This window comes from Actinoplanes oryzae, assembly GCF_030757795.1.
In the GTDB taxonomy this organism is placed as follows: Bacteria; Actinomycetota; Actinomycetes; order Mycobacteriales; family Micromonosporaceae; genus Actinoplanes.
In genome coordinates, this window is sequence record NZ_JAUQWH010000061.1 from 1 (window position 1) to 45,643 (window position 45,643).

Annotated in this window: 38 protein-coding genes; 10 read left to right on the plus strand and 28 right to left on the minus strand. The window is 71.7% G+C overall.

Translation table 11 applies throughout. From position 1 onward, the window contains the following. The 3 genes from RBH18_RS20625 to RBH18_RS20635 form a co-directional block, all read right to left on the minus strand. Window positions 1-1,039: RICIN domain-containing protein (locus RBH18_RS20625; protein ID WP_306210196.1), on the minus strand; the 1,039-nt coding region annotated here is incomplete at its 3' end. Window positions 1,040-1,140: 101 nt separating this feature from the next. Then, the gene (locus RBH18_RS20630) at window positions 1,141-1,620 is read right to left on the minus strand and encodes an SUKH-3 domain-containing protein (protein ID WP_306210265.1); all 480 of its coding nucleotides are present in this window, start codon (window positions 1,618-1,620) and stop codon (window positions 1,141-1,143) included. Then, complete coding sequence (locus RBH18_RS20635) at window positions 1,617-11,441, minus strand: polymorphic toxin-type HINT domain-containing protein (RefSeq protein WP_306210198.1); 9,825 nt, start codon at window positions 11,439-11,441, stop codon at window positions 1,617-1,619. Before RBH18_RS20635 ends, RBH18_RS20630 begins: the two co-directional genes overlap by 4 nt. A 342-nt stretch (window positions 11,442-11,783) precedes the next feature. On the opposite strand from RBH18_RS20635, the gene RBH18_RS20640 reads away from it, so the two are divergent. Further along, window positions 11,784-11,930 carry a hypothetical protein gene (locus RBH18_RS20640; RefSeq protein WP_306210200.1) on the plus strand — a complete coding sequence of 49 codons (147 nt, stop codon included), beginning with the start codon at window positions 11,784-11,786 and terminating at the stop codon, window positions 11,928-11,930. A gap of 3 nt (window positions 11,931-11,933) precedes the next feature. On the opposite strand, the gene RBH18_RS20645 is transcribed toward RBH18_RS20640, so the two are convergent. The 7 genes from RBH18_RS20645 to RBH18_RS20675 form a co-directional block, all read right to left on the minus strand. After that, on the minus strand, window positions 11,934-12,404 hold the full coding sequence (locus RBH18_RS20645) for a YfbM family protein (RefSeq protein ID WP_306210202.1): 471 nt from the start codon (window positions 12,402-12,404) through the stop codon (window positions 11,934-11,936). Between the two features lie 65 nt (window positions 12,405-12,469). Then, window positions 12,470-12,907, minus strand: a complete 438-nt coding sequence (locus RBH18_RS20650; protein ID WP_306210204.1) for a DUF6346 domain-containing protein — start codon at window positions 12,905-12,907, stop codon at window positions 12,470-12,472. After that, window positions 12,904-13,419 carry a hypothetical protein gene (locus RBH18_RS20655; RefSeq protein ID WP_306210206.1) on the minus strand — a complete coding sequence of 172 codons (516 nt, stop codon included), beginning with the start codon at window positions 13,417-13,419 and terminating at the stop codon, window positions 12,904-12,906. Before RBH18_RS20655 ends, RBH18_RS20650 begins: the two co-directional genes overlap by 4 nt. Window position 13,420: 1 nt before the next feature. Continuing rightward, window positions 13,421-14,398 carry a hypothetical protein gene (locus RBH18_RS20660; protein WP_306210208.1) on the minus strand — a complete coding sequence of 326 codons (978 nt, stop codon included), beginning with the start codon at window positions 14,396-14,398 and terminating at the stop codon, window positions 13,421-13,423. Continuing rightward, entirely contained in the window at window positions 14,376-14,738 is a 363-nt protein-coding gene (locus tag RBH18_RS20665; RefSeq protein WP_306210209.1) for a WXG100 family type VII secretion target, read from the minus strand. The genes RBH18_RS20660 and RBH18_RS20665 overlap by 23 nt, the downstream gene beginning before the upstream one ends. 116 nt (window positions 14,739-14,854) lie before the next feature. Then, window positions 14,855-16,474 carry an L-glutamate gamma-semialdehyde dehydrogenase gene (gene pruA, locus RBH18_RS20670; RefSeq protein ID WP_306210210.1) on the minus strand — a complete coding sequence of 540 codons (1,620 nt, stop codon included), beginning with the start codon at window positions 16,472-16,474 and terminating at the stop codon, window positions 14,855-14,857. 10 nt (window positions 16,475-16,484) lie between these two features. Then, window positions 16,485-17,405 (minus strand): proline dehydrogenase family protein, encoded by a 921-nt coding sequence (locus tag RBH18_RS20675; RefSeq protein WP_306210212.1) that lies wholly within the window; start codon window positions 17,403-17,405, stop codon window positions 16,485-16,487. A gap of 99 nt (window positions 17,406-17,504) precedes the next feature. On the opposite strand from RBH18_RS20675, the gene RBH18_RS20680 reads away from it, so the two are divergent. Further along, the gene (locus RBH18_RS20680; protein ID WP_306210214.1) at window positions 17,505-18,644 is read left to right on the plus strand and encodes a PucR family transcriptional regulator; all 1,140 of its coding nucleotides are present in this window, start codon (window positions 17,505-17,507) and stop codon (window positions 18,642-18,644) included. Here RBH18_RS20680 and RBH18_RS20685 read toward each other — a convergent pair. Beyond that, window positions 18,618-19,238 carry a hypothetical protein gene (locus RBH18_RS20685; protein WP_306210216.1) on the minus strand — a complete coding sequence of 207 codons (621 nt, stop codon included), beginning with the start codon at window positions 19,236-19,238 and terminating at the stop codon, window positions 18,618-18,620. The genes RBH18_RS20680 and RBH18_RS20685 overlap by 27 nt on opposite strands. Window positions 19,239-19,242: 4 nt before the next feature. Beyond that, the gene (locus RBH18_RS20690; protein ID WP_372338953.1) at window positions 19,243-19,596 is read right to left on the minus strand and encodes an STAS domain-containing protein; all 354 of its coding nucleotides are present in this window, start codon (window positions 19,594-19,596) and stop codon (window positions 19,243-19,245) included. Window positions 19,597-19,694: 98 nt separating this feature from the next. Here RBH18_RS20690 and RBH18_RS20695 point away from each other — a divergent pair, with 98 nt between their 5' ends. After that, window positions 19,695-20,234 (plus strand): hypothetical protein, encoded by a 540-nt coding sequence (locus RBH18_RS20695; protein WP_306210218.1) that lies wholly within the window; start codon window positions 19,695-19,697, stop codon window positions 20,232-20,234. Here RBH18_RS20695 and RBH18_RS20700 read toward each other — a convergent pair. The 8 genes from RBH18_RS20700 to RBH18_RS20735 are packed head-to-tail and all read right to left on the minus strand — an operon-like array spanning window position 20,205 to window position 28,054. Then, window positions 20,205-21,545, minus strand: coding sequence for a DUF4832 domain-containing protein (locus tag RBH18_RS20700; RefSeq protein ID WP_306210219.1), 1,341 nt, complete (start codon window positions 21,543-21,545; stop codon window positions 20,205-20,207). The genes RBH18_RS20695 and RBH18_RS20700 overlap by 30 nt on opposite strands. A 52-nt stretch (window positions 21,546-21,597) precedes the next feature. Continuing rightward, window positions 21,598-22,611 carry a 1-aminocyclopropane-1-carboxylate deaminase gene (locus RBH18_RS20705; RefSeq protein ID WP_306210221.1) on the minus strand — a complete coding sequence of 338 codons (1,014 nt, stop codon included), beginning with the start codon at window positions 22,609-22,611 and terminating at the stop codon, window positions 21,598-21,600. Further along, a complete protein-coding gene (locus tag RBH18_RS20710) occupies window positions 22,598-23,236 on the minus strand; it encodes a GntR family transcriptional regulator (RefSeq protein WP_306210223.1) in 639 nt (212 codons plus the stop codon). Before RBH18_RS20710 ends, RBH18_RS20705 begins: the two co-directional genes overlap by 14 nt. 34 nt (window positions 23,237-23,270) lie before the next feature. Then, window positions 23,271-23,957, minus strand: a complete 687-nt coding sequence (locus tag RBH18_RS20715; RefSeq protein ID WP_306210225.1) for a hypothetical protein — start codon at window positions 23,955-23,957, stop codon at window positions 23,271-23,273. 6 nt (window positions 23,958-23,963) lie between these two features. Beyond that, window positions 23,964-24,794, minus strand: a complete 831-nt coding sequence (locus RBH18_RS20720; protein ID WP_306210226.1) for a carbohydrate ABC transporter permease — start codon at window positions 24,792-24,794, stop codon at window positions 23,964-23,966. After that, a complete protein-coding gene (locus tag RBH18_RS20725; protein WP_306210228.1) occupies window positions 24,794-25,747 on the minus strand; it encodes a carbohydrate ABC transporter permease in 954 nt (317 codons plus the stop codon). Before RBH18_RS20725 ends, RBH18_RS20720 begins: the two co-directional genes overlap by 1 nt. Before the next feature lie 14 nt (window positions 25,748-25,761). Then, entirely contained in the window at window positions 25,762-27,051 is a 1,290-nt protein-coding gene (locus RBH18_RS20730; protein ID WP_306210229.1) for an ABC transporter substrate-binding protein, read from the minus strand. 13 nt (window positions 27,052-27,064) lie between these two features. After that, window positions 27,065-28,054, minus strand: coding sequence for a LacI family DNA-binding transcriptional regulator (locus RBH18_RS20735; RefSeq protein ID WP_306210232.1), 990 nt, complete (start codon window positions 28,052-28,054; stop codon window positions 27,065-27,067). Between the two features lie 266 nt (window positions 28,055-28,320). Between RBH18_RS20735 and RBH18_RS20740 the strand changes: the two genes are divergently transcribed. The 6 genes from RBH18_RS20740 to RBH18_RS20765 all read left to right on the plus strand — a co-directional run bounded on the left by RBH18_RS20740 (window position 28,321) and on the right by RBH18_RS20765 (window position 35,420). After that, entirely contained in the window at window positions 28,321-29,619 is a 1,299-nt protein-coding gene (locus tag RBH18_RS20740) for a Gfo/Idh/MocA family protein (RefSeq protein WP_306210234.1), read from the plus strand. Window positions 29,620-29,663: 44 nt separating this feature from the next. After that, entirely contained in the window at window positions 29,664-31,124 is a 1,461-nt protein-coding gene (gene uxaC / locus RBH18_RS20745; RefSeq protein ID WP_306210236.1) for a glucuronate isomerase, read from the plus strand. Continuing rightward, window positions 31,121-31,348 carry a hypothetical protein gene (locus RBH18_RS20750; RefSeq protein ID WP_306210238.1) on the plus strand — a complete coding sequence of 76 codons (228 nt, stop codon included), beginning with the start codon at window positions 31,121-31,123 and terminating at the stop codon, window positions 31,346-31,348. Before uxaC ends, RBH18_RS20750 begins: the two co-directional genes overlap by 4 nt. Next, window positions 31,345-32,631 (plus strand): enolase C-terminal domain-like protein, encoded by a 1,287-nt coding sequence (locus RBH18_RS20755; protein WP_306210240.1) that lies wholly within the window; start codon window positions 31,345-31,347, stop codon window positions 32,629-32,631. Before RBH18_RS20750 ends, RBH18_RS20755 begins: the two co-directional genes overlap by 4 nt. After that, complete coding sequence (locus RBH18_RS20760; protein ID WP_306210242.1) at window positions 32,628-34,085, plus strand: mannitol dehydrogenase family protein; 1,458 nt, start codon at window positions 32,628-32,630, stop codon at window positions 34,083-34,085. Before RBH18_RS20755 ends, RBH18_RS20760 begins: the two co-directional genes overlap by 4 nt. 231 nt (window positions 34,086-34,316) lie before the next feature. Continuing rightward, window positions 34,317-35,420: a Gfo/Idh/MocA family protein gene (locus RBH18_RS20765; protein ID WP_306210244.1), complete on the plus strand. Its 1,104-nt coding sequence runs from the start codon at window positions 34,317-34,319 to the stop codon at window positions 35,418-35,420. Window positions 35,421-35,876: 456 nt separating this feature from the next. Here RBH18_RS20765 and RBH18_RS20770 read toward each other — a convergent pair whose 3' ends face one another. The 4 genes from RBH18_RS20770 to RBH18_RS20785 all read right to left on the minus strand — a co-directional run bounded on the left by RBH18_RS20770 (window position 35,877) and on the right by RBH18_RS20785 (window position 39,979). Beyond that, entirely contained in the window at window positions 35,877-36,767 is an 891-nt protein-coding gene (locus tag RBH18_RS20770; protein ID WP_306210246.1) for a DUF6807 domain-containing protein, read from the minus strand. Next, a complete protein-coding gene (locus tag RBH18_RS20775; RefSeq protein ID WP_306210249.1) occupies window positions 36,757-37,713 on the minus strand; it encodes an arabinan endo-1,5-alpha-L-arabinosidase in 957 nt (318 codons plus the stop codon). The genes RBH18_RS20770 and RBH18_RS20775 overlap by 11 nt, the downstream gene beginning before the upstream one ends. A 53-nt stretch (window positions 37,714-37,766) precedes the next feature. Beyond that, window positions 37,767-38,756, minus strand: coding sequence for a pectate lyase family protein (locus tag RBH18_RS20780; RefSeq protein ID WP_306210251.1), 990 nt, complete (start codon window positions 38,754-38,756; stop codon window positions 37,767-37,769). Between the two features lie 662 nt (window positions 38,757-39,418). Beyond that, entirely contained in the window at window positions 39,419-39,979 is a 561-nt protein-coding gene (locus RBH18_RS20785; RefSeq protein ID WP_306210253.1) for a GNAT family N-acetyltransferase, read from the minus strand. A 117-nt stretch (window positions 39,980-40,096) separates the two neighbouring features. Here RBH18_RS20785 and RBH18_RS20790 point away from each other — a divergent pair, with 117 nt between their 5' ends. Further along, window positions 40,097-41,356 carry an amidase family protein gene (locus RBH18_RS20790; RefSeq protein ID WP_306210255.1) on the plus strand — a complete coding sequence of 420 codons (1,260 nt, stop codon included), beginning with the start codon at window positions 40,097-40,099 and terminating at the stop codon, window positions 41,354-41,356. A 99-nt stretch (window positions 41,357-41,455) separates the two neighbouring features. Here RBH18_RS20790 and RBH18_RS20795 read toward each other — a convergent pair whose 3' ends face one another. The 4 genes from RBH18_RS20795 to RBH18_RS20810 form a co-directional block, all read right to left on the minus strand. Then, the gene (locus RBH18_RS20795) at window positions 41,456-43,711 is read right to left on the minus strand and encodes a catalase (RefSeq protein WP_306210257.1); all 2,256 of its coding nucleotides are present in this window, start codon (window positions 43,709-43,711) and stop codon (window positions 41,456-41,458) included. A 172-nt stretch (window positions 43,712-43,883) separates the two neighbouring features. Beyond that, window positions 43,884-44,414 carry an RNA ligase 1 family protein gene (locus RBH18_RS20800; RefSeq protein WP_306210259.1) on the minus strand — a complete coding sequence of 177 codons (531 nt, stop codon included), beginning with the start codon at window positions 44,412-44,414 and terminating at the stop codon, window positions 43,884-43,886. Continuing rightward, a complete protein-coding gene (locus RBH18_RS20805) occupies window positions 44,411-44,992 on the minus strand; it encodes a cysteine hydrolase family protein (protein WP_306210261.1) in 582 nt (193 codons plus the stop codon). The genes RBH18_RS20800 and RBH18_RS20805 overlap by 4 nt, the downstream gene beginning before the upstream one ends. A gap of 8 nt (window positions 44,993-45,000) precedes the next feature. Next, a partial coding sequence (locus RBH18_RS20810; protein WP_306210263.1) for a cysteine hydrolase family protein occupies window positions 45,001-45,643 on the minus strand: 643 nt, incomplete at its 5' end.

Genomic DNA, 45,643 nt, shown 5'->3' on the forward strand with positions numbered 1-45,643 from the left:
ACTTCGTGTCCCGCACGGTCACCAGCGCCGGCTCACCGACCAGCCCGGAGCCGCCGATCTGCCGCCACGCGCCGTACGGCAGGTAGGTCCCGTCCTGCGGCAGGTGCCACAGGCTGCCACCGACCAGCGCGAACGTGACCAGCTTGCCGTCGGGCAGCTTCCCGGTGACCGGCTGCGACGCACTCGACCCGCCGACGTCGGCCAGCGCCCCGAACATGTTCTGCCCCTTGGTCGCCTGCGTCGACAGGCTCAGGTCACCGTCGACCGCCCCGCGCACGCCGACCTGCACCCGCCCGTCGGCCTGCACCGCCACGGTGGGGTGCCCGGCGTACTGGTCCAGCGCCGGCAGCGCCTCCCACGTGATGCCCGAGGTGATGTCGGGGTTCTCCTGGTACGCGCGGTACACATGCCCGGCGTCGTTGGTGTACGCGTACACGATCGGCCCGATCGCCGCCCCGGCGGCCGCACCGCCCTGCACGCCCACGATCGGCCCCTTCACCTGCGGCTCCAGCGCCGTGAAGGTCGCCGCCGCCGGCGGGAAGTAGAACTGGTGGTTCAGCCCGGTGTCCGCCGTGGAGCAGGTGTACTGCACGATGGAGGTCTGATCCGCCGACCCGTTCCCCTTCACGCTCAGACACTTGCTGGTGCCCACGCTGCGGACGCGAAGAGTCGTCTTGCCCGCGACGGGCTCGATCTTCCACAGATTGTTCGTGGCCGTGTCATTGCACGTGTACTGAACGATCTGCACGTCGTTGGCGGTCTGGCTGTTCGGCACGTTCAAGCACTTGCCGGACAGGTTGTTGACGATCTGGTAGCCGCCGGCCTTGGGCACGACCCGCCACTTCTCGCTCGTAAAACTGTCGTTGCACGCCTGCTGAATAATCGCCGCACTGTCCAGCAGACTGCCACCCTTGACATTCACACACTTATCGGCGTTGGCAATCTTGATCAGTATTCCGGCAGCCGGCGTGATCGCCGCCTCCGCCGCGGTAGCCCCGACGCCCACCCCGGCAACCGCCACCACCAGGGCAGCGACCACCCGGCCGATTATCATTCTCTTCACCATTTCCCCGTTCTTTGAAAACGATGCACATCATTGGGAGCTCGATCACTCCACCAGCACCTTCGGTGGCGGAGCGCTCAAGGAGACTTCGTCGGGTCGGGGAACGGCGCCGCACCGGGATGGGTGACCCGGATGCACTTGATGTCGCGCAAGCCCATGGCCACCAGGTCCAACATGTCGTCGAGGGTCCGCCCGAGTTCCCAGTCCCACCCCGGCCCGATCGCCATGACCCATCCGCTTGCCGCCATGTAGCTGGGGTATTGGACGGACCACATGCCGAGCGGTGAGAGATTTTCCCCGTAGTCGTCCGAGAGCCGCTTCGCCCGGCCCACCAGTCCGTCCGAAGCATCGATCGGGTCGAAGAGAAATGAGGACGGGCGGTCGACGGAGTTTCGCCGTACCCGCAGGTTTCCGAATTCACGCCAAGCGGCCAGCGTCGGCTCGTTGATGGTGAAACCCTGACTTTCGAAGCGTCGCACCCAATCGGCAACATCGATCTGCCGATCGGCGGTCCACCCCGCCGCGATCAAGGCCTGCCGGACTTCTTCTCGCATCATGACCACGCCCCAGCGATTCTCCGGATCATCGGCTGGCAGTAATCCTCACACGGGTGTGCCCAGGTGTTGCTCGGCTCGGGCGAGTTCAGGGAACGCACGCGCAGCGTCTTGAAGGTGCCGCCCCACAGCGCGCCGGGCCCTTCCGCCTTGAAGGCTTCGTTGAGCGCGCAGACCTCCGCACATCCGGTGTGCCGGCCCCGCAGCACATCATCCAGCTCAGAGCCGGGGGCGATGTCGACTCCGCCGTCCGTGGTCCGGCCGAAGTACCGAGTGCCTGACGGCGAGGTGTACTCGGAGACGAACATCGGCGTCTCGTCCTCGTTGCGCCCCCGGTTGGCGGTCGCGTAATCGTCGAGCGAGTCGCCGTCACCGGCCTTGCCCGGTTCCGGCGAGCAGGCGTTGTGGACGAGCAGTGAGGTGCCGGCGGCCGAGACGTAGTACGTGTGGAGGCCGTCGACCGTGAGGTTGTGGACGGTGGCCTGGGCAGTGCGTTTGGCGGCCTGGGTGACCTTGACGTAGGTGCCCGCGCCGGTCTGGAGCATCGAGCCGGCCTGCAGCTCGCCCGCCTTGACCCACTTACCCAGGTCGGGCGCCCAGAAGGGGTGGCCCGACGTGGCGGTGATCGTGCCCTGGTCGCCGTCGGCCGCGATGGTCAGGTCGACCAGCTGCTTGGTGCCGCTGCCGATGATGAGCGCGGTGACGACGCGGGCTTCCGTGCGACCGGTGGTCGGGTCGGTGGCCAGGACCTTGTCGCCCAGTTTGACCTGTTCGATGGGCTTGGTGGTGCCGTCGGCCATGAGGACCGCCGTGCCCGGGGCGAAGCTGTTCGGCCACGGGCAGCTGGTCGGTTCCGGGGCCGCGTCGTCGATGGTCTGGCGTGCGCTCGCGCCCGCCGATTCCACGGCTTCGCGGCCGGCCGAGCCGGCCGAGCGGTTGGCGAGGGCCTTGCCGACCACGCCGCCGACCTGGCGGGAGCCGAAGGACTTCAGCGCGCTGGTCGCCGCCGAGCCGCTCACCGACAGGGCCTCGCGGACGCCGCCGCTGAGCAGGCCCCGGGCCGCGCCGGAGATGGCCGAGCCGCCGACCGAGGACAGCGGGCCCAGGACGGCGCCGATGGTGCCGCCGAGGAGGGCGTCGGCGGCCATCTCCTTCCAGCCCTTGCCGCCCTCGACGAGGTCGGTGACCAGGGAGCCGACCGCGCCGCCGGCCGCGGCGCAGGCGACCGCGCCGACGCCGGTGACGCCGATGAGGGCGCCGCAGCCGATGCCGACGACCGCGCCGGCGATGCCGCCGATGATCTCGGCCTTGTGGTCGACGACCCAGTCGCCGGCCTTCTGGACGCCGGAGACGACCGCGTTCCCCGCTTTGACCGCGCCGGCGTAGAGGTCGGCGGCGGCGGAGCTGAAGTCCTGGACCACGTTGCTGAAGCTCTGCGTCACCGCGGGCAGGGCCGCGGCCACGCTGATGGTGATGGCCTTCAGGCCGGCCTTGAGCTGGCTCTTGACCGCGTTGCCCAGGCTCTTGAGCGAGACGTGCTGGACGGCCGAGCTGATCGCCGCCTTCGCCTTGTCCTTGACGCGGACCGCGGCCTGATGGATGGCCGCCGCCTTCTGCGCCGCCCAGTTCTGGGCCCGGGCGAGGGTCGGCTTGACGTATCTGTCGTAGCTGGCCCGCAATGCCGTGCCGGCCCGCTGGATGGCGTGGTAGGTGCTCTTGGCGACGTTGACGACCGTGCGGACCACGAAGGACGCCGCCGCACGCGCCTGGTTGACGAGCCAGCTCCCCGCGGAGACAGCCGCGTGGTAGACCGTCGTGGCCGCGTGGACGATCGGGGTGACGACCGCGCTGACGGCCCGCTTGCACCAGCCGCAGGAGGGCCAGTTGCCGGTCGGGTCGTTGTTGGACAGCGGGTCGCCCGCGCCGTAGGTGTACTTGTTCGCCAGGATCGAGTCACCCGAGGTGTAGGTGACCGTGTCGCGGCTGGTGAACGTGCCGGTGCCGGGGTCGTAGAAGCGGGCGCCCATGTCGACCTGGCCGGTGTCCGGGTCGGTCCAGTCCCCCTGGAAGCCGGCCGCCGACTGGGTGCCGGCGGAGGCGACGCGATTGCCGTACGGGTCGTAGGCCGTCGACGAGTCGAGCGACGTCAGCGCCGAGGAGGCCCCGAAGCCGGCGACCACGTCGTCGTGCTGGTCGGAGACGACCATCTTGGCGCCGTCGGTCTGCGTGGAGACGGCGAGCAGCGAGCCGTCCGGGCCACGGGCGAACTTCTCCTTGCCGTCCGACACGGTGTCCTGCTCGACCCCGGCATAGGCGAGGACTTGGCCGTTGCGGTTGAGCACCCGGTCGAGGCCGTCGTAGACGTACGTCGCCCCCTCCGCGCCGACCATCCGGTCGAACGCGTCGAACGAGTACGCGTCGGTCAGCCCCGAGCTCGTCCGGCCGGCCAGGGTGCCGCGCGCCGTGTACGAGTACGTGTAGTCCCCGTCACCGAGCAGCCGGTTCCGCTCGTCGTACGTCGCCGTCTTCGCCCCGGCCCTGATCCGGTTGCCCGAGTCGTCCCAGGCGTACTCGACCTTGCCCGAGCCCGACGTCCAGGAGGTCAGCCGCCCGGCGTCGTCGTACGTGTAGCTGTTGGTCCCCGCCCCCGCCGTGCCGGTGGTGTTCTTGCCGGTCAGGTGGTCGTCGAGGTCGTAGGTGTAGCCGATGGACGACACCGTGGCGCCCGACGTGTTCTTGAGCGTGTCGGTGCCGAGCCGGCCGAGGTCGTCGTAGCCGTAGCTGCGGACCCGGCCGGCGCCGTAGTCCACCCGGGCGATCATGCCGCCGGCGTCGTACCGCAGGGTCTGGGTGACCGCGGACGCGCCGTCCTTCATGGTGTCGACCCGGCCGTCCTTGTAGCCGAAGGTCGCGGTGCCCGCGGCGTCGGTGCGGGTGAGCAGGTTGCCGTCGTCGTTGTAGGTGAACGAGGACGTCCCGGACACGCCCGAGGCGCCGAGCAGGTTGCCCCGGTCGTCGTAGCTGAAGGTGTTCGCGTTGGACCCGTCGGAGGTGACGACGGTGGTGCGGCCCTCGTTGTCGTACGTGAGGCCGCGGCGGGCCGCCTTGACGCCCGTGCCGGTGCCGCTCTCCGTGGTCAGCCGCCCGGCCGCGTCGTACGTCCGGCTGCGCACCACCCCGCCCGGCGCGGTCAGCTGCGTGGCCTGGCCCGCGAGGTCGTACGCCACCGTCCACGTGCGGTCCGCCGCGGCCGGATGCGCCTTGGTGGACGGCTCGATCACCGACTCGGGCAGGCCCAGCGCGTTCATCGTGTAGTACGTCGAGTAGCCGCGCCCGTCGGTGTACCGCGTCCGGTTGCCCGCGGCGTCGTAGCCGAACGTGGTGGTGATCGAGGTGCTCGCGCCGGTGGGCTCGACCTGCTTCACGAGCTGGTCGAGCGCGTTGTACTCGAAGGTGACCTTCTTCTTCAGCGCGCTCGTCCGGCTGGTGACGTTGCCGTTGAGGTCGTACTCGTAGGTCTCGCGGCGCAGCTCCGCGCCGGCCGGGCTGAGGTCCAGCTCCGCGCTGACCTGCCCGAAGGCGTCGTAGATGCGGCGCGTCGTGCGCCCGGCGCCGTCGGTCTGGCGCACGTTGTTGCCGAAGCCGTCGTAGCCCAGCCTGGTGGTCGTCCTGGCGGGGTCGGTGGTGGAGAGCAGGTCGCCGACCTTGTCGTACGTCATGGTGGTGGTCAGGCCCGACGGCGAGGTCACCGCGACGACGTTGCTCGCGTCGTCGTACGTCATGGTGCGGGTGAAGGTGTCCGCGACCGGCTTGCGCTCGAACTGCGTGCTCGTGACCTGCCGGTCGAGGTCGTCGTAGGTGGCCTCGGTGCGGATCCCGGTGGGGCTCGTGCTGGAGAGCACCTTGCCGGTCCGGGTGTAGGTGTAGTGCCACACGAGCCGCTCGTCGTCCGAGGAGCCCGGCAGATCCTTGGTCACCAGGCGGTTGAGCCGGTCGAAGGTGAAGTGCGTGACGTGCCCGAGCGTGTCGGTGCTCGCCACGACGTTGTTCAGCGCGTCGTACGTGACCTTGGTGGTCGGCGCTCCCGTGGTGTTCGCGCCCCCGGCCGGCGTGTAGAGCGGGCCGGTCGACTCGACCACGCGGCCCATCCGGTCGAACGTGGTGCGCGAGACGTTGCCGAGCGCGTCCTTGCTCGCGACGACCTCGCCGAAGGCGTTGTACCCGGTGAGCACGACGGGGCTGGCCGTCTGGGCCGGGTTGCCCCCGGTCTCCACGGCGACGGCGGGCGCGGTCGTCGAGGTCCGGTCGCCGTTCTCGTCGTACTTGTAGGTGACGACGTTGCCGTTGGGGTCCTTGCTGGTGAGGGCGAGACCCCTGCGGTCGTACGTGTACGAGGTGACCTGCGTCCTCGTCCCGTCGGTGACCTTCTCCTGCTCGAGCTGCCCCTTGGCGTTGTAGACGTTGGTCAGCACGTTGCTGACCGTGCTCTCCGACCAGTCCAGGTTGACCGGGTTGCCCGTCGTGGTGGTCGTGGTGACGTTGCCGAGCGCGTTGTAGGCGTACGTCGTCTTACGGGCGACGCCGTTCGGGTCCTGCGTGGTGACCGTGGGGCGGCCCGCGCTGTCGAACTCGTTGGTGGTGACCTCGACGCCGTTCGACAGCGCCTGGCGGGTCAGGTTGCCCGCGGCGTCGTACTGGTTGTCCTCCAGGACCAGGTCGCGGGTCTTGCCGTCCGGGTCGTGGAAGTTCTTGAGGACCTTCTTCTGCAGCAGGTCGTCGCCGTAGTACGTGTACTCGACGCGGCGGCCCATCGCGTCCAGCTGCACGGCCATGCGGCCCGCGAAGTCGTACGCGTAGGAGTTGAGCACCACGTAGTCGTCGCCGGAGTCCGCGCCGCCGTCACGCCAGTCGTAGAGCCGCACCTCGGCGAGGGCGTTGCGCGCCGTGTAGGCGTACTCGTAGTGGTTGCCGTTGCCGTCGACCACGGAGGTGCGGTTGCCGAACTTGTCCCAGCCCTCGGTCTGCTCGTCGCCCTCGGGGCTCACGGTGCGCGTCGGGTGGTTGAAGTCGTCGTACTCGATCGTGGTGACGCGTTCCGGCTCGCCGGCGTCCAGCGCGTCGCGGACCACGGTCTTGACGACGTTGCCGTCCAGGTCATAGGTCTTGCTGGTCACGGCCTGGTGCTTGGTGCCGTCGACCGCGTTGGTCGTGACCGGGCCGGTCGTGGTGAGCAGCTGTCCCAGGTCGTCGTAGGCGTAGGTGGTGACGACGCCGTCCGGGAAGGTGTCCGAGATCTCCTTGTCCTGGACCTTGCGGCCGAGCGCGTCGAAGGTGCTCTGGGTGATCAGCCCGGTCGGCGTGGTGACCTGCGCGAGGTCGCCGTCCGCGGTGTAGCTGAACGCGGTGGCCTTGGTCGCGGCGTCGGTGCTCGTCTTGACCAGGCCCGGCGGCTGGCTCAGCGCGGAGTTGCCGAACGCGGCCTCGTTGCCCGAGGTGTAGGTGGTGGTGATCTTGCCGGTCGCATCGGTCTCGCTCGCGACGTCGCCGAGGCTGGTGTACTCGGTCGTGGCGGCGTACTTGCCGTCGGTCGCACCGGTCGAGCGGGGGTCGCGGACGGTGACCGGCAGGTCGTTCTTCGGGTCGAAGGGGTTGCTCGAGTTCGGCGCGGTGTAATCGGTGTACGTCGTCTGGCAGCTGCCCGCCGCCCGGCACGACGTCCGCGAGGTGACGTTGCCGCGGTCGTCGAAGGTCATCGTGACGACGTCGCCGGTCTCGCTGACGATCTTGTTCTGCCGGCCCTTGTCGTCGTAGCCGAAGGAGCGCAGCACCGAGCCCGTGAGCTCGTTCTCGTCGAAGATCGGGCCGCCCGCGTCGCCCGGGATGGTGGTGCAGAACTGCGGGTCGCCGGGGTCCGGTGAGCTGCAGATCTCGGTGGGTGACGGCGACGGGGCCGCGCTGGGCAGCGGCTGGTCCTCCGGGCGGGTCGCGATGCCCAGCGGCGAGGCCGAGCGCAGCAGCCGACCGGCGAGCGCGTCGTACTCGTACAGGTAGCGCCGGTCGGCGGGGTCGAGCACCTCGACCGAGCGGCGCAGGTCGGTGTCGCCGCCGTAGACCGTCGGGATGCCGATCTTCCACGTGCCGCCGTTGCCGTCGGTGTACTCCTTGATCCGATCGGTGTCGGTGTCGTACACGGCCTCCGCGGCGGTCTTGCCGCTGGGCATGGTGACGCTCGCCAGCTGGTCGGCGGCCGTCTTGCCGAGGCCGTAGTGCGCGGCGACGGTCTGGTCGCTGAGCGCGTGGCCGTAGACGGCGACCTCGTCGATGCCCCCGTTGAAGTAGCGCTTGCCGGAGCTGCCGTAGCTGGTCCAGGTCCCGGTGCCCGTGGTGGCCTGGGCGCCGCCGACCTGGTTGTAGGTGAGCAGGCTGTGGTCCAGGGCACCGAGCGTCGTGCTGGAGACCTTGACCTTGTCCACGTACAGCGTCTGGACGTCGCCGGAGACGGAGAGAGCGGCATGGTGCCAGGCCCCGTCGCGGATGTCCGGGCCGGTCGTCAGGGGCGCGGCGGTGGTGCTGGTGGTCTTGAACCGGCCGTAGACCTTGCCGTCGGTGCCGACGTAGAGCAGCGGGACGCCGGAGGTCGCGGTGGCGTCCATCGCGGTGTCCTGGTAGCCGATCAGCGGGCCGCCGGTCTCGGTCCGGCCGACCTTGAACCACAGCTCGACCGCGATGTCCCGGCTGCGCTTGACCACGCCCCGGGGCAGCTCGATCACCGAGGTGCTGCCGTTGAACTGCGCGCCGGTGTTCTCCGTGCCCGCGAGCGCGCCGGCGGCGCCGAGGGTCGCGTTCTTGACGGTGGCGGCGTCCTTGCCCAGGTTGGTGACGATCTCGCTGCCGGCCGACGCGCTGCCGGCCTTCTCCCCCAGGCGCCAGTACGAGTCGGGGTCGCTGTCCAGCACGCTGCTGCGGTAGTGCGAGCCCGCGCTGTACGCGTAGCGGGTGCAGACCTGTGCCCCCGGTGCGCACACCTTGGTCAGGGTGTCGCCGGTGTACTCGTACGTCCAGGTGAGCGTGCGCCCGTCCACCTTGTCGGTGCTGACGCTGGTGACGTGGGTGTTGGTGCTGTTCCAGCCGAAGGTCAGCGCACGGCCGGTGGTGGCGTTCGGGCCGTTCTTCGCCTGCATCTTCGCCAGCTGCCCGGCGGTGGTGTAGGTGAACTGCAGCAGCCGGCCGTGCTTGTCGGCGATCGAGGCGATCTTGCCGTCGCCGCCCGAGCGGAACGAGTAGGTGGTGCCCTTGACGTCCTTGAGCACGTACAGGTTCGTGGTGGTGTTGAGGGAGAGCTGCGCGGTGCGGCCGAGCGGTGCGGCGAACGTACCGTCGGCGTTCTTGCCGAAGCGCACCTGCTGGCCGTCCGGATAGGTGATCAGCACGTTGCCCGAGCCGTCGGCGTCCGCGGCCATGCGCATGTCGCCCTGGGTCATCCAGCCCTCGCCGAAGAGCAGGTCGCGGCGCGGGTCGAGGCTGTTGTAGGTGCGCGCGACGCTCAGCGCCGGGCCCGCGGTGGCGACGGTCGCGTCGACGGCGGCGGTGCTGTAGTTGCCGATGTCCGGGTCGAACTCGCGGTCCGAGGTGCCGTAGGGGGCGTTGGCGACCCGCGAGGTGATCTCGGGCTGCGGGATCGTGGTGATCAGCGTCGAGCGGTCGGTCGCGACCTCGCTGGCGTTGTCCTTGACGAAAGCCCGCCAGACGTACGGCTTGCTCCAGCTGAGCTTGCCGGCCGGGATCGTGTACGACTGCTTCGCCTGGTACGCGGTCGTGGTGCAGCCCGTCGGGTCGCCGGCCGCCGTCGTGGCGCAGTACTCGAACTTGTACTGCAGGGTCTGCTTCGGCGGGGCGTCCAGGTCGATCGCCTGCGCCCACAGCTGCGGGGTGAGCGTCGGCGACTGGTAGCCGTTCGGCGGGTAGACGTCCTGGACCGTCGGGTCGATGTTGCGCACGGCCAGCCCGATGCGGGCCGGCGGCACGTTCTCGTCCGTGAAGACCTTGCCGCCGCTGGTCGCCATGCTGAAGTCGATCAGGTAGTCGCCGATCGGCAGCGCCTTGATCGTGGCCTCGATCGACGTGGTCGCGCCGCGGGCGAGCGTGCTGGTGAGCGAGCCGGCGACGTACTGGCCGATCCGCGCGTTGGTCTTCGCGTTGTAGAGCCGGTAGACCAGCCGGTAGCCGCTCGTGGACCAGTCCATCGCGCTCTTGTTGGTGACCGTCACCTTGACCTTGCCGGCCTGGTTCTGCAGCACGGCGGGCTTCGGCGTGGGGTCCGGGATCGAGTACTTCGCGTTGTACGGGGTGTGGGTCACGTACAGGGTCGGCGGGTTGGCCGAGGCCGGGCCGGCGATGGTCTTCCACGCGCCGGTGTCGGAGACCGGCGCCCGCAGCGAGAGTCCGTTGTCCGCCTTGCCGTCGACCCAGCCCTGCACCAGATCGCGGCCCTTGGTGCCGAGGTCGAAGACGGTGCCGGTGACCGGGCACGACGACGCCGACTGCCCGACCGCGACGTAGCCCTGCGCGAACGACTTCGAGGCGATCGCGGCGCCCACCGCGGGACCGGGGTACGTCGTGCTGGTGCTGGAGGACCAGGAGCCGGTCACCGGGTGGACGGTCACCGGGCGCGGCTTGCAGGAGGGCGCGTCGTAGCCGACGAGGCTGAGCTGCGCGTTGAAGATCGTCTCGTGCGCCAGGCTGGACACCAGGCCCGGGAACCGGACGTACGAGGCCGAGCTCACGCTGCCCTTCTTGCCGACCTCGAGCGTGTCACCGCCGCCGCGCGAGCCGGTGCTCGACACGACCAGGCTCTCGGTGGCCGCGCCGTTGGCCAGCACCGGCGGGTCCACGCGGACCGGGAAGGCGCGCTCCGGGGCGGTGAGCCAGCCCCGATCGACGGTCACCCGCAGCGTGTCGTCCTTGCCCAGGGTGTACGACACCGCGTGCGAGATCCGCGACTTGGCGTCCACCATGTACCCGGCGGGGATCGTGCCGACCGTGGCGCCCTCGCCGTTGCGCAACAGCACGGTGCCCTTGTCGAGCGTGGCCGTCAGCCCGGTCAGGCGCAGCGGGAAGACGTACGTGTCCGGGGCGCGTGCCGAGCCTAGGACCAGCGTCTCCTTGACCCCGCCGGCCTGCGCCTGCAGCTCCACGTCCACGCCCGGCCACACCTGCCGGTAGCTCGCGGTGTCCCCGCTGACCGTCGCCTCCGCCGGGGCCGCCCCCTCGGCGCCGTAGGCGAGGACTCCCCCGCCGGGCAGCGTCACGCGCACCAGCTCGGCGGCGTCCGCGCTCTTCGCCAGGTGCAGCGGCACCGCGTCGGTCGCCCGCTGCCAGCCGCCGGCCGGGTCGGCCCGCAGCGTGGAGTCGACGGGCGCCCAGGTGCCGTCGGCCTTGCGGTAGTTGAGCGGGGTGGCGGAGAACTGGGTGGTCTGCGTGCCGTCGGCGTTGGCGTACGTGCGCTCGTGCGCGCCGCGCTCGGCCGGCAGCTCCTTGCTGGCCCCGGGCTGGAAGCCGGTACGCGCCTTCGCCGGCGCCGGCTTGACCTCGGCCACGTTCGCCGGGGCCTGCGGCGTCTTGCGCAGCGGGTACTTCGCGCGCAGCGACTGCGGGTTCCAGGTGTTCTTCCTCGTGCCCCCGGCGACCGGGTCCAGGCCGGACGCGTCGCCCCAGCGCTGCTCCGGCGCGGGCTTCGCCTCGTGCGCCTTGGCGGCCAGGGGCCGCGGGTTGAGCTGCACGGCCGTGGTGCCGCCCTGCGCGGTGCCCGCGGTCAGCAGAACCACGGTCCCCGCCGCGAGTCCGAGATGGAAGCTTCTGGTCAGCGCCGTTGTCCGGGCACGCCGAAGACCGCCGTGTGGCATGTGAGAAATCCCCCGTTGAGATGCGCGCCGGCATAGACAGGCATCGGTGCCGCGGCGCCGGGCAAAGATGTCACCTCACCCGCACCCTGCGCAACCCCGGGATCGAGACATCCGCATGTGTTACTTGTAACAGTCAGGCACGCCTCGAGGTTTCGCCTCTGTGACGCCCGCTGTTCATCTGCGTCGATGATTATGATGCCGCCGTGCGCCACTCCCTGACCCTCGACCGGCGCCGACTTCACCCTGACCACGAACGACGCGGGCGTGGTCACCGCGATCGGCCTCACCCTGAAGCCCAGCTCCGGCGACCCGGTGACGATGAAGACCACCTTCTCCGCGCACGGCAAGCCGGTGACCGTGAAGGCCCCCGCCGACACCGTCGAGGCCGACTCAGCCCTGATCTACGACTGAGGCTCACGAGATGACGAGCAGGACCGCCTCGCCCTGCGCCGCGGCCGCCCGGTAGAACTCGCGCAACTCCTCGAAATGCGGCAGCAGGTAGCCGTCGAAATCCTCGTCGTCCCAGACGGCCGGATAGATCCCGGCGCCGGTCAGCTCCTCCGCGTCGAACCGGTCACGCAGCCAGGCCACATCGACCGCCGCGAGCCCGGCCGCCACCTCCCGCACCACGGCGGGCCCGAGCAGCCGCGGCGGCCCGTCGACACCCTCCGCGACGAGCACCTCCCCGCCGAGCACCGCCGCCCCGGCCCCCGGCCCGGCCTCCCACTCGGAACCCGTCAGCAGATAGTGGATGCCGTGCCACGCCTTGTCCACATCCAGCCCGGCCCCCGCCGCATCACCGTGGAGCAGCGCCTGCGCCCGCCGAGCATCGGCCAGCACGGCCTCGTAGTCCGCCCGCCCCACCCGGCACCCGACCAGACTCATGCCCACGACGCCCCGCCCTTCCTCGTACCAGCAACGCCCGAGACGCTACCGAGGGGGTACGACACTCAGGTGAAATTGACGTGCCGCCGCACGAACACCACCCCGGCCACCAAGCCCCCCACCAGCGCCCCGGCAGCCAGCACCCCCAGCACCCAGGAACCGACAACCGCCCCCACCCTGAACGGCCGATCGGGCCGCGCAAAGGTCCCGTTCTCCAGCTCCCCGATGGTGAACCGCTCGCCGCTCTCCGCAAAGCCGTACCGGTCGGGGTCCACGGTCTCCGTCGTGCCGTCGTCCCACGTCACCCGGACGGTGCACTTGCTGGTGTACCCGAACCCGCCGAGCGTGAGCGGCCCCTGCTCGACGCACACGTAAGAGGTGCCGGTGCCGGTCCGCTTTGCGTCGGCGAAGTCGGGCTGGCTGGTCCGTGCCACGGTCGGCACGAGGAAGGCCAGGACGCCGCCGAGGATCAGCAGGACAAGGGACAGAACGAGCTTCTTCACGCCGGCTCCCCGTACGCCTGGGCCTTGAGCTGGAGGTTCTTCATGAACTGGTCCTCGATCATGCGTGCCGCGGCGATCTCGACGGCGCGGGTGAAGGTGTCCTCGTCGAGCACGCGCAGGCTGCCCGGCCGCACGGTCACCTTCCAGTCGCTCATGCCTCGTACCTCGATCGTGACATGGCCGTCGGGTGAGGCTCCCGTGGCGACCAGGCGACCCCGCTCTACGACGAAGCGGGCGTCCTCCCGGCTGAGATGCGGATCGGGGTCGATGAGCAGCACCCCGCTGCCGGGTTGCTCCGCGAGCCGGCGATAAGCCCGGATCCGCTCGGCCCACAGGAGCTTGCCGAGCTGCTCAAGGCGGCGGCCGAGCTCACTCTCGGTCGCCTCGGTGTAGTAGCCGGTGGAAAGGTAGAGGGTGATCTCGGAGTCGCCGCGCAACTCGGCGTGCACACCACCCGCCGGAGCGGAGGCGTGCAGGTGCACGGCATCGAGGCGGCTGGTCAGGTCGCTCACGTCAGCTCGCCGTCCCGAGGTTCTGGTCGTCGGCATAGTTGGCGTCGGTGGTCCCGGCCAGCAGGGGCCGCTTGGGCACGAACTTCTCGCGGTTGGCGCCGTCGAGCGTGCCCGCCAGCAGGGTGAGGAACGCCCCGATCCGGCTCTCCTCCTGCACGAGCTGGTCGATCGTGTCCTGCAGGGCGCGAGCCAGCTGCATCACCAGTTCCTCCGCCGTGCCGCCGTTGTACGCCTTCGACGGCGGGGGCGGGTCGTCCTTGAGCAGGGAGACCGCGAACGACGATCCGGCGTCGGCGGTCGCCAGTGCCAGCGGAATGGCCACTCCGGCCGAGAGCGGGACAGCGGCGATGGTCGCGATCGAGGCGACGGCGGTCAGCGTGATGGTCCAGCCGTTCTTGCCGCACCACTTGTCGAGCTGATCGAGGGCGCCGAGGCAGCCGTTGATGTTGGTCATCACGTCCTCGCGGACCGCGTCCCAGAGCTTGGCCTCGGCGACCATCATGGCGTGTGCGGCCGACACGGCGTTGAACTGGCCGCCCAGCTGAATCGGCAGCGGGTCTAGATAGTTGGTCCGGAACTCCCGGGCGGCCCGTCCGCTCCACTCGCTGAGATAGGTGCTGGTCGTCACGGCTCCGGCATACTCGGTGCGCGGCTCGCCGGGCAGGGCGTACTCGGCGCGCGGGGTGTTCTGCGTGGTGGCCAGGTACTGCGCGCTGCCGCTGAGCAGGTCCTGGATCGTCGTGAACTCGCTCGCTGCGGGCATGTCCTGGAAGGGCCCGATCAGCGACGGCACCGTGGAGAAGTACTGCTGGATCTCGCCCATCTGGATGTTCTGGTCGTAATCGCGCTCGGAGTGGTCCCACGGCGGGATGGCCCGCTGCAGGCAGGCCTTCTCGATCGCCTTCTTCTGCACGGCCTCGATCGCGGCGCCGATCTGCGCGAAGCTGTACGCCACCTCAGTACGCCCCGTCCGCGCCATCGGCACGCAGCTTGCTGAACCGCTCGCCGGCCTCGGCGTCGGTCGCCGCATAGCCCTGGGCGGCCGTTTCGAGGGCGTGGCCGGCGGCGTCCATGTTGTCGGCGCTGTCCTGCAGCACCCGTCCCATCGCGTCGCGGAAGGCGTTGAAGCCCTCGAATGCCGGACCCCGCCACGTGCCCCCGATGCTCGGCGAGCGGTGGAACACCTCGTCCGTGCCCGTCGTGCGGAACAACTCGGTCCGGGCGTGGCGGAACTGGTCGGCCACGGCCGGTAGGTGTCTGGTTCCGGCGACCCAGAGGTTGTAGATGTCGACGCCGAGATCTTCTCCTGTGTGCGGCACAGCCGCTCCTCCCCCGTGAGGCACTGCCATGATCAATGCATGCTGCGGCGACGATACACGGGGGATCGGGGTGCGGCGGAAGCCCTCCCGTTGTGCGGGAGGGCTTCCGGCGCAGGTCAGCCCATGTGCGGGTAGCGGTGGTCCGTCGCGGGGACGAAGGTCTCCTTGACGGCCCGCGGGCTGGTCCAGCGGCGCAGGTTGCTGGCCGCTCCGGCCTTGTCGTTGGTGCCGGAGGCACGGCCGCCGCCGAAGGGCTGCTGGCCGACCACGGCACCGGTGGGCTTGTCGTTGATGTAGAAGTTGCCGGCCGCGTGGCGCAGGAAGTGCTGGGCCTGGGCGATGGCGGTGCGGTCCTGCGCGATGATCGCGCCGGTCAGGGCGTACGGAGCCGCGGACTCCATCTGGTGCAGCCCGGTCTCGTACTTCGCGTCGTCGTAGACGTGGACGGCCAGGACCGGGCCGAAGAACTCGGTGGTGAAGACGTCGTGCGCGGGGTCCGTGCCCTCGATGATCGTGGGGCGCACGAAGTAGCCCTCGCTGTCGTCCGCCGTGCCGCCCGCGATGACCGCCAGCGAGTCCTCGTGGTGGGCGCGGTCGAGCACCTTGGCCAGCCGGTCGTAGGAGCGGCGGTCGATGACGGCGCTCAGGAAGTTGCCGAAGTCGGCGGGGTCGCCCATGGGCAGGCCCTCGGTGAGGGCGACCAGGTCGTCCTTGATGACGTTCCAGACGCTGCGCGGCACGTACGCCCGGGAGGCCGCCGAGCACTTCTGCCCCTGGTACTCGAAGGCGCCACGGATCATGGCCGTCCGCAGCACGGCGGGGTCGGCCGACGGGTGGGCGACGATGAAGTCCTTGCCGCCGGTCTCGCCGACCAGCCGCGGGTAGCTGCGGTAGCTCGCGATGTTCGAGCCGACCGTCTGCCACAGGTGCTGGAACACCTTCGTCGAGCCGGTGAAGTGGATGCCGGCCAGGTCGGGGTCGGCCAGCACGACGTCGGACACGGCGAGGCCGTCGCCGGGCAGCATGTTGATGACGCCGGCGGGCAGCCCGGCGGCCTCGAGCAGGCGCATGGTGAAGTGCGCGGAGAGCTGCTGGGTCGGGGCCGGCTTCCAGATGACCGTGTTGCCCATGAGCGCCGGGGCGGTGGGCAGGTTGGCGCCGATCGAGGTGAAGTTGAACGGCGTGACCGCGTAGACGAAGCCCTCGAGCGGGCGGTGGTCCAGCCTGTTCCACATGCCGGGGCCGGAGACGGGCTGCTCGGCGTGGATCTCGGTGGCGAACTGGACGTTGTAGCGCCAGAAGTCGATCAGCTCGCACGCGGCGTCGATCTCGGCCTGGTAGGAGGTCTTGCTCTGGCCGAGCATGGTGGCGGCGTTGAGGGTCTGCCGCCACGGGCCGGCGAGCAGGTCGGCGGCCTTGAGGAAGACGGCGGCACGGTCCTCGAAGGACAGGGCGGCCCAGTCGGCGGCCGCGCTCTTGGCGGCGTGGACCGCGGCGGCGGCGTCCGCCCGGGTCGAGTGCGCGGAGGTGCCGAGCACCTGGGCGTGCCGGTGCGGCACGACGACGTCGAACGCGTCGCCGCTCGGCATGCGCCGGGCTCCGCCGATGGTGGCGGTCAGCTCGTGGCGCTCGCCGGCGATCTCGGCGAGGCGCTTCTCCAGCTCCGCCCGCTCCGGGGAACCGGGCGCGTAGTTGAGGACGGGCTCGTTGCGAGCCGGGGGCACCTGGATGGTCACAGCGGGCCTCTCAAGACGTGGTGGCAAGGGAGCGAAGGAAGAAGGCGAGGTTCGCGGGGCGCTCGGCGAGGCGCCGCGAGAAGTAGCCGTACCAGTCGGTGCCGTAGGGCACGTAGACGCGCACGGTGTGGCCGGCGTCGGCCAGCCGCCGCTGCTCGGCGGCGCGGATGCCGTAGAGCATCTGGAACTCGGCGTCCGACCCGAGCGGCGTGAGCAGCCGCTCGGCGATGTCGATGATCCGCGGGTCGTGCGTGGCCACCATCGGGTAGGCCTCGGACTCGCCGAGGATGCGCAGGATCCGCACGTACGCCCGGTCGACGTCGGTCTTCGCCTGGTGCGCGACCGTCGACGGCTCGGCGTAGGCGCCCTTCACGACGCGCACCCGGGAACCCGCGACGGCGAGGTCGCGGGCGTCGCCCTCGGTGCGGTGCAGCATGGCCTGCAGCACGCAGCCCGTCCGCGGGAAGTCCTTGCGCAGGGTGCGCAGCGTCTCGAGGGTCAGGTCGACGGTGGTGTGGTCCTCCATGTCGAGCGTGACGTCGACGCCGTGGGCGTAGGCGTGCCCGGCGAGCTGCAGCGCGTAGGCGGTGGCCCGCTCGGGGCCGTCCGCGCCCAGCGACTGGCCCAGGGCCGACAGCTTGACGGAGATCTCGTTGCCCGCGGCCAGGCCGTCCTCCGCGAGCCGGGTGACGATCTCCCGGTACGCCGCCACGGTGCGCTCGGCCGTCGCGAAGTCGGTGATGTCCTCGCCGAGGTGGTCCAGCGTCACCTGGAGCCCGGCGCCGCGCAGCTCGCGGACGGCGGCCAGCGCGTCACTCGTCCGCTCGCCGGCGACGAACCGCGACACCACCGGGCGCGCGAGCGGGGTGCGCGTCACCGTGGACCGCACCGCCGGGTTGCCGGCCACCGCCAGCACCAGCCGTCCGAACATGGAGGCCTCCTTCATTCCCCTCGAACGCTAGAAAGATCACGCGCCGGGCACCAGATACAAATGTCATCTGCTTGAGTGACGTCGTTGTACATTTGGATGATGATTGAGGGCGACCCGGCGCAGCTGCAGGACCTGGTCGACACCGTCGCCGCCCGCACCGGGGCGCCGACCACGCTCGAGGACCGCGAGCTGCACCTGGTCGCCTCCTCCGGCCACGAGGAGGTGCTCGACGAGGTCCGTCGCCGCTCGATCCTGCGCCGCCGCTCCAGCCCCGACGTCCAGCGCCAGTTCGCGGCGTTCGGCATCGCGGCCGCCGAGGAGCCGCTGCGGATCCCCGCCGACGCCATCCCGGGCCTGTACGCCCGCTGGTGCATCCCGGTCCGCTGGCGCGGAGTGGCGTACGGCTATCTCTGGCTCCTCGACCCGGACGAGACCGTGCCGGTCGCCGCGGTGCGCGCGCTCGCCGGCATCGTCGACCAGCTCGCCGTCTCCATGGCCCGCCGCGCCCAGGCCAGCGACCGCACCTCCCTGGCCGTCGCCGACCTCCTCTCCCCCGACGCCGGCGCCCGCGCCCGAGCCGCCGAGGACCTGCGCCGCGACGGCCTGATCCCGGCCCGCGACGGCGTCGTCCTGGTCGCCCTGGCCCGCCGCGACGCCGGCCCGGTCGGCCCGGTCAACACCTGGCTGCTGCCCCGCGGCGTCCTGAGCACCCCCATCGGGCAGCGCAGCGCCCTCGTCCTCCCGGCCGGCACCCCCGATCCGGCGGCCATCGCCGAGCAGGCCGCCCGCTCCCTGCTCGCCGAGCACCACGGCGGCGTGGCGGCGGGCGTCTCCGGCACCGTCGACCCCACCGACGGCCACACCGCCTGGCGCCAGGCCGGCGCGGCGCTGCGCCTGGCCCTGCGGGCCGCCCCGGGCGGCGTCGGCGTCCGGTCCTGGCCGGAGCTGGGCGCCCTGCGCCTGCTGGCCCTGGCGGAGCCCGCCACCCTCGCCGCCACGCTCACCGACGACCGCGCCCGGCGGCTGCTCGACGGCGACCCGGAGCTGGTGCGCACCGCGCGTACCTATCTGGACCTGGCCGGCAACGCCCAGCGCACGGCCGCCGCCCTGGCGATCCACCGCCAGACCCTCTACCACCGCCTGCGCCGCGTCACGGCCCTGACCGGCTACGACCTGGAGGACGGCACCGACCGGCTGACGCTGCACCTGGTGCTACGCCTGGCCGAGCTCAACCCCTGACCCGGTCGCGCGGAACAACTCGTCGAACAGCAGCTCCGGGACGATCGGGAGCTGCCCCGCCCAGCGCCGGGCCGCACGCCCGGCCAGCGCCGCGGCGCCCGCTTCGGGGCAGGCCAGGGCCAGCGCGGCCGCGAGGAAGCCGAACAGCTCCGAGTCGTCGGCCCGCGCGGCGATGTCCGGCACGGCCGCGGCCACGGCGGCACGCGCTGCCCGCTCGTCCGCGTTCTCGGGACCGTCCGCCCGGCGCCGGCCGGCCGTCGCGACGGCGACGAGGTAGGCGACGGCCCAGGCGCGGTGGTAGTCGGTGAGCCGCTGGTCGACGGCGAGGGCGGCGAGCACCGGCACCCGCTCCGCCGTCCACGGCCGGCAGGTGTCCCCGGGCAACGCATCGTCGAAGAGCTCCGCCAGCACCCCGGCCACGTCGTCGTGCTGCCAGGCGCCGAGCTCCTCGTGCTGCTCGTAGCCGTCCCGCTCCCCCGGGCCCGCGCCGGGCTCGTCCACCGGATCCCCGGACAGCCGCGCGACGTGGTCCGCGATCGCGTCGAGTTCCGGCGCGCCCCACTCCTCGGCGGCGTACCGCAGAGCGGGTTGCACGCCCTCAGCTTACGGCGGGGTCGCCCAGCCACAGCGGCACGGGGGTCTCGTCCGCCGGGTCGCCCGCGACCCAGCTCAGGGCGGCGCCGGGAGTGGCGAAGGTCGGAAACGCCGCCTCCAGCCGCATGGTGTGCAGGACCGTGAGGACCAGCCGGGACGGGGCCGCCAGGCACAGGTGTCCGCCGCGCCGGCGCAGGTCCTGGCGGGCACGGACGAGCAGGGCGAGGCTGTCGTGGTCGAGGCCCGGCACGTCGGCGAGGTCGAGCACGACGTGCTGCCCGGCGGCGACGGCGGCGGTCAGGGCGGCACGGTCGCCCTGCCACGGGAGCACGGCCGGAGCGGAAGCCAGGATGGTCACCGGTCCAGAGTGCCCTGGCGGGCGCGGCGCCGCATCCTCCCGCCGTAGGCATCGCTGTACCGCGCCCGTGGTAGTCCCGCAGTCGGTAGCGTGGCGGCATGCGAGATCAGAGTCTGCGCGAACGGGTCGTCCGCTACCGGGCCGACCCGGCCCTGCCACGCGAGCAGGCCGCGGCGCGGATCTCGGCGTACGTCTACGGGAACATCATCGTCTTCGCCACCACCGTGCCGCTGCTGCCCGCGGACCTGCACCACGCCCACGCCGCCCTGCTGGTGCTCGGGGTGGCGGCGTCGACCTACCTGGCGCACGTGTTCGCCGACGTCGTCGGGCACAACGTCCGCTCCGAGCTGCCGCTGACCCGCGCGGACCTGTGGCACGAGCTGCGCGACTCCTGGCCCGTGCTCACCTCGGGGCTGGTGCCGGCGGCGCTGCTCGCGGCCGGGGCGTGGCACTGGGTGCCCGGGCAGGCGGCCCTGGTGACCTCGGAGGCGTACCTGCTGCTGCGCATGGCCCTGATCGGGTTGCTGATGGAGCGGCTCCGATCGGGGCGCCCGTCCGCGCGCACCCTGCTGGCGGGCGTGCTGCTGGCCGCCGCGGCCGCCGGCGTCTCACTGGTGAAGGTGGCCGTGGGTCACTGACACCGTCTGCTGCAGATCGTTGTAGCCGGTGGCCGCCTCCCACGTGCCCACATTGGCGAGCCGGATCGAGTACTCCGGACGGTCCCGCAGCGACGGACTCGCGTCGGGCAGGTTGAGCAGCAGCTGGTAGCGCCCCGACGGGATCCCGGCCAGCGACGCCGTGACCGTCACCCTGTCCTGCCAGCGCCGCAGGTCGGAGGGGATCGGGATCCGGTGCACCCGCGCGCCGTCGCGCAGCACGAGCTCGGCGCCACGGGCATTGATCGGCGCCGCCCAGCCGTCGTTGCGCAGCCCCAGCCGTACGGTCAGCGTGGCTCCGCGGACGGCGACGGTGCTGTCGGTGAGCGCGAGACGGTATCCCAGCGATCGGCGCACGGTGTCCCAGCAGCCGCCCGCCTCCCAGCCCCGCAGCACGTCCCGCTGATAGTCGGTGTTGAGGAAGGTCCAGTGGAAGCCGCTCAGCTCCGCCAGCGCCGTCGGGCAGTCGCTGCGCGGCGGGTTCGCGACGCAGGTCTCCCCGCCCATGGCGACATACGAGGTGTCCGCCCGCAGATACGGATACTCGACCGCCGGATCCACGTAGGTGCCGTAGTCGTCGTAGGGCGCGAGGAAGCAGTCGTTGTGGTGCCCGACGCGCGCCTGCGGCGTGTCCGTGTACGCCTGCCCGGGGCCGACCGGCTCCGTCCCGTACAGGGTGCGCTTGTAGTGGGGGGTGCGCAGTTGCACCTGACGCGACGCGGGCAGGGCCGCCAGCAGCCGGTCGACGACCCGGCGCCGGTTGGCCTGGTCGGCGGCCGAGACGACGCCCTCGTTGCCGAAGTGCCGGGTGTAGTACCACTCGCCCCACGCCCCGACGAAGCCCGCCTGCACGACGTGGATGACGTCGGCGTTCGCCCGCAGGTACGGCGTCAGCTGCCCGATGTGCCCCAGCACCCGCTCGACGGGGGCGTCGTCCCCGGCCGGATCGTCGGTGTACGCGAACCGGAGCACCATCTTGAGCCCGGCCGCCCGCACCGCGCCGGCCTGCTCCTCGAAGTGCGCCAGCGCCGCCGCACCGATCGGCGCGTCCTGGAATCCCCGCAGATAGAAAATGCACATCACCAGCGAGATGTGCTCCTCGGTCCGATAGGCGCGCAGCACGGCGGGGTCGAACGTCGTGGCGTCGCAGTCGCCGCTGTGGTGGTAGAGCCCGCGGTCCGGGTTGGCGATGTCGGCCGTGTCCGTCCGGTAGACGACGCGCTCGGCACCGTGGACCGGGACGGCACCGAGCGTCGTGGCGGCGAGCACGCCGGCGAGGAGGGCAGCGATCACCGCCTATTTCTATGGTCTCCGTGATAATTCCGTCAAGCCCCTCGCGCCGGGCTCAGGAGAAGAGCGCCGAGTAGCCGTTCAGGGCCGGCTGCCCGCCCAGGTGGGCGTACAGGACGGTGGACGAGGCCGGGATCTCGCGGCGCGACACGAGGTCGATGAGGGCGGCCAGGCTCTTGCCCTCGTAGACCGGATCCGTGACCATGCCCTCGGTGCGCGCGCCCAGCTTCATCGCGTCCAGAGTGGCCTCGTCCGGGATCCCGTACGTGCCGGCGTGGTACCTGTCGTCCAGGACGATCTCCTCCTCGGTCAGCTCCCGCTCCACCCCGATCAGCGCCGCCGTGGCGCGGGCGATCCGGGCGACCTGGTCGCGGGTCTCGGCGGGCTTGGCGGAGCCGTCGATGCCCAGGACGCGGCGGGGCCGGTCGTCGCCGAGGGCCGCGAAGCCCGCGATCATGCCGGCCTGGGTGCTGCCGGTGACCGAGCAGACGACGATCGTGTCGAAGAAGACGCCCAGCTCGGCCTCCTGCCGCGCGACCTCGGCCGCCCAGCCCGCGAAGCCCAGGCCGCCCAGGCGATGGTCGGAGGCGCCGGCCGGGATGGCGTAGGGCTTGCCGCCCGCCGCCTCGACCTCGGCGAGCGCGAGGTCCCAGCTCTCCTTGAAGCCGATGCCGAAGCCGGCCTTGACCAGCCGCACGTCCGCCCCGGCGAGCCGGCTGATGAGGATGTTGCCGACCTTGTCGTAGACGCTGTCCGGCCAGTCGACCCAGCTCTCCTGCACGAGCACGCACTTCAGCCCGGCGTACGCCGCGACGGCCGCGACCTGCCGCGTGTGGTTGGACTGCACGCCGCCGATGGACACCAGCGTGTCGCAGCCCTGCGCCAGCGCGTCGGCCACGAGGTACTCGAGCTTGCGGGTCTTGTTGCCGCCGAAGGCGATGCCGGAGTTGACGTCCTCGCGCTTGGCCCACAGCTCGGCGCCGGCCAGGTGCCGGGTCAGCCTCTCCAGCTTGTGTACGGGCGACGGCCCGAGCAGCAGCGGATAACGCTCGAAGTCAGTCAGTGCCATGGTGGTCCCCCTGGTGGATGCGGCCCCAGATCACGCGGTTGACGGCGACGGCCCGGGTCACGTCGCCGGCGGTGAGCGCCTCGATGAGCTCGTCGTGCTGCCGCACCGAGCGCTCGCCGTGCGGCGATGCCCACAGCAACCGTTCGGCACGGCGGATCAGCGGGGTGAAACGTTCGATGGTGAGCGCGGCGGCCGCGTTGCCGCACGCGAGGACGGGCACGGCATGCAGCTCGTCGTCGGCGTCGAGCGCCGCGTCGAGGTCGCCGGAGCGCACCGCGGCGGCGAAGCGCTCCCCCGCCGTACGCATGCGGCCGAGCTGCCCCGCGGTGAGCGCGACCGATCGCAGCGCCAGGTCGTGCATCGCCCCGACGACCGTGGCCGCGTCGGCGACATCCTTCTCGACCAGCGGCGTGACCCGCGTGTAGCTCTGCGGCTTGCTCTCGACGAGCCCCTCCGCGGTGAGCCGGCTGATGGCGTCGCGCACCGGCGCCTTGGACAGCCCGAGGCGGTCCGCGAGATCGTCGGGCCGCAGCGCGGCACCGGGCGCGAGGCTGCCGTCCACGATCGCGGCACGCAGCCGCTGATACGCCGCATCCCGCAACAAGCTCCGCCCGACCCGCTCCACAACTGAAATGTTAGATGACAACAGCTAAGAGCGTCTACCCCGCCACAACTCCGCGACGGGTGCGGCGCGCGAAGGCTCCCGGGCGCCCGGCGAGGGTCCGCGGGCCCACGGCCTCGACGGTCGGATGCGGCGAAACGGCCGGCTGGCGCGAGGGCGCGGGCCGGGGTTCGGGGGCGGGCTCGCGGGAGGATGCGCGCCGGGCGACGACGTGGAGGGCGAAGAGGGCGTAGCCGGCCAGCACGGGGACCAGGGCCGGGTGGACCAGCACGGCGAGCACGCCCGCCAGCCCCACCACGCCGGCGGACGCGAGGAGGGTGCCCGGGCGGGCGAGGCGCCGGGCCGCTCGCGGGGAGGCGGTCACCGCGAGCAGCCCCGCGAGGCCGGTCACGCCGAGGGCGGTCACGAGCAGCGCGGCGAGGGCCACGGGACCGCCGGGCGCTGCTCCCGAGCGTACGGCCAGGAAGTCGATCGTGATCAGCGCGAGCGCCGCGACCAGCGCGAGCGACCAGCCCAGGCCGGGCAGCAGGGAGCGCGCGAAGGTCGCCCCCAGCGACCGCGGCGAGGGCCACGTGTCGTGGTCGAGGTGGTGGCGGATCGCCGCGCTGCCGGTGGCGACGGCCGCGCCCGCCGTGACCACCGGCAGCGCCGCCCCCGTGACCAGAAAGCCCAGGACCGCGAGATCGGCCGCCGTACGGGCGGAATCACGCCAATCACGACGCATGGCACTTCACCCCTTGAGGCCGCTGGTGTTGATGCCCTCCACGAGCAGCCGCTGGAAGGCGACGAAGAACAGGAACACGGGGACGAGCGACAACAACGACATGGCGAACATGGGCCCCACCGCCGACTCGCTCGTGGAGTCGATGAACAGCGTCAGCGCCACCGGGGCGGTGTAGTCGTTCAGCTCGGACAGGTAGACCAGCTGGCGGAAGAAGTCGTTCCAGGTCCAGATGAACGAGAAGATCGCCGTGGTCACCAGCGCCGGGCGGCTGAGCGGCAGGATGACGTGCTGGAAGATCCGGTACGGGCTGGCGCCGTCGATCGTCGCCGCCTCGTCCAGCTCCCGCGGGATCCCCCGCATGAACTGCACCATGAGGAAGACGAAGAACGCCTCGGTCGCCAGGAACTGCGGCACCAGCAGCGGCAGGTACGGGAAGTCGCCGCCCACCCAGCCGAGCGTCCGGAAGAGGATGTACTGCGGGATGATCAGCACGTGCCCGGGCAGCAGCAGCGTCCCGATCATGACCGCGAACCACAGGCCGCGCAGGCGGAACCGGAGCCGCCCGAGGGCGTACGCGGCGAGCAGGCAGCTGATCACGTTGCCCACCACCGTCAGGATCGACACCAGGGCGCTGTTGAGGAAGAAGCGCCCGAAGCTGACGTCGAAGTTGTTCCAGCCGTTGGTGAAGTTCGACGGCGTGAACGTCTCGGGCACCAGCCCGATGTTGCTGGCGATCTCCTGCGGTGACTTGACGGACGTGCCGACCATCCAGATCAGCGGATAGAGCACCACGACGACGATGAGCAGGAGCACGAGCACGCGGAGATAGCGGCGCATCAGCGGCCCTCGCTGTCGGAGTAGTGGACCCAGAACCGGCCGGTGCGGAACAGCACGACCGTGATCAGGCCGATCGCGAGCAGGAACACCCACGCCATCGCGGACGCGTAACCCATGTCGAGGCGGACGAATCCGTTGATGTAAAGGTTCAGCGTGTACATCAGCGTGGAGTCGACCGGGCCGCCCTCGCCGTTGCTGATGACGAAGGCGGAGGTGAATCCCTGGAAGCCGTTGATCGTCTCCAGCACCAGGTTGAAGAAGATCACCGGGGACAGCATCGGCAGCGTGATGTGCACGAATTGCCGCCAGGCGCCGGCGCCGTCGACCGACGCGGCCTCGTACAGTTCCGCGGGGACCTGTTTCAGGCCGGCCAGGAAAATGATCATCGGCGCGCCGAACTGCCAGATCGCCAGCAGCATGAGCGTTTCCAGCGCCCATTTCGGATCATTGACCCAGGGCGCGCCCTCGATGCCGAAGACGCCGAGCAGCGAGTTGAAGGCGCCGTCCCGGTTGAACATGCTCACCCAGACGATGGCGAGCGCGACGCTGCCGCCGAGCAGCGACGGCAGATAGAACAGCCCGCGGAACAACCCGACCCCGCGGAAGACCCGGTTGAGCAGCAGCGCCACCCCGAGGGCCGCGGCCAGCTTCAACGGCACGGCCACCAGCGCGAACGTCACGGTGACGCGCACCGAGTGCCAGTACGACGGGTCGTCGGTGAACATCCGCCGGTAGTTGTCCCAGCCCACCCACTCGGCCTCGGTCAGCGGGGTGAGCACGTCGTAGTTGGTGAAGCTGAGGTAGAGCGACAGCAGCATCGGGATCGCCGTGATCACCGCGAGGCCGAGCAGCCACGGGCTGAGGAACAGGTAGCCGGGCAGATTCTCCCGGCGGCGGGCCACGCCCGGGGCCTGCCGGTGGGTGGCAGGCTCCCGGGGTGGTGCCGGACTCATGACAGCCACGTAGGTCAGCCCTGTCCGATCGCGGCCTTGGCGGCGGCGACGTAGGCGGCCGCGGCCTGGGCGGGCGCCTGGCGCCCGTACTGGACCTCCTCGGCGGCCTTGACCAGCTCGGTCTTGACCTTGCTGTGGCCGGGCAGCGGAACCGCCGGCGCCGGGCCGAACTTCGGCACGAGCTGGTCCTCCACCGCGATCGACGCCTTCATGGCCGGGTCGGTCGTGGTCGCGGCGACCTCCTTGCGGATGTCGAGGTTGGACGGCAGGCCGCGGTCGGTGCCCAGGATCTTGCCGGCCTCCGGGTCGTTGGCCAGGAAGTTCAGCACGTCCACGGCGGCGTCCTTGTGCTTGCTGCCGCGGAAGACCGAGAAGTACATGGACGCCCGGGCCCACTGCGCGCTCGGGTCGCCCGGGTAGGACACCACGCCCAGCTCGTCGGCGGTGTTCTTCTTCAGCTCCGGCATCTGGTTGGCCCACACCCAGCTGGTCGCCGCCTTGCCGGTGACCACGAGCTGCTTGCTGATGTCGGTGACGTTGCCCTCGTGGATCACGTCGGGGGTGGGCGTGGCGCCCTGCTCGCGGGCCTTCTTCCACAGGTCGAACCAGGCGGTCACGTCCTGCTCGGTGAAGCCCAGCTCCTTGCCGTTGTAGAGGTCCTTGCCCTGCTGCCGGATCCACACCCAGAACGCCTGGTACGTGGCGGACGGGTCCTGCGTGCCCGGAACCTTGGTGACCTTGCTGACGTTGGCCGCCCAGCTGATCAGGTCGTCCCAGCTCATCCCGATCGTGGGCTCGGGCAGCTTGTGCTTGGCCAGCAGCGTCTTGTTGTAGACCAGCCCCTGGGTGTTCTCCCCGAACGACAGGCCGGCGAGCTTGCCGTCGACCACGCCGTACTTCCACAGGCCCTCGGGGAACTTCGACGTGTCCACCTTGCCGCTCTGCTGGTAGGGCGTCAGGTCCAGGGTCACGTTGCGGGTGGCGTACTCGGCGATGTAGTTGTCGTCGATCTGGAAGATGTCCGGGGCGTTGCCCCCGGCGGTCAGCGTGGCCAGCTTGTCGAAGTAGCCCTGGTTGGCCTGCCAGGTCTTCTTGAACGTCACGTCCGGGTGCTTCGACGTGTAGAGGTCGAGCGCCTTCTCGGTGAGCTGGGCGCGGTTCTCGGCGCCCCACCAGAAGATCGACAGCTCGACCTTGCCGTCGCCGGCGTCGTCGTCGCCACCGCACGCGGCGGCTCCCAGCAGCAGAGGTACGGTCAGCGCGGCGGCGAGCAGGCGGCGCCGCCGGAGTTGTGTGCGCAGCATGGCACTCCAGTCGTCACAAGACTTTTTCGGGAACCGGGCTCGTGGAGTCGCGCACCACCAGCTCGGTCTGCAGATTGATCAGTGCGGTGGTGCGACGGTCGTCGCCGTACGCGAGGAGCATGTCGACGGCCGCCCTGCCGGCGGCGGCGGTGGGCGTCGCCACCGTGGTCAGCTTGGGGCGGGTGAGGCGGCTCAGCGCGATGTCGTCGATGCCGACCACGCTGACGTCGCGGGGCACCCGCAGGCCCCGGCCGTGCAGGCCCTCGATCAGCCCCAGGGCCATGAGGTCGTTGTAGGCGAGCACCGCGGTGACACCGGCCCTGGCGACCGTGTCGGCGGCGGCCAGCCCCCCGTCCTCGGTGGGCGCGTTGGGGCCGGTGACGAGCAGATCGGCCCCCGCCGCACGGGCGGCAGCCGCGGCCGAGCGGCGGATCTCCTTGCTCGTCCACGACCCCCGCGGTCCCGCCGCGAGCGCGATCGACCGGTGCCCCAGCCCGGTCAGGTGCTCGATCGCCAGGCGCGCGCCCTGGGCCACGTCCATGACCACGGCGGGCAGCCCGGTGATCTGCCGGTTGACCACGACCAGCGGCACCTCGCGGCTGAGCTGCTCGATCAGGCTGTTGCTCATCCGGGGGCTGCACAGCAGCACGCCGTCGACCTGTTTCGCCAGGGCCCGGACGAGCTCCTCCTCGGCGATCGCGTCCTCGTTGGTGTCGGCCACGAAGATGTGGTGGTCGTGCTTGCGCGCCTGGCTCTCCGCCGCCTTGATCAGCGGCGGGAAGAACGGGTTCGCGATGTCCGCGACGATCAGCCCGATGTTGCAGGTGCGGCCGGTGATGAGCGCGCGGGCGGCCCGGTTCGGGCGGTAGCCGAGCTGCTCGGCGCAGGCCAGCACCCGGGTGCGGGTCTCGACGTTGACCAGGTGCGGGGCGGAGAACGTGCGGGAGACCGTGGAGATGTGCACGCCGGAGGCCCGGGCGACGTCGCGAATCGTGGCCGGCATGCTCGCGCCCCCTTCGCTTTTATGATCCATTTCCGCTCGCCGTGGGAGCGGTTCCAGACAGTGGCGTGCGTCACTGCGTTGGCCCATTAATGCAAGCGGTTGCAGCGGTGTCAATGGTTGTTTGTTGCGAATGGGTGACCGGCTCCGCACCGAAACGGCTACGCAGCCGGTCAGAAGTGGACAATCCGGCGCCGCCCGTTGACGCACAGACATTGACGTGCCTAGTTTCCTTGCAAACGTTTGTCGCTTCTTCTCGGAGGTCCGGCATGACCCGACGCTTCGCTCTGGTGGGCACCGGGGCCCGCGCCGAGATGTTCGTCCGGGCGATCACGGCCGACCACGCCGCGACGGCCCGGCTCGTCGCCTTCTGCGACACCAACCAGCACCGGATGGCGGTCCACAACGGGTGGCTCCCGGCGCCCGTCCCGGCCTACCCGGCGGGCGAGCTGGCCACGATGCTCGCCCGCGAGCGCGTCGACGTCCTGATCGTCACCAGCGTCGACGCCACCCACGCCGGGCACATCGTCACCGCGCTCGAGGCGGGCTGCGACGTCATCACCGAGAAGCCGATGACCACCGACATCACGGGCTGCCGCGCCGTCCTCGACGCCATCGCGCGGACCGGGCGGCAGGTGTCGGTCGCGTTCAACTACCGCTTCAACCCGGTGCACGAACGCGTCCGGATGCTGCTCGCCGAGGGTGCGGTGGGCGAGATCGGCTCGGTGCACTTCGAGTGGCTGCTCGACGTCCGGCACGGCGCCGACTACTTCCGCCGCTGGCACCGCGACAAGGCCAACTCCGGCGGCCTGCTCGTGCACAAGGCCGGCCACCACTTCGACCTGGTCAACTGGTGGCTGGGCACGGCGCCTGCGGAGGTCTACGCCTCCGGCAGGCTCTTCTTCTACGGCGAGAACGGCAAGCGCCACGGGTACGCGCGGGAGTACGACCGTGTCCACGGCAGCCCGGCTGCCTCCGACGACCCGTTCGCGCTGCACCTCGCGGACAATCCCCGGCTCCGGGCCCTCTACCTCGACGCCGAGCATCTCGACGGCTACCACCGCGACCAGAATGTCTTCGCGCCGGGAGTGACCATCGAGGACGACATGGCGGTGCTCGTGCGCTACGACACCGGGGCGACGATGACCTACCACCTGACCGCGTACGCGCCGTGGGAGGGCTATCGGCTCATGGTCAACGGGAGCCGGGGGCGCCTGGAGCTCGAGGTCGTCGAGAACGACCACGTCAGCCTCGCCGCCGCCGGGTCCCTGAAGGGCGCCGCCGTGCACGGCATGACCGAGAACCCGGAGCAGGGGCACCGGCGGCTGACCCTGCACCCCTTCTGGGAGCCCGCCCGCGAGATCGAGCTTCCGCCGTCACCGCGTGGCGGGCACGGGGGCGCCGACGAACGCATGACCGCCGTCCTGCTCGGCGCCGCCACCGACCCCCTCGCCCGCTCCGCCACCGCCCGCGACGGCGCCCTGGCCCTGGCCACCGGGCTGGCCGCCAACCAGTCCCTGCGCACCGGGGCGCCCGTACTCGTCAAAGACCTCGACCTGCTTCCCTGACCCCCTCCCCGCCGCTGTTCGGACCGACTGCTTCCGAGGTGACCGTGCCCGATCCTGTCTTCGCCACCGATGCCCGGCAGCGGGACATCGCCGTCGAGCTGCACGCGCTCGTCCGCGACCTGCCGCTGATCTGCCCGCACGGGCACGTCGACCCCGGCCTGCTCGCCGGGGACGAGCCGTTCCCCGACCCCGCGCACCTGCTGGTCGTGCCCGACCACTACGTCACCCGGATGCTGTTCAGCCAGGGCATCCCGCCGGCGCGGCTCGGCGTGCCCACGCGCGACGGCAGCCCGGTCGAGACGGACGGCCGCGCGATCTGGCGCCTGCTCGCCTCGAACTGGCACCTCTTCCGCGGCACGCCGTCGCGGCTGTGGCTGGAGCAGACGTTCACGCGCGTGTTCGGCATCGGCACGCCCCTGAGCGCCGCGACGGCCGATCGCCTGTACGACGAGATCAGCGAGCGGCTGGCCGAGCCGGCGTTCCGCCCCCGGGCGCTGTTCGAGCGCTTCGGCATCGAGGTACTGGCCACCACCGAGTCGCCGTTGGACGACCTGTCCCGGCACGCCAAACTGGCCGCCGACGGGTGGGGCGGGCCGGGCGGCCGGGTCATCACCACGTTCCGGCCGGACGAGGTGGTGGACATCGAGTTCGACGGCTGGGCCGCGAAGGTCGCCCGGCTCGGCGAGCTGACCGGCTCGGACACGACGACGTTCAGCGGCTATCTCGACGCGCTGCGGGCGCGGCGGGCGGCGTTCATCGAGGCCGGGGCGACGTCGTCGGACCACGGGCACCTCACCGCCCGTACTGAGCGACTGAGCGACACGGACGTGCGCGCCTTGTTCGAACGCGCACTCCGCGGCACGGCGACGGCGGCGGACGCGGAACTGTTCCGGGCGCACATGCTCGTGGAGTTCGCGCGCATGTCCCTCGACGACGGCCTGGTACTCCAGCTGCACCCCGGCGCGGTGCGTAACCACAACGGCCCGCTGCACGAGAGGCACGGGCGGGACGTGGGCGGCGACATCCCGCAGGCCACCGACTACGTGCACGCCCTGCGGCCGCTGCTGGAGGAGTACGGCAACGACCCGCGGCTGCGGCTCGTCGTGTACACGCTCGACGAGCACACGTACAGCAGGGAGCTGGCCCCGCTGGCCGGCGGCTACGCGGCCGTGTACCTGGGTGCGCCGTGGTGGTTCCTCGACACGCCGGACGGGCTGCGCCGCTTCCGCGAGGCGGTGACCGACAGCGCCGGCTTCTACAACACGGCCGGCTTCGTCGACGACACCCGCGCCTTCTGCTCGATCCCGGTCCGCCACGACGTGGCCCGCCGCGCCGACGCCGCCTACCTGGCGTCACTGGTGGTGCAGGACCGGCTGCCCTTCGACGAGGCGGCGGAGACGATCGCGGACCTCGCCTACCACCTGCCCAGGAAGATCTTCCGCCTCGACTCCCCGCCGGGGCCTTCTTCTGCCTCCGCCGCTGCGGCCCGGGAGGCAGCGCAATGAGCCGCCACCGCAGCGCCCCGCGCACCTTCGCGGGCACGCCCTTCTCCGCCGCGCACACCTTGGCGGCCTCGTTCTTTCCCGCCGCGCACACCTTCGCGGGCACTCCGTTCTTCGCCACGGAGCGCGTGGCCCGCGAACGTGACGCGGGTGCGCACCTTTCCGCCGCCGCACAATGCGGAGCGGGCGTGGTCTCGCTCGCCGCAGGACAGGAGGTCGCGCGATGACGCGGATCGTCGGCGTGGACGTGCATGATGTGCGGTTCCCGACCGCGGCGCAGGGGGATGGCTCGGATGCGATCAACCGGGGCGACTACTCGGCGACCTACGTGGAGCTGCGGACCGACACGTCGCTCACCGGGGCGGGCTTCACCTTCACCAACGGGCGGGGCAACGAGCTGACCTGCGCGGCCGTACGGGCGCTGGCGCACCACGTGGAGGGGCGCACGCTCGAGGAGCTGTGGGCCGACCCGGCCGGGTTTGCGCGTTCGCTCAGTCAGGATGTCCAGTTGCGGTGGCTGGGGCCGGAGAAGGGCGTCATCCACATGGCGACGGGCGCCCTGGTCAACGCCGTCTGGGACCTGCACGCGAAGGCGGCGGACAAGCCGATGTGGCGGTTCCTGAGCGAACTGCCCACGGAAAAGCTCGTGGCGAGCATCGACTTCCATCATCTCAGCGACGCGCTGACCCCGGCGGACGCGGCGGCCATCCTGGACAAGGGGCTGGTCGGGCAGGACGATCGGCGCGCCCAGCTCGCCCGCGAGGGGCTGCCGTCGTACACGACGAGTGTGGGGTGGCTGGGTTATCCCGACGAGAAGGTGCGTGACCTCGCCCGGGCGGCCGCGGCCGAGGGCTGGCGCGCGGTGAAGATGAAGGTCGGCGGGGAGCCGGCCGCCGACGTGCGCCGGGCGCGGATCATCCGGGCCGAGATCGGGCCGGACGCGCTGCTCATGATGGACGCCAACCAGGTCTGGGACGTCGGCGAGGCGATCGATCGGATGGCGGAGCTCGCGGTCGCGGACCCGTACTGGATCGAGGAGCCCACCCACCCGGACGACGTCCTCGGGCACGCCCGGGTGCAGCGGGCGGTCGCGCCGATCCGGGTGGCGACGGGCGAGGTGGCCGCGAACCGCGTCATCTTCAAGCAACTGCTGCAGGCCGAGGCCGTACGCGTGGTGCAGATCGACGCGTGCCGCGTGGGCGGCGTGCCGGAGGTGCTGGCCGAGCTGCTGCTGGCGGCCAAGTACGGCGTCTCGGTGTGCCCGCACGCCGGCGGTGTCGGTTTGTGTGAACTCGTGCAACATCTGTTCGCCTTCGACTACCTGCGCGTGGGCACGAGCCTCGACGGGCGCATGGTCGAGTACGTGGACCATCTGCACGAGCACTTCACCGACCCCGTCCGTACGCGGAACGGCCGCTACGTCCTGCCCGAACAGCCCGGCTACAGCGCCACGATCAAACCGTCGTCGCTGGCGGAGTTCCGCTTCCCGGACGGGCCGGTGTGGCGATGAGCACGGACAAGTGGGGCCGCCTCGACGGCAACGCCCGCCGCGCCGGCAACCTCGGCCCGCGCCGCCTCGGTCACGGCACCCTGGCCTCGCTGCCCGCGGAGACCCGGCCGCTCGTCGACTCCCGGTCGTTGCGGACCGGGATCGTGCACCTCGGGCCGGGCGCGTTCTTCCGGGCGCACCAGGCCGTCTACACCGAGGAGGCGATCGCGGCGGGCGGCGGCGACTGGGGCATCACCGCGGTCGCGCCGCACTCGACCGGCGTGGCCGACGCGCTGCGCGCGCAGGACGGCTTGTTCAGCGTGACGACCCTGTCCGACGCCGGCGGCGGGACGCGGGTTGTCGGTTCGCTCACCGGCGTTCTGCACGCTCCGTCGGCGGGCGACGAGGTGGTCGCGCTGCTGGCCGACCCCGGCGTGCGGGTGGTCACGCTCACGATCACCGAGAAGGGGTACGCCCCCACGGCGGCGATGCCCGCGCTGCTGGTCCGGGCCCTGGACGCGCGGCGCCGGGCGGACGCGGGACCGATCGCGTTGCTCAGCTGCGACAACCTGCCCTCGAACGGCCGCTGGCTGCGCGGGGTGATCGAAACGCTCACCGAGCGGGTGCCCGGGCTGCGCGACTGGGTGGCCGCCTCGGTCGGCTTCCCGGGCTCGATGGTCGACCGCATCGTGCCCGCCACGACGCCGGACACGCTGGCCACGGCGGCCGCGGCGCTCGGGGTGGACGACCTGGCCGCGGTGGCCGGGGAGCCGTACCGGCAGTGGGTCGTGGAGGACGACTTCCCCGGCGGGCGCCCGGCCTGGGAGCGGGCGGGCGTGGTGCTGACCGGCGATGCCCGGCCCTGGGAACGGCTCAAGCTGCGCACGCTCAACGGCGTGCACTCCACGCTGGCGTACCTGGGGGCGCTGGCCGGATGCGAGACCATCGCCGGGGCGCTGGACCTGCCCGGCATGCGCGACCTGCTGCACCGCCTGATCGCCGAGGACATCGCGCCGACCCTGGTCCCGCCGGACGGGGTGACGGTCCTGGACTACGGCGACTCGGTCCTCGCACGCTTCGCGGACACCGCGATCGCCTACCGGACCGTACAGGTCGCCATGGACGGATCCCAGAAGCTGCCGCAGCGGATCCTGCACACGGTCGCCGACCGCCGCGCCGCCGGCGCCGATCCGCACTGGGCGCTGCTGGCCGTCGCCGCCTGGATGCGCTTTGTCCAGGGACGCACCGACGACGGCCGCGACCTCCCGCTGAACGATCCCCTGGCCGACCGGATCCGCACCGAGCTCGCCGGCGCCGCGCCGGGCCCGGACGGGATCGTGCAGGCGCTGCTCGGGATCCCCGAGATCTTCCCGCCGTCGCTGGCCGGGGACGCCACGGTCCGCGCCGGGATCACGACCTGGCTGACCGCCCTCGACAAGCACGGCGCCGCCGCCACCGTGACCGGTGCGGCATGACGTGCGTGGCCGGGCCGGCGCACCAGGCGAGCCCCGTCCGGCATGATCCGCTCGGCCGGGGCGCCAGGGCAGTGGGAGCCGGTGCGGCGCTGTGCGCGGGCCATGACCTGCTCGTGCGGCGCGGCCCGACAGCCCGGGATGGGGCGGCACCGCGCGCGAGGCATGACTTGGTCGGCCGGGGGCGCACGACTCGCATGGCAGGTGCGGCATGACGCGCGGGGCTGGTGGGGCATGACGCGCGTGGGGCTCGTCGGGGCGAACGGGCACGGGCAGCACCATCGGCGGATCATTGCGGGGCTGGGCGGCGTACCTCTGGTGGGGTTGGCGGATCCGCAGCCGGTGCAGGGGGATCCGCAGGGCGCCCGGGTGTTTCGCGATCACCGGGAGATGCTCGCGGAGACCCGGCCGGACGTGGTCGTGATCTGCACGCCGCCGCACACACACCTGGCGATCGCGGAGGACGTGCTGCGGGCCGGGGCCGATGTGCTGCTGGAGAAGCCGCCGGTGCGCACGCTCGACGAGCATCACCGCCTGGCCGCCGTGGTCGCGGAGACCGGGGGCGCGTGCCAGGTCGGCTTCCAGGCCCTCGGATCGCACGCGGCGGCCCGGTTGTGGGACTTCGTCGCGAACGAGAAGGTGACAAGCATCGCGGCGGTGGCGTCCTGGCAGCGGGACGACGCCTACTACGCCCGGGCGCCATGGGCCGGGCGGCGGCAGATCGACGGCCGGCCGGTGATCGACGGGGTGCTGGTCAACCCGCTCGCCCACGCGCTCATGCAGGCGCTGGAGACGGCACGCGCGGCCGGGGCGGGTGAGTGGGCGACGCTGGAGATCGAGCGCTACCGCACCAGGCCGATCGAGGCGGACGACACGGCCTTTGCACGTTTGACCTTCCCGAACAATGCACGTTTGCTCGCGGCGGTCACCCTCGCGGGCGAGGACTTCATCGCCGGCGACATCGTGGCCGACGGCTCCGCGGGCCGGGCGGTGCTGGAATATCCAACCGACCGCCTCGCGCTGCCCGGCTCCCCCACCGAGCAGTCGCAGCGCACCGGCCTGCTGGAGAACCTGATCGCGCACCGCGAGACGGGCGTGCCGCTCATCGCGCCACTGGAACGCACCAGGATCTTCACCAGCGTGCTGCAGACGATCACCGCCCCGGACCTGCCGGAGCCCACCCTCCTCGAACCGCCCCACGTCCAGAACCGAGCCGGCGTCCGGGTCGTCACCGGCATCAACGAGGTGCTCCGGCAGGTGGCGGAGACCGGCTCGCTGCCGTCCGAGCTGGGCGTGCCGTGGGCGGTGCGCCCGGCCACCCGAACGCCTCCGCGCTGAGACGCCCGCCGCGAACCGCACGCTCCGTGCCGCCGCACGCTGCCCAACGAAGCGCGCCACAATCGGCGCAGCGCAGCGCGGTCGGAGCGGCCGGCGCGGCGCAACCTGGTCGGCGCAACGCAACGCGGTCGGCGCGGCGTGGTCAGCGCGGCGCGTCGGCGCGGCGTGGTCGGCGCGGCGTGGTCGGCGCGGCGCGGTCGGCGCGGTCGGCGCGGCGCGGTCGGCGCGGCGCGGCGGCGCGGCGCGGTCGGCGCAACCTGGTCGGCGCGGCGCAATGTGGTCGGCGTGGCGCGGCGCGGTCGGTCCTGCGTCGCTCGGCGCGGCGACACCCAACGTGGCGACGCCCAGAGCGGCGACGCTCGACCGGGCGACGGTGAGCCGGGCGATGTCGTCGGGTTACACCGGAAGCTGAGCCATGTCGTCGGGCTATGCGAGGAATCTGGCGATGTCGTCGGGCTATGCGAGGAGCTTGGCGATGTCGTCGGGCTCGAGGGTGGCGTCGTCGCTGATCAGGACCTTGATCTCGCGGTCGAGGGTGGCGCCGGCGGGGAGGGTCAGGGGGCGGTCGAAGGCTAGTGCCGCGCAGACGCCCGGATAGTCGGCCGTGCGGACGAACCAGCGGTCGTTGTTGCGCAGGCCTTGGAACACCAGCGTGTACGCCTCACCGGCGCGCAGGGCCAGCCACGGCTCCGCGCTGCCGTTGACTGCGTGTTCGCCCATGCGGGACTGCGTGAATGTGAGCGTTTCGCCGGGTGCGGGCGCGGCACGCCAGAAGAAGCCGCCGTAGCCTGCGCCGCCCGGGCGGCCGTTGGTGGCGGGGCTGCCCAGGGTCACCGGGTGCTCGGCGGGGGCGCTCAGGGCGTACCGGAAAGTGAGCTGCCATCCGCCGGGCGCGAGGCCCGCGGTGAGCTCGCGGCGCTCGGTGAGCAGGGTGGTGCCGTGCTGGTCCTGCCACGAGAACAGCTGCCGCCCGGCCCCGGCGGAGGGGACTGACAGCTGCTGCCCGGTCGCGAGGGAGGGGACTGACAGCTGCCGCCCGGCCCCGAGGGAGGGGTCCGCCCGGGCGTCGGACGGCACGATGCGGCCGTGGTCGTCGAGCCAGGTGTAGCCCTGGTCGCGGACGTAGGTGCGGCCGCCCCAGAAGTTCACGCCGTTGACGTCCTGCAGGGCGAGCGACGCGCCCAGGTGCCAGGGGTGGTCCTGGCACAGGGCGTCGGTCACGGTGGTGCCGCTCAGGGTCCGGACCGGATGGAGGTACGGGCGGGGACCGAGCCGGATGTCCAGCTGCGGCTCGATGACGTACGTCGCCAGCGGGGCACCATCGAGGTCGAACAGCTCAGTAGACAAAGGGCCATCCCGCCGAGTCGTAGCCGATGAGGTTGATGCCGAGGTAGGACGCGCCGCTGTCGGCGTAGTAGTGGTAGACGAGCACATCGGCGTCGGTGTCGGTGAAGACAGCCTGGTGGCCGGGGCCGTGGATCGAGCCGTGCCCGGCGAGCATCTCGGTGCCACCTCCGGCGGTGAGGGCCACGCCGTTGCGGTCGGTGAAGGGTCCGGTGGGGCTGGTGGACCTGCCGACCATGATCCGGTACGTGCTCGAGGCGCCCCGGCAGCAGTAGTCGAACGAGACCCACAGGTAGTAGTAGGAGCCGTGCTGGAACAGGAACGGCGCTTCGATCGGGCCGCCGTTGCGGCCGGCGACTGCTCTGACCGTACTGTCGGAGCGTTTGCCGGTCGAGGGGTTGAGCGCCACCGTCTTGAGGCCCGACCAGAAGGAGCCGAAGGTCAGCCACCAGCGGCCCTGCGCGTCGACGAAGAGGTTGGGGTCGATGGCGTTGTAGTCGACCGCGGTCGAGGACTCGATGACCAGGCCCTGGTTGGTCCAGGAGCCGGCCGCGCCCGTGGTGCTCGTGGCCAGGAAGATCGCCGAGCGCTGCGAGCCGAAGGTGGACGCCGAGTAGTACAGCCAGTAGCGGCCGTTGTGGTACGAGAGGTCGGGCGCCCAGAGGCTGGTGCTGCCGCCGGTGTAGGACGTCGTCCACGACGCGCCGTTCGGGAAGACCACGCCGGCGTTGCGGAAGGTCGTCCGGTCGGTGGAGGTCTTGAGCGGGATGTTCGCGCCGGTCGTGGCCACCAGGTAGCTGCCGGACGGCGTCTTGATCATCGTGGGGTCGTGGGCGCCGGTGTCGCCGGTGACGTAGCCGGGGTTCGGATAGGCGGCCAGGGCCGGCGTGCCCGGGACCACGATCAGCAGGGCGGCGGCGAGGGCCGCCAGGATGCGGGCTTTGCGCACTGGTCCTCCTCGGAGAGAGGGGCCCGGCATCCGCGACGCCGGGCCCGCGACGGTCACAGGGAGATGCGGCCGGCGCCCGCGTTCGCGGTCACGATGGACTTGACGTTGCTCGCGGCGTCGGGCGTGTAGGCGTACGGGATGCCGGCGACACTGCCCCCGGTCTGGCCGGAACCGGATCCCACGAGCAGGTTGCCGCGCGCGACCAGGGTGCCCGGGCCGGAGTCGCCCTCGCCCAGGTGGTAGGGGTCGGCGACGTTCTCGAAGGAGTTGTTCTCCACGAGCACGCCGGCGCCCTCGGTCGAGGCGACGCCGTAGCCGCTGTTGCTGTAGTAGTAGTTGTTGTAGACGTGCACCGGGTTCCCGAAGCGCACGCGCGGGTGCCGCTGGGTGGACGCGTCGAACCAGTTGTGGTGATAGGTCACGCGCAGGTGGCCCGTGTCCTGGCTCGCGTTGTCGTCGCTGTGCCCGAGCAGCATGGACTTGTCGTGGTCGAAGACGCGGTTCCAGCTGACGGTCACGAAGTCGGAGCCGCGCTTGATGTCGACGGCACCGTCGTACCCGTCGCTGAACGTGTTGTGGTCCACCCAGATGTTGGTGGCCGATTCCTGCACGTTGATCGCATCGTCGTTCCAGCCGCGGAAGCTGAGGTTGCGGATGATGACGTTGCGATCGCCGTTGATGTTGAGCCCGCAGCCGACGATCGCGGCGCCCGAGTTGCCGATGATCGTCTTGTTCGACCGGACCCGCAGCATGCCCGAGCAGCTGATCGTGCCGGACACCCGGATGACGGCGGCGGACGTGGATCCGACCGCGGTGGTCAGCGCGGACGCACTGGTGACGGTCGTGGCTGCCGCGCTGCCGCCGCCCGTGGTGCCGCCGTTCTGGGTGGCCCACCCGACCAGGTCGGTCACGGCCGCGAGAAGCGCGACCGCCGGGGCGGACCGGTCGACGGCGGCGAGGGCGGAGGGGGCGGCCGCCAGCAGGGCGAACGAGGTCGCGCTGGCCGACGTGGCCAGTGCGACGTGGCGCAGGGACTTACGCATGGATCTACTCCTAGCGGTGGACGGATGCGCCGCGCGGTGACACGCGGCGTTCCCGGCGCGGGGGCCGGCACGGCAGCAGGGGGCCGCAGCCGTGCGGCGTGGCGGCGCCGGATTGTGGAGTTCGGTGTTGCGCAGCATCGGCACGCGGCGCCGGAATGCGCGAACGTGCAAACGTGCATGTGCACATCGACCGGGAGCTTCGGCGGGAAGGCGCCCGCTTTGCCCTGAGCAAGCGCTTTCCTCAGCCCTCAGGACAACACAGACGGGTGTCGATGTGAAGACATAACCGCTTGCAGGTTGTTTGCAGTGGCATCGGGCGCTTTGGGCACCTGGGCCCGGCGCTGCGGCAAGCACGGACGGCGAGCATCGAGGCCCGGGCAGACGGCGGGCGCGGGCGGGCGCGGGCGGCGAGCGCGGACGGCGGGCGCAGGCGCGAGCGGAGGAGCGCGGACGGCGGGCGGCGAGCGTGGGCTGGCGCAGGCGGCCGGTCGGGCGGTCGGGCGGTCGGGCAGCGGGCGCGAGCGGAGGAGCGCGGACGGCGGGCGGCGAGCGTGGGCTGGCGCAGGCGGCCGGTCGGGCGGTCGGGCGGTCGGGCAGCGGGCGCGGCCGGTCGGGCAGCGGGCGCAGGCGGGTGAGCGGGTCGCGGCGGGCGGGCGGCGGGGTCAGCGGGTGGCGCGGCGGTCCCACATGTCGCGGGTCAGTTCGTACTCGACCTCGCCCGCCTCGGATCCCGGCAGCGGATCCTCCCACTGCGGGAAGAAGGTCCGCACGTGCCGCATCCCCAGCGCCTCCATCACCCCGCGCGACCCCGAGTTGACCGCCATGGTCTGCGCGACCACGCGGCTCACCCCCGCCGCGCCGAAGGCCTGCTCCAGCAGCGCGCGGCCGGCCTCCGTCGCCAGCCCCCGCCGCCAGTGCCGGCGCACGAGCCGGTAGCCCAGCTCGGCCTCGCGCGACACGATCCGCCGCGCCTCGCCCGCGCCCGCCGTCTGCTCGTGCCATGCCGGCAGCATCATGAGCCCGACGAAGTCCCCGGGCGCCGCGGTCAGGAACGCCGCCCAGTATCCGAGGCCGGCGTCGTCCGCGGCCGCCAGCCGCCGCTCGTGGGCGGCCTTGACCTCGTCGCGGGTGCGCGCCCGCGCGTACAGGTACCGCAGCACCTCCCGGTCGGAGTCCAGCTCCACCTCCCGCTCGAAATGGTGGTCCGCGAGGGGCTCGAGCACCAGTCGCTCGGTACGCAGAATCGGCTGAGTGGTGGCCACACCCCACGATGCCCCAGCAGGCGGGACGATGGCGAGCCGAATTCCGGGGCGCCGCCGCCCCTGGCTAGCGTGACGCCGGTGAGACCACAGACGGCCGGCGAGATCGCAGCTCAGGTGCGGTCCGGGGCGCGCAGCGCGCGGGACGTGATCGACGAGGCGCTGGAGGCGGCGGCCCGGCTCGACGCGATCCTGCACTTCCTGAACGGACCGCTCGACACGGCAGGCGCACGGCAGGCGGCGGACCGCATCGACGCGGGCGACGCACGCGAGCCGGCGAACCGCATTGACCCGGGCGGCGCGCGGAAGGCGGCGGGCGGCGCGCTGGCGGGCGTACCCTTCCTGGTCAAGGCCGGCACGGCGGCAGGCGCACCGATCGTCGCCCGGCTGCGCGCCGCGGGAGCCATCCCGATCGGGGTGTCGACGCGGAACAGGCCCGGCACGGACTCGCAGACGCACGGCTGGAACGGCACCGGCTTCACCCGCAACCCGTGGGACCTGGCGCGCTCCCCCGGCGGCTCGTCGGCCGGCGCGGCGGCGGCGGTCGCGGCGGGCGTCGTGCCCCTGGCCACGGGCGGCGACAGCGGTGGCTCGCTGCGCATCCCGGCGGCCTTCTGCGGGGTCACCGGCTTCAAGGGTACGGCCGGCCGGATCCCCCGCCCCGGCCGCGCCGTCGTGGATCTGGCCGTCGCCGGGCTGATCGGCGCGGATCTCGACGACGTGGTCGCGGCGACGAGTCTGGTCAGCGGGCCGGACCGGCTGGATCCCGCGGCGCTGCCCGGGTGGCCGGTTCCGGAGCCGGTGGAGGCCCCGCGCGTCGGCTACCTGGCGACCTTCGGCGGGCCCGGCGACCGGCGAGGGCGGGGCGTCGCGGACCCGGCCGTGGACGCGGTGGTCCGGTCCCGCCTGAGCGCTGCGGGCATCACGCCGGTGGAGGTGCCGTTCGAGCTGCCGGACCCCGGCGACGCGTGGGACGTGTTCGCCGCGCTGGACGCCGGCCGGGCCGTCCCCGATGCCCTGCTGCAGCCGGCGATCGCCGCCCGCCGGCGCGCGGACGCCGCGGTCTGGGACCTCTTCGAGCAGGTGGACGCGCTGGTCACGCCGACCACGCTCACGGTCGCGCATCCGTTCGACGGGCCGGTGGCGGGTGCGCCGTTCGTGGGCGACCTGTGCTGGGACTTCAACCTGACCGGCAACCCCGCGATCAGCGTGCCTGCGGGGCTGGTCGACGGGCTGCCGGTGGGCGTGCAGGTGGTCGCCGCCCACGGCCGGGACGACATCGTCGTGTCACTCGGACGGCGGCTCCGGGCCGAACTCCCGCAGGCCCCGCACCACGCCTGACGAAAAAGCAGCGGACGAAAAGCGGCTGACGAAAAGCGGCAAACCAAGCTGCCCCCGCCCACGCAGCACGCGCGAGCAGGGGCAGCGAGAATCCGGCGGTCAGGCCACCGTGGCGGGGAACCGCTCCCACACCCGGTGCTTGCCGAGCAGGGCCGACAGCTCGGTCAGGGCGGCCGTAGCGGAATCGGCGGTCACGACGCCCGGCGTGCCGGCCAGGCCGGCCTGCTCGAGCACCGCGGTGCCGGCGCCCCACGCGCCGATCGCCTTGGCGTGCCGCCAGGCCTCGTCGACGAGCAGGGCCACGCGCGGGTCCACGCCCGGCGTGGTGGCGGCGCCGGCCTTGGCGTCGCGCGCGGGCAGGGCGTCGGGGGCGGGCAGCGGCGCGCCGGCCACGAGGATCGCGTCGAACTCCACCGAGCGGGCGGTGGCGAACGTACGCTGCACGGCCAGATCGCCCACCATGCCGCCGTGCGCGGCGATGATCAGCGGGACCATCCCGGCGGAGAAGATCTCGCGCCGGACCGCGTGCACGCCGTCGAGGTCGCCGTCCGCGTCCACCACGATGCCGATCATGCGGCCGTCCGGCGGGTAGACGCCGCCGATCTGCGACAGCGCCGGGCTCGGGGCGACCTCGGCCAGGGGCACCGTCGGCTCGGGCACGGGCAGGCCCAGCCCGGTGGCGACCTGCTCGCACAGCACCGGGTCGATGTTGGCGAGGGCCCGCAGCTGGCGCTCCTTGATGGCCTGCTCGTAGCACTTGCCCAGCTCGAAGGTGTACGCCCGGACGATGTGCTCCTTCTCCACCGGCGTCATGCTCGCCCAGAAGAGGCGTACCTGGCTGTAGTGGTCGTCGAACGACGCCGGGTTGGCGCGCACCTTCGGCGCCTCGGCCACCACGACGGGGACGTCGACGAACGAGTTCTCCTCGGTGGTGAACGGGTTGCCGCCGTCGAGCGAGTTGGGCCGGTAGGGCGCCACGCCCGCGTGCACGGCGTGCTGGTGGAAGCCGTCGCGCAGCATGTCGTTGACGTCGGTGTGCGGCCGGTTGATCGGGATCTGGTTGTAGTTGGGCCCGCCGAGCCGGCTCAGCTGCGTGTCCACGTAGGAGAAGAGGCGGCCCTGCAGCAGCGGGTCGTTCGTGTGGTCGATGCCGGGCGGCAGGTGCCCGAGGTGGAAGGCGACCTGCTCGGTCTCGGCGAAGAAGTTGGTGGGCGTCTTCGTGAGCACCATCTTGCCGATCGCCTGCACCGGCGCCAGCTCCTCGGGCACGATCTTCGTCGGGTCGAGCAGGTCGATCCCGGCGAACGTCTCCTCGGGCGTGTCCGGGAACACCTGGATCCCCAGCTCCCACTCCGGGAACGCGCCCGCCTCGATGGCGTCGTACAGGTCACGGCGGTGGAAGTCGGGGTCCATGCCCGCGAGCAGCTGCGCCTCCTCCCAGTCCAGGGAGTGCACGCCCAGCTTCGGCTTCCAGTGGAACTTGACGAGGGCGGTCTCCCCCGCCGCGTTGATCACGCGGAAGGTGTGGACGCCGAAGCCCTCCATCGTCCGGTACGAGCGCGGGATGCCGCGGTCGGACATGTTCCAGATCGTGTGGTGCTGCGCCTCGGTGTGCAGCGACACGAAGTCCCAGAACGTGTCGTGCGCGCTCTGCGCCTGCGGGATCTCCCGGTCCGGGTGCGGCTTGCCGGCGTGGATCACGTCCGGGAACTTGATCGCGTCCTGGATGAAGAACACCGGGATGTTGTTGCCGACCAGGTCGAAGTTGCCCTCGTCGGTGTAGAACTTCGTCGCGAAGCCCCGGGTGTCGCGGACCGTGTCGGCCGAGCCCCGGGATCCCAGGACCGTGCTGAAGCGTACGAAGACCGGGGTCTCCTTGCCCTTGGCCAGGAACCCGGCCCTGGTGACGCCCTCCGCCGTGCCGTAGCCGGTGAAGACGCCGTGCGCCCCGGCGCCGCGCGCGTGCACGACCCGCTCCGGGATCCGCTCGTGGTCGAAGTGCGTGATCTTCTCGCGGAAGTGGTGATCCTGCAGCAGGATCGGGCCGCGCGGGCCGGCCTTCAGCGAGTGGTCGGTGTCCCGCAGCCGGGTGCCGGTCGCCGTCGTCAGGTGCGCGCCCTGCTGCCCCTTGGCCGTCGGCGGCACCCCGGTGTGCGCGCCGGTGGGCGTCACGGTCTCGGGCGTGCCCTGTTCGCTTTTCGGCGGAAGCGGGTCCACCGGCGTGGTCGGCTCCTCGAGCGGCGCGGGCGCGCTCCCCGGCTTCCCGGGAATGCTGTTCGTGAGCGCGTCGGCGACCTTGGCCGTCGCGTGCTCCACGGCGTCCTTCACCGCTCGGGCGGGCTTGCTGGCATCCATCTGCACCGCATCCTTCGTTGACCGTCTGCTCAGGTGCGCAAGCCATACCCGAGCATTGGGTAACCAAACGGACACATTCGGTCGCTGCGCAATCTGGATCGCTTCCAGTTCCCTGACCCCTGAGGGCCGCGCCACGTCCGGCGATCTTGCGCGGATCGGACAGGCCCCGGGCTCAGGCGACGTCGCGGTGCTTCAGCTTGGCGCGGCGGCCGTCCGGGTGGTGCCAGACGATTCCCTCGTACGCCGGGTGGGCCAGCAGCCACGCGCGCAGCCCGTCGAAGTCGCGGGGCGCGTCCAGCCGCTCGGCTTGGGCGTGCGCCACGAGCACGTGCCCGTCCGTACCCTCCGGGTTGCCGTTGACCTTGGGGCCGATCAGCTCGTAGGTGCCCGGCGTCGCCGGCCGGACCGCCTCGGCGAAGTAGCGCGCGTACGCCGACTGCCCGATCGGCTCCCACCCCACCGTCTTCCCGGTCGCCTCGTCGGTCATCACCGGCCGGTAGCCGGGCGGCCGCGTGCGCCCCGGCCGCACCTCGCGCCGGGCCCACCAGGTGCCGTCCTCGTCGAGCAGGACGCACGTGCCGTCGTACTTGCGGGTCGGGACGCCCTCGCCGGCGAGCACCCAGCCGCAGTCGGGGTGCACGTCGCGCAGCAGCCGCTTGCGGTCGGCCGGGTCGCGCAGGAACAGCGTGGGGATCTTTCTCATGCCCCCATGGTCTCAGCGGGGACAAGCCGGTTTTCCAGCCAGTCCAGCGCCTGGTCGCTGGTGACCAGGGACCGGTGCTGGAGGTAGTGGATCATCTTGAGGGCGTCGTCGTGGGCCTGCGGGGAGGAGCCGCTGACCACGTCGGTCACCACGTTGAGGTGGAGGTCGCGCTGGTGGGCGTCGACGGCGGTGTAGAGGATGCAGATGTCGGTGAAGCCGCCGATCATGACCAGGGTGTCCACGTCGTGGGCCTTCAGGACGATGTCCAGCTCGGTGCCGAAGAACGACGAGTAGCGGCGCTTGCGGATGTGGAACTCGTCGGGGGTGGGCACCAGGCCGCGGGCGAGCTCGGTCGCCGGGTCCCCCTCGATGCAGTGCGGCCCCTCGGAGCCGTCGAGCTCGCGGCCGATGTCGATCAGGTGCGGCTTGTGCACCTCCTGGACCCAGACGACCGGGACGCCCGCCGCGCGCGACTTCTCGACGAGGGCGATGGCCTTGCGCAGCTGTTCGGGGTCGTAGACGTTGTCGCCGCCCTGGAAGTCGACGACGAGCAGGGCGGTCTTTCCGTGGATGTTCATCAGGCTCCTCAGACGGTCGCGAGCCAGGCGTGGACGGCCTCGCTCGAGACGAGGGCGTCGCGCTGCAGGTACTTCATCGCCCGCAGGGCAGCGTCGTGCAGTTCCGGGCCGGAGCCGACGACCATGTCGGAGACGGTACGGAAGTGATAGTCGTACTGGTGGGCGTCGAGCGCCGTGTAATGGATGCACACGTCGGTCATGCCGCCGATGAGGACGACCGTCTCCGCCTTGTATCCGCGCAGCACGATGTCCAGCTCGGTGCCGTAGAAGGCGGAGTAGCGCCGCTTCTGGATCAGATACTCCTCCGGGCGGGGGTCCAGGCCCGGGTGCAGCTCCGTGCGCGGATCGCCCTCGAGGCAGTGCGGGCCCTCGTTGCCGTCGAGCTCGCGGCCGATGTCGATCAGCGAGGGCTTGTGGACCTCCTGGATGAAGACCACGGGCACGCCCTTGGCGCGGAACGCCGCGACCAGGTCGACCGCCTTGGCGTTGCGCTCGGCGCGGCCGGGCATCCAGGTCTGCTCGGGCTTGCTGGGCGGGAAGGGGTTGGCGTTGCCGCCGCCCTGGATGTCCACGACGACGAGGACGACGTTGCCGACCGGCCGCAGTTCGGGCGATGGGGTGATGTCGGTGACTTGCACAGGCACAACTGGC

Excerpts from the sequence above, each read along its gene's own strand:
- RBH18_RS20630 (WP_306210265.1), bottom strand. The coding sequence starts at position 1,620 with ATGATGCGAGAAGAAGTCCGGCAGGCCTTGATCGCGGCGGGGTGGACC.
- RBH18_RS20645 (WP_306210202.1), bottom strand. The coding sequence starts at position 12,404 with ATGAGTCTGGTCGGGTGCCGGGTGGGGCGGGCGGACTACGAGGCCGTG.
- RBH18_RS20660 (WP_306210208.1), bottom strand. The coding sequence starts at position 14,398 with ATGGCGCGGACGGGGCGTACTGAGGTGGCGTACAGCTTCGCGCAGATC.
- RBH18_RS20675 (WP_306210212.1), bottom strand. The coding sequence starts at position 17,405 with ATGTTCGGACGGCTGGTGCTGGCGGTGGCCGGCAACCCGGCGGTGCGG.
- RBH18_RS20680 (WP_306210214.1), top strand. The coding sequence starts at position 17,505 with ATGATTGAGGGCGACCCGGCGCAGCTGCAGGACCTGGTCGACACCGTC.
- RBH18_RS20695 (WP_306210218.1), top strand. The coding sequence starts at position 19,695 with ATGCGAGATCAGAGTCTGCGCGAACGGGTCGTCCGCTACCGGGCCGAC.
- RBH18_RS20705 (WP_306210221.1), bottom strand. The coding sequence starts at position 22,611 with ATGGCACTGACTGACTTCGAGCGTTATCCGCTGCTGCTCGGGCCGTCG.
- RBH18_RS20715 (WP_306210225.1), bottom strand. The coding sequence starts at position 23,957 with ATGCGTCGTGATTGGCGTGATTCCGCCCGTACGGCGGCCGATCTCGCG.
- RBH18_RS20720 (WP_306210226.1), bottom strand. The coding sequence starts at position 24,794 with ATGCGCCGCTATCTCCGCGTGCTCGTGCTCCTGCTCATCGTCGTCGTG.
- RBH18_RS20725 (WP_306210228.1), bottom strand. The coding sequence starts at position 25,747 with ATGAGTCCGGCACCACCCCGGGAGCCTGCCACCCACCGGCAGGCCCCG.
- RBH18_RS20730 (WP_306210229.1), bottom strand. The coding sequence starts at position 27,051 with ATGCTGCGCACACAACTCCGGCGGCGCCGCCTGCTCGCCGCCGCGCTG.
- RBH18_RS20735 (WP_306210232.1), bottom strand. The coding sequence starts at position 28,054 with ATGCCGGCCACGATTCGCGACGTCGCCCGGGCCTCCGGCGTGCACATC.
- RBH18_RS20740 (WP_306210234.1), top strand. The coding sequence starts at position 28,321 with ATGACCCGACGCTTCGCTCTGGTGGGCACCGGGGCCCGCGCCGAGATG.
- RBH18_RS20750 (WP_306210238.1), top strand. The coding sequence starts at position 31,121 with ATGAGCCGCCACCGCAGCGCCCCGCGCACCTTCGCGGGCACGCCCTTC.
- RBH18_RS20755 (WP_306210240.1), top strand. The coding sequence starts at position 31,345 with ATGACGCGGATCGTCGGCGTGGACGTGCATGATGTGCGGTTCCCGACC.
- RBH18_RS20760 (WP_306210242.1), top strand. The coding sequence starts at position 32,628 with ATGAGCACGGACAAGTGGGGCCGCCTCGACGGCAACGCCCGCCGCGCC.
- RBH18_RS20765 (WP_306210244.1), top strand. The coding sequence starts at position 34,317 with ATGACGCGCGTGGGGCTCGTCGGGGCGAACGGGCACGGGCAGCACCAT.
- RBH18_RS20780 (WP_306210251.1), bottom strand. The coding sequence starts at position 38,756 with ATGCGTAAGTCCCTGCGCCACGTCGCACTGGCCACGTCGGCCAGCGCG.
- RBH18_RS20795 (WP_306210257.1), bottom strand. The coding sequence starts at position 43,711 with ATGGATGCCAGCAAGCCCGCCCGAGCGGTGAAGGACGCCGTGGAGCAC.
- RBH18_RS20800 (WP_306210259.1), bottom strand. The coding sequence starts at position 44,414 with ATGAGAAAGATCCCCACGCTGTTCCTGCGCGACCCGGCCGACCGCAAG.
- RBH18_RS20805 (WP_306210261.1), bottom strand. The coding sequence starts at position 44,992 with ATGAACATCCACGGAAAGACCGCCCTGCTCGTCGTCGACTTCCAGGGC.